A 55,206-nucleotide genomic window follows, 5' to 3' on the forward strand; every position below is an offset into this window, starting at 1 on the left:
CCGCGCATGATGACGATGCGATCCGCAAGGGTCATCGCCTCGATCTGGTCGTGGGTGACATAGACCACCGTCGAGCCGAGCCGGGCGTGCAGCCGCTTGATCTCGGTGCGCATCTGGCCGCGCAGCTTGGCGTCGAGGTTGGACAGCGGCTCGTCAAACAGGAACACGTCCGGGTCGCGCACGATGGCGCGCCCCATGGCGACACGCTGGCGCTGGCCGCCCGAAAGCTGCGCCGGGCGGCGCTCCAGCAGAGGCTCGATCTCGAGGATGCGCGCGGCCTCCTTCACTGCCGTGTCGATGGTCCCGGCGTCGCGCCCGGCGATCTTCAGCGAGAAGCCCATGTTCTCGGCCACCGTCATGTGCGGGAAGAGCGCATAGCTCTGGAACACCATCGAGATGTTCCGGTCGCGCGGCGGCAGGTCGTTGACCACCCGGTCGCCGATGCGCAGCTGGCCGCCCGAGATGTCCTCGAGCCCGGCGATCATCCGCAGCGTCGTGGACTTGCCGCAGCCCGAGGGGCCGACCAGCGCGACGAATTCGCCATCGGCGACGTCGAGGTCGATCCCCTTCACCGCGTGGAAGCCGCCGTATTTCTTGTCGAGGGAGGAAAGTGTCAGCGTGGCCATGTCTTATCCCTTGATCGCGCCCGAGGTCAGGCCCGAGACGAGGTGCTTCTGCACCGCGTAAGTCAGAAGAAGCGCCGGGATGATCATCACCACGGCGAGCGCGCACATGCCGCGCCAGTCGATGGTGAACTCGGCGGTGTAATCGAGCAGACCCACGGGAAGGGTCTTGCTGTCGGTGGAGCGGGTGAGCTGGCTGGCCAGCGCGAACTCGTTCCACGAGGTGAGGAAGGCGAAGATGCCGGCGCTGGCGATGCCGGGGCGGGCGAGCGGGAACTCGACCTGCCAGAAGGCCTGCCAGCGGGTGCAGCCGTCGATCTGCGCCGCCTCGGCCAGATCGCGCGGAACCTGCCGGAAGAAGCCGTCGATCAGCCAGATGGTGAAGGGCACGTTGAGCGCGGTATAGGCGATGATCATGCCCGCGTGGGTGTCGATGAGCCCGGTCTTGGCGTAGAGGAAGAACAGCGGCAGCGACAGCGCGATGCCGGGCACCGTGCGGGTCAGCATGAGCCCGAGGAACCAGGCCGACTTGCCCTTGAAGCGGTAGCGCGCGAAGGCGTAGCCGCCGGACATGCCGATCGCCAGCGAGATGATCGTCGAGGTCACCGCGATGATCACCGAGTTGCGGAAATACGAGATCACCGGGATCCCGCCCTGTCCAACGCCCGAGAACATGTCGACATAGGCATCGAAAGACAGCTCGCGCGGGATCCAGACCGGCGGCTTGGCCATGATCTCGACCGTTGGCCGCAGCGAGTTGAGCACGATCCAGAGCCCGGGCAGGCAGATGATCAGCATCGAAATGAAGAGCGCCACGTTCAGCGCCCAGGCGGAGCCGCGCTTCTTCAGCCGTGCGGAGGCATTCGCGTCCATCACCAGTCCCCCGCGACCTGCGCCCGGGCCTTGCCGAGCTTGGAGAAGAAATATGCCGTGAAGGCGACCGAGAGCAGGATCGCGACATAGGACATGGCATTGGCCATCCCCATGCGCGCGTCCGAATAGGCGGTGCGGGCGATCAGCGTCCAGAGCACCTCGGTCCGGCCCGCGGGGCCACCGTCGGTCATGATCTTGATGATGTCATAGGCCCGCGCAACGTCGAGGCTGCGGATGGTCATCGCGATGAAGGCGAAGGGCATCAGGAACGGCCAGGTGACATAGCGGAAGGTCTGCCAGGGCGTGCAGCCGTCGACCCGGGCCGCCTCCTGCGGCTCGCGCGGCATGGCCATGAGACCGGCAAGGATGAAGATCGCGAAGACCGCGGTCGAGGACCAGATCTCGGCGGCGGCAATCGCGAGGAAGGCCAGCTTGCCGTCGATCAGCCAGGGGATCGCCTTGTCGGTGAAGCCCAGCGACTGCAGGGCGTTGTTCACCAGCCCGACGTTGTCGTTGAACATGAACTTGAACTGGAAGCCGACGAGGATGGGAGAGAACATCATCGGGAACATCAGGATGGTGCGCAACAGTCGTTGCCCGCGGGTCTGCCGGTCGACCAGCAGTGCGAGCCCGAGCCCGATCAGCATCTCGAGGTTCAGCGCCACGGTCAGCAGCAGCACGGTGCGGCCGAAGGCGATCCAGAAGTCGAGGTCACCGAAGATGCGCTGGTAATTGCGAATGCCGATGAACTGGTAGACCGTCTCGGGCTTGGTCAGGCGGAAGGGGGTGAAGCTCGACCACAGCGACAGCAGCAGCGGCACCACCACCACGGCGGAGAGCACGATCACCGCAGGCAGCAGCAGCACGATGTGGGGGGGGGAGGCGCGAGGCCTTCATCTTGGTCTCCTGTCAGGGGAGTCGGGCCGCGCGGACGCGGCCCGGTCTTGGGATGCGGCTCAGAGTTCGCCGGCGTCCTCTAGGATGGCGGTTGCTTCCTTGGCGGCCGTGTCGAGCGCGTCCTGCGGGCTCTTGTCGCCAAGGATGGCGGCCTGCAGTTCCGGGTAAAGCACGTTGGTGATCTCGATCCAGCTCGGCGTCTGCGGCACCGGGAAGGCGGTCTCGGCAGCGGTCTGGAAGGCCTTCAGCACCTCGGTGCGGTAGGCATCACCTTCGGCGGCGGAGATCACATGTTCCCAGACAGACTGGCGCGAGGGCAGCGGCCCGGCCGAGCTTTCCAGCTTCTGGCTGTCCTCGTTGGTCAGGAACCAGACCAGCGAAGCGGCGGCCTCGGGGTTTTCGCAGTCCTGCGTGACGGAGAAGCCGTGGAAGCCCGACCAGCCCGAGCGGATGCCCGCAGAGCCCTTCGGCGGCGGCGCGACGCCGACATTGCCCGCGACCTTGGAAGCCGAGGGGTCGTTGAAGAACCCGGCCCAGCCCGGCCAGTCGAGGTTCAGCGCGACGGTGCCCGAGGCGAACCCCTGTCCCAGATCGTCCCAGAGGTAGTTCGGCACGCCCGCGGGCACGGCCTTGGCCTGATAGAGATCGACGAACCAGTTCAGCGCCTCGACACCCGCTTCCGAGTTGAAGGCGGGGCGGCCATCGGCGTCAAGGAACTCGCCGCCGTCGGCCACGAGGATCTCGTAGAAGCGCCCGGCGATGGCCTCTTCCTTGCCGGCGTATTGCGTGCCGTAGAAGTTCGGTGCATCGGCGAAGAACTTGGCCTGATCGGCAACCTGGTCCCAGGTCTCGGGCACCGCCAGCGGATAGCCGTATTCCGCCTCGAAGGCGGCGGCATCGGCCTTCTCGTAGAGGTCCTTCTGGTAGTAGAGCGCCGAAACGTCGAACTGCGCGCGCGGCAGCATCACCAGCTTGCCGTCGAGCGTCGCCGACTGGATGTTGCCCGGCACGAAGTCGGCCAGCGCCTCCTCGGGCAGGTACTCGCGCAGATCGACGTAGATGCCCGGGTACTGCGGCGCAAAGGACGAGTGGTTCGAGCCGACGCACCAGCCAAGCTGGCCGGTGGCGATGTCGGACTTGATCTCGCGGTCGAGCTCGAAGTGGTTCTTCTTCGAGATCACCTCGACCTTGGCGCCGGTCGCCGCCTCCCATTCGGCGATGCGCGCGTAGAGCGGTTCGTATTGCTGTCCGCCGATGAGCTTGGCCTGAATGGTCACGCCCTCGAAGCTGCCCGGCAGATCCTGCGCAGAGGCGGCGGTCGCCAAGGCAAGCACTGCCGCCGAAGCGGTCGTCAGATATTTCATGGTTCTCCTCCCTGAAAATCCGCGAGGGGTATCCCCTCACTTATGGATAATCTATTCATATGCAAATACAATGGAGGCCGCCTGTCAAGGAATTCCGCTGGAGGCGCAGAGCGTATTCTTATATGAATGATGCAATTCACAGAGAGCAGCATGACCGACACCAATGACCGCTACCGCGCGCCGGCGCTGGACAAGGGGCTCGACATTCTCGAGCTGCTTGCCGGGATCGAGGGCGGGCTCACCCAAGCCGAGATCGCCAAGGCGCTCGGCCGCTCCCCCAACGAGTTTTACCGGATGCTCGAACGACTCGCCCGGCGCGGTTACGTCGCCCGGGTCGAGGGTGACCGCTACGCGCTGACGCTGAAGATGTTCGGCATGGCGCAGTTCCACGCGCCGACGCGGCGGCTGGCCTCGCTGGCGACGCCGCTGCTGCGCGATCTGGCTGCGCGCACCCGGCAGGCGAACCAATTGGTGGTCTTCGACCGCGGCAACGCGGTGGTCATCGCGCAGCAGGAGGCGCCGGGCTACTGGGGCATCTCGATCCGCGTCGGCAGCCACATCAACCTCTTCGACACAGGCTCTGGCAACGTCCTGCTGGCCTTTGCCAGCCCCGAGCGGCGGCGGGCCATGGTGGCCGAGAACAGCGACACCGGCGCCCCGGCACGGGAAATCCCCGCCGAGCTGGAGGCCCGCTTCGAGATCGTCCGCGCGCGCGGCTACGAGGTGAAGCCCTCGGCGCAGACGCTGGGCGTCACCAACCTCTCGGCTCCGGTGCTGGCGCCGAGCGGCGAGGCCATCGCCGCGGTCACCATTCCCTACCTGCCGCTGGTCGACCGCGAATCCGCGCCCAGCCCCGAGGAGGCGACGCAAGCGTTGGTCGAGACCACCGCGGAACTGTCGCGATTTGCCGGATATGGTGCTGAGGGGGAGACATTCGCATCTGAATGATCCATTCTTGGGTGAATGACTTGCTCAGGGAGGAGCACATGCAAGAGCCCGCCATTCTGGACAGCCACCTTCACCTGGTGCGTCGCGACCGGCTTGATTACCCGTGGCTGTCCGGCGCCCCGGCGCTCGACCAGGACTGGCTGCTGGAGACCTACGCCGAGGAGGCCCGCCGCATCGGCATCGGCGGCGCGATCCACATGGAGGTGGATGTCGCCGACGCGCGGATGGAGGACGAGACCGCCTGGATCGAGGAACTGGCCGCCAGCGGCACCTTCCCGATCCGCGGCGCGATTGCCGCCTGCCGCCCCGAGGCAGTCGACTTTCCGGGCTTTCTCGAACGCTCTGCCGCACGTGCGCTGGTGGTCGGCTTCCGGCGCGTGTTGCACGTGGTCCCGGATGAAGTCTCGCAGGGCGATCTCTTCCGGCAGAACATCCGCCTTCTCTCCGGTCCCGACCTGCCCTTCGACCTCTGCGTGCTCGCCCGGCAACTGCCGCTGGCGATCGAGCTCGTCGACTCGGCGCCCAACACCCGCTTCGTGCTCGACCACTGCGGTGTGCCGGATATCGCGGGCGGGCAGTGGGATGCCTGGGCGCGCGATCTGGCCGAGATCGCCAAGCGCCCGAACGTCAGCGCCAAGATCTCCGGGGTCGTCGCCTATGGCGGCGCGGGCTGGACGCTGGACGAGCTGACCCGCTGGGTCACCTACACAGCCGAGACCTTCGGGCCCGATCGCATCTGCTGGGGCGGCGACTGGCCGGTGAACACGCTGGGTGGCGGGCTCTCCACCTGGGTTGCGGCCACCCGCGCGATCTTTGCCGGCTGTAGCGCCGAGGAGCGCGCCGCGCTCTATGCAGGGAACGCGGCGCGCATCTGGTCGCTCTGAGCCTCAGAAAGTCGCGGCGAAAAGCCTGTCGAGGTCGTCCATGGCGGCCTCGAACGCGCCGTTCTTCAGCGCGGCGTTGATCCGCTCCGAGGCCTCCTGCTGGAACGGCATGTAGCCATCGTGTCGGGGGCGCATCCAGGCAGTATCCAGCGTCGCCAGCGTGCCCGAGTAGAAGCCGCCCGCGCCGGCATCCACCACCGGCGAAATCCACGCATCGCGGTGCCCGGCCTGTCCGCCCGCCGAGGCCCAGAGCCCGGCCTGCGCCCCGGGCGCTGCGGCGTGGCGGGCAAAGGCGATGGCTTCCTCGGGGTGCCTGCAGAATGCCGAGACGGCCAGCCCCGTGCCGCCGAGCGCGCTGCCCTTCGGTCCGGCGCCGGGTGCGGCCTCGGGGATGTCGTGGAAGGTCACGCGGTGCGGCAGCGCATCAGGCAGCGAATAGCTGATGTAGCCGTAGATCAGTGGAGCGCAGGCGACGCGGCCCCCCTGCGCCATTGCCCCCAGCACGGCGATCGGGTCCATGCCGAAGCAGGCGGGGTCGACTTTCTCAGCCAGCGCCTGCAGCAGCTCGAGCGCGTGCAGGCCGCCGGCGCGGTCAACAAAGGGCGCGCTGCCGTCCACCCGGCAGGGATGCCCGAGGTTGGCGCAAAGCGTGTAGAAGCTCATCAGCACGTGCGGGGGGGCGCAGCGGGATCATCACGCGGCCATCCTCGGCGAGACGCATCACCTCGTCCCATGTGGTCACCGGCGTCGTCAGGTCGGGGCGGACCGCCTGCACCTGCGCGGCGGCATCCACTGGGTAGGCCCATTGGCTACCTTGCCAGGTATAGCTCTCGTACGACCGGCCAAGCGATCCGGCGGCGATCTCCGGCGCGTCGGGCAGGGGGATCAGGCAAGCCTCGCCGGTGATCTGCCCGACGTGCGGATGGTCGATGATGACGAGGTCGTAGGCCTTGGCGAGATCGAGCACCGGGTAGCTCTCGAAATCCTGCAGCGAGCGTCGGTCCCAGCAAATGGAGACGCCGTGCTCGGCTTCCCACTCGCGCGACAGGGCGGCGAGCGGATCGTAGCCGCGCGGGTGGTCCCAGGTCATGCCCTTGAAAGAGATCATAGTCCGAACTCCTTGCGGATCGTGTCCGAGTGCTCGCCGACGCGCGGCGCGGCGCGGTGGCCCGCCGGACGGCGGCCGTCGATGGTGAGTGGCGCGCGGGTGGTGTCGATGCTGACCCCGTCGTCGCGGGTCACGGTCTGCAGGAGGTCAAGCCGGGTGAAGGCCTCGGCCTGCATCAGCTCGGACCAGTTGAGCACCTCCGAGCACCAGATGTCGGCGGGCTGCAGGATGGCGAGCCAGTCGGCCACGGTCTTCTCGGCGATGCGCTCGGCCAGCCGCGCCTTGATCGCGTCGCGGGCGCTGAAGGCGTCGCTCGCCGGGCGCCCGGCCAGTTCGGGCAGCTCCAGCAGCTCGGCCAGCCGGTCGAGCGGAGTCATCGCCAGCGCGAGATAGCCGTCCCGTGCCGCGTAGACGCCGTAGGGGGCGCCGAGATAGGCGTGGGCGCCATTGGTCTGCGAGCGGGTGGGCAGGCGGCGGCCGTCGTTGAGCCAGGTGGTCAGCACCTCGAATTGCAAGTCGACCAGCGCCTCGAGCAGGCTGGTCTCGATGTGCCGCCCGATCCCGTCGATGCTGCGCCGCACCAGCGCGGCGAGAATGCCTTGCGAGAGCGCCACCCCGGCGAACATGTCGCCCACCGCGAGCCCCATGGGCACCGGCCCCTGCGCCGCGTCGCCGGTCAGCCACATCAGCCCCGAGCGCGCTTGCGCCAGCAGATCCTGCCCGGGGAATTTCACCCAGGGGCCGTCATCGCCGTAGCCCGAAATCGAGCCGTAGACGAGCCGCGGGTTGAGCTTGTGCATGTCCTCCCAGCCGACGCCGATGCGGTCCGCCACGCCCGGCCGGAAGTTCTGGATCATCACGTCGGCCTGTCCCACCAGCCGCTTCAGCGCGGCGAGATCGGCGGGATCCTTGAGGTCGAGCGCGAGGCTCTCCTTGCCGCGGTTGATGGCGTGGAAAATCGTCGAGTCGCCGCCGATCTCGGTGTCCGACAGGTAAAGCTGCCGCGACAAGTCCCCGGCACCGGCGCGCTCGATCTTGATCACCCGTGCGCCGAGATCGGCCAGCCGCAGCGAGCAATAGGGGCCGGAGAGGAACTGGCTGAGGTCGACCACCAGCAGCCCCTCGAGGGGGCGCTCGGGCAGGGCCGCTGCCGGGCTGTGGGCGGTCTCGGTCGGGGGGCTCGCGGTCATCTGGCGCTCATTCTTCTGTGAAATGTCTGCTCACATATGAATGACCGCTTCACCCATGGTGCGTCAAGCCCGATGCCGCGGCACCGATACAAAAGCACGCGGGCCCTGTCTTCGGGACCCGCGTGCGGAATGCTCTCGGAACGGCTTGCTCAGCCCAGATTGCCCTCGAAGATCGCCAACTCGCGCGTTGCCGCCTGCTTGGCAAAGGCGCGGGCGGCCTGGTAGTCGGGGTCGTCGTAGCAGGCCCGTGCTACGTCGAGGCTCTCGAATTCAACCAGCAGGATGCGCGACTTGTCCCCGGCCTCGACCAGTTCGGGCGCCTCGTTGCCGCGCCGCACCCTGGCGCCGTATTTCGCCGCGATGGGCGCCCAGAGCCGCCCATATTCCGCCTGCGCCTCGGGGTCGGTCACATCGGTGCCGAGCACCAGCCAATAGCCTTTCATCCGGGTTGTCCTTCCCTTTTCGGATCGTGTCGCGGCAGGTCTAACGCGGTGGGTCCGGCGCGGGAAGGGCCGGGAGGCGGGCACGCGAAACCCTCCCGCAGCGATCTGCCGCGGGAGGGCGAAGGGCGCGGGAGGGATCAGCGCTCGGTCGGATGGCCGGCGTCGATCCAGCCCTGCGTGCCTGTCTCGACGAAGGCAACCCGCGCGACGCCCGCCTTCACCAGCGTATGGGCGGCGAGCGCGCCCATCGGGCCGGCCTGGCAGGCGGTGATGACTTCGCCCTTGTGGTAGGTGATCTGAGGCGGGATCTCCCCTGCCTCGAGCCGCTCCAGCGGTGCGAGGATCGCGCCGGGAATGCGCCCGGTGGTCCTGGCGATCGCCTCGGCGGGGCGGGGGTCGACGAAGAGCGCGCCCCCGGCGTGGCGGGTTGCGGCCTCTTCGGCGGTGATCGAACGGACGGCCGCACGGGCCTCTTCGACGTGGGTGTTGAAGCAGTTTGCCATTGGAGGGGTCCTTTGTGGGTGGTGAAGATGCGGCGGCGCCGCAGGGTGAAATCAGAGGGGAAAACTCAGGCGGCGGCGGGCAGCGCGGCTTGCCGCACCCGCCATTCCCGGTGCAGCGCAGCGGCGCCGATGCAGGCCGAGAGCAGCGCACCCATGAGTCCGGGCAGGGCGCCGACCACGAGGTCGTAGCCGATGCCGAAGGGCGCGGCGCAGAGCAGGATCGTGCGCATCCGCAGCGTGTCGCCCTGCATCCGGCCGATCATCACCAGGCAGCAGGCGGTCATCGCAAGGCCCGAGGCGAGCCCGCACCAGGTCAGCGCCGTCACCAGCCAGACCAGCGGCAGGAATACGAGCCCCATGTGGCGCAGCCAGGGGCGGTCCCCGGCGGCGAGGGCGATGAGCGTCTGGGTCGCGCCGATGGCGCAGACGCCGGTGCCGCTCCACTGGCCCAGCAGCGCGTATTGCGCGGCGTAGCAGCCGGCGATGCAGGCCTGCGCCGAGAGCATATGGCGGCGCTGCCGGAAAAGCGGCTAGACCAGTTGTCCGGCCAGTCCCGCCGATCCGAAAAGGGCCGCCGGGGAAGCTGCGGGGATCAGGGGAAGAATGTCGGGCATCGTGGCCTCCATGAAAACAGACTATTTGGTCTGCATTGAGCGTACCGTTTGGTCTGTTTCCTGGGGAGGCGCTTCCGGGTTTCGGTTGTTTCACCTGCGTTTCAGCGCGTTTCAGCCGTATTTTTCGGTATTTCTTGCAGCGCAGGCCGCGAGCGCATAACCTGAATACAAACTGAATGGTTTGGAGATGCCTCATGTCCCGCAAAGGCGCGCAGTCCCGCGAACACATCCTCGGAACCTCCCGCGAGCTCGTCATGGAGAAGGGTTTCGCCGGCACGTCGATCGACGACATCCTGCGCAAGGCGGGGGTGTCAAAGGGCGCCTTCTTCCACCACTTCGGCTCCAAGGCCGAGCTCGCGCGCGAGCTCGTGCGCTGGCACGCCGGGCAGGACATCGAGATGTTCCGCACCCTCGCCGCCCGTGCCGAGGCGACCCATGACGACCCCTACGACCAGCTGATGATGTTCCTGCAGGGGTTCGAGACCTATATCTCCAATCCCGAACAGCCCTCGCGCGGGTGCATGTACGCGGTCTACACCTACGAGAACGCCCAGTTCGACGAGCAGGTGCGCGGCATCGTCTCGGAGGTGCTGCGCGAGTGGACGGCGATCTACATCCGCAAGTTCCAGGAGGTTCTCGACGTGCACCCGCCGCGCATGGAGGTCTCGGCCCGGCAGCTCGCCGAGATGATCGTGTCGATCATCGAGGGCGCGCTGGTGCTGCAGCGCGCCTATGGAAAGACCGACATGACCGCCCGCCAGTCGCGACATTTCCGTGACTATCTCGCGCTGCTCTTCGACAAGCCGGCGCAGGCCGCCGCGGCCTGAGCCGCCCAGAAATCCCCGCGTGAAACGAATGAAACAGCCCGCGCAATCGGCCTGAAACGCGCGGCCGTCAGAACTTCTGTCCATCGGAAGGGCGCAGCGCCCGACGAGTTCACCAGACCCCAAATGGACAGGAGTTAAGACATGACGACCCAGACCCTCGAGAAGCCCGCCAAGACCGCCATGAACGGCGTCGACGTGCCCACCTTCCTCGCCACGCTCGGCGTGGTCGGAGAGACCCCGCAGATTGCCCAGTTCACCTTCCGCGCTGACGGAGAGTGGCTCTCGGGCACCCACAGCCGCACCGCCTTCACCGGCTTCCACGGCGCCATGCAGGAGATGCAGCACCGCCGCGACTACGCCGTCGAATGCGACCACCCGCAGGTGCTCTGCGGTGCCGACAACGGCGTGACCCCGGTCGAGCTGCTGCTGGCGGCGCTGGCCTCCTGCATCACCGCGGGTATCGGCAACATCGCCTCGATCCGCCAGGTGAAGCTGCATGCGGTCGAGACCAAGGTCGAGGGCGACATCAACCTGAACGGCATCCTCGGCCTCGACAAGTCCGCTCGCAACGGTTTCACCGGCGTCCGCATGGCGGTGAAGATCCGCGGCGACGCCCCGCAGGAAAAGCTGCGCGAGATCGTCGAGCAATCGGTCGCCCGCTCCGCCGTCTTCGATGTGCTGAGCAACGGTGTGCCGGTCTCGGTCGAGATGGCCGGCTGAGCCGACCCCCTGACAGACCGCCCGCGCCGACCGGGCGCGGGCCAACCCCTTCATCCCTGCCCCCAAAGGAGAAACCCATGCCCCGTTTCAACGCGCACGCCGCCAAGCCCAGCTACGGCTCCGGCTTCGACAATGTCGCCCTGCGTGACACCTTCGCCGACTTCCGCGCCTGGTGGGACCGCAACACCCTGCTGGCTGACGCGCCGATGACACAGCAAAAGGATACCTCGCTGCCGATGGCCGCCTGAGCCCCGCAGACCTCCCTTCCTCCCTTCCTCCCTGACGGCCCGTCGCTCCTGCGCTGCGGGCCGTTCGCTTTGCGGCTCGCAGCGCGGCTCTGAAACAGTCGAAACGCGAAACCGCCTTTCGCGAGGCAGGGCCGAAACGCGGCGCGGTCAGTCTTGGGGAAACCGCAACGGAGAGACCCCATGAGCACCGCAACCAGCGTCCTGATCCTCGGAGCCGGCCAGGCCGGCCTCGCCCTAAGCTGGTCCCTGTCGCAGCGCGGCATCGACCACATCCTGCTCGAGCGCGGCCGGGTGGGCGAGCGCTGGCACGCCGAGCGCTGGCCGGGGCTGCACCTGCTGACTCCCAACTGGATGAACCGCCTGCCGGGCCCCTGGTCCGAGGCGGAGCCAGAGGGCTTCATGTCAGCCGCCGGGTTTGCCGCCCGGCTCAAGAACTACCGCGAGGCCATTTCGGCGCCCGTGATCACCGGCTGCGAGGTGCAATCGGTCGAGCGCGAGAATGGCCGGTTCCGGGTCGTTGCGGGCGGGCGGCAATGGTTTGCCCGCGCGGTGGTCATCGCCACCGGCGCCTGCGACCTGCCCGCGGTGCCGGCCTGGGCCAAGGCCTTGCCAAAGGAAATCATTCAGGTCGTGCCGACCCGCTACCGTGGCGCCGAAGCGCTGCCCGAGGGCGGCGTGCTGGTCGTCGGCGCCTCGGCTACAGGCGTGCAGCTGGCCGCCGAGATACAGGCCTCCGGGCGACCGGTGACGCTGGCGGTGGGTCGCCACGTACGCGCGCCGCGCCGCTACCGGGGGCGCGAGATTTTCGAGCTGCTTTCGCAGAGCGGCTTTCTGGATGCCTCGCGCCCCGAGGATGCCGACCCGGCGCATCTGATGGCGCTGCCCTCGCTGCAACTCACCGGCTCGGCCGGTGGCGCGGCGCTTGGCCTCGACCGGCTGCAGGCCATGGGCGTGCGGCTGGTGGGGCGGGCGCTTGGGGCGGAGGGTGGCACGCTGCACTTCGAGCCTGCGCTCGGTGCCGAGATCGACGCGGGCGAGCGGCGGCGGCGCAAGCTGCTGACCCAGCTCGAAACGCACCTTGCCGAGACCGGGAGCATGCTGCCCGCCGATCCCGAGGCCTGGCGCGCGCCGGACCTGCCGCGCGTCGGCCCGGAGAGGCTCCACCTGCCGGCGCAGGGCATCCGTACCGTCGTCTGGGCCACCGGCTTCCGCCGCGCCTACCCCTGGCTGCACCTGCCGGTGCTGAACTCCGCGGGCGAGCTGGAAACCGACCGCGGGACGACCGCCGTGCCGGGGCTTTATGCGCTTGGCCTGCCGTTCCTGCGCCACCGGGCCTCGGCCTTCATCCACGGGGTCGGGCGCGATGCCGAAGACCTTGCCCCGCTCATTGCCGCCGGTCTGCGCCGGGGCATCCAACTCGCCGCCTGACAGATTTCAACCCGCCACAGATCCAAAAGGGAAGTTCGACATGACCAGAGAGACTTACGACGCACTCATCGTTGGGGCCCGCTGTGCCGGCGCCGCCACCGCCCTGCAACTGGCCCGCAGCGGGGCAAAGGTCCTGCTGATCGACAGCGCCCGCGCCGGCACCGACACCATGTCCACCCATGCGCTGATGCGCGGGGCGGTGATGCTGCTCGAGCGCTGGGGCCTCGCCGAACCGCTGCGCGCCGCCGGGACCCCCCGGATCACGCGCACCAGCTTCATCTACGGCTCCGAAGCCATCGACATCGCGCTCCGCCCCGAGCACGGCGTCGAGACCCTGATGGCGCCGCGCCGCCACCTCTTGGACCGGATGCTGGCCGAGGCCGCGGCCGAGGCGGGGGCAGAACTGCGCTTCGAGACGAGCTGTGCGGCGCTGATCCAGGACCCGCAGGGCCGGGTCCGCGGCGCGCGCCTGTCGCTGCCGGATGGCAGCACGCGGGAGGTCTCTGCAGGGCTGGTCATCGGCGCCGACGGCAAGCGCTCGCGCGTCGCGCGGCTGGTCGGGGCCGCGGTCACGCGGCAGGCAAACCACACGGTGGCCTGCGCCTACCAATACGTCTCGGGCCTGCCCAACCGCGGTTTCCGCTGGCACTTCGCCGATGGGGCGGCGGGCGGGATTATCCCGACCAATGACGGCGGCAGCTGTGCATTCGTCGCGCTGCCGGAAAACTCCGCCGCCGAGCTGCGCAGCGCTTCGGTGCGGGCGCTGGCGGCGCGTCACATGCCGGCGATGGCCGAGGATATGGCCGGAGCGGAGCCCGCCGAGGCGCGGGTGATCTTCGCCGGACACAAGGGCTACATGCGCCGCTGCACCGGCCCCGGCTGGGCGCTGGTGGGCGACGCCAGCTGGTTCCGCGACCCGATCACCGCCCATGGCATCACCGACGCCTTCCGGGATTCCGCGCTGCTGGCCGAGGCCGTGAAATCGGGCACCCTGAGCAGCTACGAGGCGCAGCGGGACCAGCTCTCGCTGCCGATCTTCGAGCTTTCCGACCGCATCGCCAGCTTCGACTGGTCGCTGGCCGAGCTGGCCGGTCTGCACAAGCAGCTGAACCGCGCGATGAAGGCGAACCAGGCGTGGATCGCCGGAGACGGGGACGAGCTGCGCCGGGTGGCCTGAGCGGGAGCGAAAGCCCGGACAGGCCGTGCTGTTGCCGGGCGGGGGGGAGGCTCCGCCCGATCTCAGGAGTGCTGAAACAATCGAAACAAAGCGGCCGCCACCTCGACACGCGGCTGAAACAGGGCGTGCCTAGGCTGGTTTTTCCCCTTCGGACGAAATCCTTGCCACAGAGGTGCAAGATCCCGCATGTTTGTAGAGCATTACAGATCAGTAGATTTTTACGTCAAAATGCCGCGCGCTCCGGGGGAGGTGGCCATGGAGAAGTCCCTGTTCGACAAGTACGGCGGCTTTTCCGTCGTCAGCAAGATCGTCCTCGACCTCTACGACCGGCTGCTCGACGACGATGACGTCGGCCCGTTCTTCGACGAGATCGACATGGCCCGCATCGTCGATCACCAGACCAAGTTCGTCTCCTCGCTGATGGGCGGTCCGGCCTCCTATACCGACGAGCAGATCCGCAAGATGCACGCGCATCTGACGATCCATCAGCTGCATTTCGACAAGCTGCAGGGCTTGCTGCGCGCGACGCTGGCCGACCACGGCGTCGTCCCCGAGGACCAGGACGCGATCCTTGCCGCCTTCGAGGCGCGGCGCACCCTTGTAACCGAATAGGAGAGGCGCCATGACCATCGCCGCGATCAACGAGCAGCTGCTGAGGGCGATCGGGGTCGGGGTGGCGCTGCTCGACCTGCAGAGCCTTCGCTTGCGCTTCTGCAACGATACCTTCCGCGGCTGGTTCGGCGAGATAGAGGTGGGCTCCAACCTGCTTGAGCAGTTCCAGGATTTCGACACCGAGGCGCTGCGTGCCGCCCTCGCCGGCGAGGGGCGCTACACCACCGAGACAACCTTTCGGCTGCGCCGCCGCACGATGACCGTTGCGATGGATTTCAACCGCGCGCTCGACGAGGACGAGCCGATCGCGGTGCTGGTGTGCCAGAACATCTCGCGCATCAAGGAACTGGAGTCGATGATCGACAGCTACTCGATGATGGTCGAGCGCAACACCCGCGAGATCAAGCGCGAGAAGGAGCAGGTCGAGAAGCTGCTGCTCAATATGATGCCGCGCTCGGTCTACGAGGAATACAAGACCTTCGGCATCGTCACGCCCCGGCTCTACGATCCGGTCTCGGTGGTCTGCATCGACTTCATCGGCTTTTCCGAGATGGTCAGCACGCATGAGCCGGCGGTGATCGTCTCGGAGCTCAACGACATCTACACCGCCTTCGACCGCATCGGCGAGCAGTTCGGCTGTGCCCGGATCCGGGCGGTGGGCGATCTCTACATCGGCGTCGCCGGGCTGCCCGATCCCACCGACGATCACGCGCAGGCCGCCGCCAATGCCGCGATCCGCTTCATGCGCTATCTCAACCAGCGCAACGGCAGCCATCCAATCCAGTGGCGCTGCCGGGTCGGCATCGCCTCGGGGGCGGTCGTCGGCTCGGTGGTCGGCGTGCAGAAATACATCTACGACGTCTTCGGCCCGGCGGTGATCGCCGCCAGCCAGCTCCGCTACAAGGCCGAGCCGATGACCATTTCCGGCAACCGCGCGGTGGTCGAGCGGCTCGGGGATGAGTTCACCGCCACCGAGGCGGGCAGCATCACACTCTCGGACGGCAGCGAGGAGACGGTCTTCCGCATTGCCGCCGAGATGCGCGCGCAGCAGGAGCGCTGAGATGGCGGTGCGTTTCGACTCTTCGGTGCCGGAATCGGCGGAGGGCGCGGCGCGGCGCCCCGCCGACATGCTGGCCGAGGTGATCGACGCGCTGTCCGAAGGGCTCGCGATCTTCGACGAGAACGCCGTTCTGCTCCGCTTCAACCGCGGCTTTGCCGAGATGAACCCGGCGGTGGGGGACCTGCTGGCCGAGGGGCTGGGCTGGCCGATCCTGCTGCGCGAATGGGTGGTGCGCGGCGGGCTGAACGCCGGGGACGCCGAGCGGCTCAGCTTCATGGAGGCGCGGCTGGCGGGCGGCGACTGGATGGTCACCCCGCTCGAGATCGAGGGCGGCGACCGGGTGACCGAGATCCTGCTGCGCAGCACCGCCGCGGGCGGCTTCGTGCTGGTGCAGACCGATATCACCGAGCGCCGCGCCTTCGAGGAGACCGAGCGCGCCGCCGACCAGCTGGTGCGCAAGGTGCTCGAAAGCTGCCCGGCCAACATCATCATGTCCCGCGTCGGCGACGGCGAGGTGATCTACCGCTCGCCCGCCGCCACCGAGCTGCTTGGCAGCTCCGAACACACCCACGCGCATTTCGCCTCGCGCGCCGAACGCGCCGATTTCATCACCGCCGTGCTGCCCGACGGGCGGGTCGACGACATGCCAGTGACCGGCATTCGTGCCGACGGCGCGCGCTTCCCGAGCCTCGTCTCGGCGCGGCTGATCCAGTACCGGGGCGAGGATGTGCTGGTCTCGGCGACGGTGGATGTCTCCAAGGAGGTTGACCTGCGCCGCCGCCTCGCCGCGCAGCGCGAGCAGATCTTCCAGGCCGAGAAGATGTCCGCCCTCGGCGAGCTTCTGGCCGGGGTGGCACACGAGCTGAACAACCCGCTTTCGGTGGTGGTCGGCCACGCGCTGATGCTGCGCGACGAGGAGATCTCGGACGAGGTGCTGCGCCGGGTCGAGAAGATCTCGGATGCCGCCGAACGCTGCGCCCGGATTGTGAAGTCCTTCCTTGCCATGGCCCGCCAGCAGCCCGCGCGGCTGGTGCCCATGGACATTGCCGAAACCGTCGAGACCGCGGTGGGCGCGCTCTCGCAAAGCGCCGAGGGGCTGGGGGCGGAGGTGTCGCTGACCATCGCGCCGGAGCTGCCGCCGGTGCGCGGCGACGCCCACCAGATCGCGCAGGTGGTGATCAACCTCGTGACCAACGCCGATCAGGCCATCGGCGAGAGCGGCATCGGCGGCCGGATCGACATCTCGCTCAGCCACGACCCCGCGGCGCAGATGGTCGAGCTGCGCGTCGCAGACGACGGGCCGGGCATCCCGAAGGACATCCGCAGCCGCATCTTCGACCCGCTCTTTACCACCAAGCCCGTCGGCTCGGGCACCGGCATAGGTCTGGCCCTCTGTCACCGCATCGTCACCGCCCATTCCGGTGCCATCGCGGTGGCCGAAGGCGGGCCGGGTGCGACGCTGGTGGTGCGCCTGCCGACCACCGAGGCGGACGCCGCGAATGACCCCGCCAAAACCACCTCCGAAGGGGCGGCCGGGCGCGGAGCGGTACTGGTGGTGGATGACGAGGAGGACGTCTCGGACCTCATTCGCGAGATCCTCCTGCGCGACGGCTTCGAGGTGAGTGTGGCAAATTCCGCGGAGGCCGCGCTCGAGCTGCTTGCGACGCGGGACTTCGCGCTGATCCTCACCGACCTCAACATGCCCGGCCTCGGCGGGCGCGGCTTCTACGAGCGGCTCCTGCGCGACCGCCCGGCGGTGGCCCGCCGCATGGGCTTTGTCACCGGCGACACCATGAGCCCGCAGGCCCGGGGCTTTCTCGACGGCGCCGGTCGGCCCTTCCTCGAAAAGCCCATTGCGCCTGACGACCTGCGCCGCCTCGCCCGCGCCATGCTGGAGGGCGGCGCATGAGCGACCATGTCCTCATCTGCGACGACGAGCAGGACCTGCGCGAGATGGTCGGCGAATACCTCGGCAAGCGCGGCTATCGCACGACACTGGCGGGCGGCGCAGACGAGCTGCGCGAGAAGCTGGCGCAGGAGCGGCCCGATCTGATTCTGCTCGACATCAACATGCCCGGCGAGGACGGGCTCTCGGTGCTGCGCAGCCTGCAGGGACCGGAGGCGCCGATGGTCATCATGCTGACTGCCGCAGGCGAGGTGATCGACCGGGTGGTCGGCCTCGAGATGGGGGCGGACGACTACCTTGCCAAACCCGTGGACCTGCGCGAACTCGCCTCGCGGATAAAAGCGGTGCTGCGCCGCCAGACCTCGGTCCCGGAAGAGGCGCCGCGCGAGCGCACGCGCTTCCGTTTCGGCAAGACATGGCTCGACCTCGACGCGGCCAAGCTCTTCGACGAGGAGGGCGTCGAGCTGCCGCTCACCGCCATGGAGTTCAACCTGCTCAAGCTCTTCGCCCGCAACCGGGGGCGGGTGCTCAACCGCGACCAGATCCTCGAAGGGGCGCACGACCGGGCGTGGGATCCCTTCGACCGGTCGATCGACATCCGCATCTCGCGCATCCGCAAGAAGATCGAGGTGAACCCGGCCAAGCCCGAGGTGATCCGCACCGTGCGCGGCGTAGGTTACATCTACGATCCGGGCTGATAGAATTGAAACACGCGCGCCGCTTTGCGGACACGCGCGCGAAACACCGAACGGACAGACTGGCTGCATCATCCGACCCATAGGAGAGCGCCATGACCCTGACCCCGCAACATATCACCGACATCCGCCGCAGCTGGCAGGTGCTGGCCACCGAGGCTGACGCCTTCGCATCCGGCTTCTACGACCAGCTTTTCCGCAGCGACCCCGGCCTCCGGTCGCTCTTTGCCCGCACCGATCTGCCCGCGCAGCGCCGCAAGCTGATCGCGGCGATCGGGCTTGTGGTGCGCCATGCCGACGATCTGTCGCCGGTGATCGGCCCGCTCACGGAGCTCGGCGCCCGGCACCTGGGCTACGGCGTGAAGGACAGCGACTATACCACGGTCGGCGGCGCGCTGATCGAGACCATGGAGGCGCACCTGCAGGAGGCCTTCACCCCCGAGGTCCGCGACGCCTGGCTCACTGCTTACGGGGCGGTCGCGGGCACGATGATGGCGGGCGCGCAGGCCGCCGCACCGCGCAAGAGCGCCTGAGGGGGCCGCCATGTCCAACGCTCCCTCCCCCTCGATCCCACTCGCCGCAGTCAAGGTGGCGGGCCTGCGCAGGCTCCTCGCTGCCGCGGTGCTCGCCTCGGCCTTTGGGGTCTTCGCCCATTGCCTGCTTCCGCTCCTCTGAGCGCCTTTCGAACAAGGAGTTTCCCGATGACCAGAGCGTTTCAGAACATCCTCGAGGCCGTCGGCAACACGCCCATCGTCCGGATCACCAAGCTCGCGCCCGAGGGCGTCGAGCTCTACGTCAAGCTCGAGGCTTTCAACCCCATGGGCTCGGTCAAGGACCGGCTGGCACTGGGGATCGTCGAGGCGGCCGAAGCCGACGGCTCGCTGCAACCCGGGCAGACCGTGGTCGAGGCGACCAGCGGAAACACCGGCATCGGACTTGCCATGGTCTGCGCCGCCAAGGGCTATCCGCTGGTGGTCACCATGGCCGAGAGCTTCAGCATCGAGCGCCGCAAGCTGATGCGCTTTCTCGGGGCGAAGGTCATTCTCACCCCGGCCTCGGAAAAGGGCTCGGGGATGATCGCCAAGGCGCGCGAGCTGGCCGAGAAGCACGGCTGGTTCCTCGCCCGGCAGTTCGAGAACGAGGCCGGGCCCGACATTCATTCGCGCACCACGGCGCAGGAGATCCTCGACTGCTTCGACGATGCGCCGCTCGACTACTGGGTCAGCGGCTTCGGGACCGGCGGCACGCTCAAGGGCGTCGCACGCCGGCTGAAGGCGGAAAGCCCGGATACGAAGATCATCGCCGCCGAGCCCGACAATTCCGCGCTGCTCGCCTCGGGCTGGTGCCAGCCCTACAACGCCGACGGCTCGCCCGCCGCCAGTCATCCCGCCTTTCGCCCCCACCTGATGCAGGGCTGGTCACCCGACTTCGTGCCGAAGCTGGTCGACGACGTTATGCAAGAGGACTGGATCGACGCGCTGCAGCCGGTGGCCGGGGCCGATGCCATGACCTGCGCGCAGGATCTGGCGCGCTACGAGGGCATCCTCTGTGGCACCTCGGGCGGTGCGACCTTTGCCGCCGCGCTCGAGGTGGCGCGGCGCGCGCCCGAGGGATCGCGCATCCTCGCCATGCTGCCCGACACCGGCGAGCGCTATCTCTCGACACCGCTCTTCGCCGAAATCGAGGAGGTGATGAACGCCGAAGAACTGGACATCGCCGCCTCGACCCCGCGCTTCCGCTTCGACGCCGCCGCCAGCGCCCCCGCCCCGCAGGCCGCGCCCGTCGCGGCGAGCGAGGAGGCGAAAGCGGACCTCGAGGCGCTGATCTCGGACCCCGCGCAGCCGGTGGTCTTCTTCGCGCTGGAATGGTGCGAGTTCTGCTGGTCGGTGCGCAAGCTCTTCGCCGCGGCTGGGATCGAATACCTATCCGTCGACCTCGACGGCGCCGCCTACCGTGAGGACGACCGCGGCGGCGCCTTGCGCAAGGCGCTGGCCGAGAGGACCGGCGCGGTCACCATCCCGCAGATCTTCATCGGCGGCAAACATGTCGGCGGCGCCACCGAGACTTTCGACGCCTTCAACAGCGGCGCGCTGCAGGAGATGCTGGCCGCCGAGGGCCGGGAGGTGCATACCGAGGGCATCGGCAATGCCTACGGCTTCCTGCCGGCCTGGCTGCACCCGCGCAAGCCGGCCACCGCCTGAGGAGGAGAGACGATGGAACAGGTCAGCACCCAACCTCAGGCGGAGCCGGGCCGCTACCGCTGGATCATCGTCGGCGCCGCCTCGGTGGTGCTTGCGGTGGCCATGGGACAGCTTGTCAACGGGCTCTCGGCCTTCTTCACGCCGCTCGAACAGAGCGAGGGATGGAGCCGGGGCGACATCGCCCTGATCAACTCGGCGGGGCTGATCGGGCTCGCGGTCGGCGGTATCGCCATGGGCTGGCTCGCCGACCGGGTGGAGACGCGCAAGGTTGTGCTGGCCGGGACCGTGGTCACCGGGCTCTGCGTCACCGCGGCGGGCTTTGCCACCACCCTCTGGCAGCTCTACGCGCTGTTCTTCGTGGCCGGCGCACTCGGCGGCGGGGCGCTCTTCGCGCCGCTCTTCGCCCTGGTCGGGAGCTGGTTCCGCACCGGCGCGGGGCTGGCGATCGGCATCGTCTCGGCCGGGCAGGCCATGGGGCAGGGCGGCATCCCGCTCGCCAATGCCATGCTGATCGAGGCACTTGGTTGGCGCGGCGCCTTCGTGGCCATCGGGATCGCCTCGCTGCTCATCATGGTGCCGCTGGCGCTGCTGGCCCGCGCACCGGCGCCCGTGGAGGGCGCCGGCGCCCAGACCGAGGAAGACGCGCCCGCCGTGCGCCCCGCCGTCGTGGTGGTGCTGATGAGCCTTGGCGTCATCTTCTGCTGCGCGCTCATGTCGGTGCCGCTCATGCACCTTGCGCCTCTGGTCGAGCTTTGCGGGGCCACCGGTCCCGAGGCCGGAGGCGTGCTCTTCGTGATGATGCTGACCGCCATCGCCGGGCGTGTCGCCTTCGGCAAGCTGGCGGACGTGATCGGTGCTCTGCCCGCCTACCTCGCGGCGAGCGCTTGGCAGACGGCGCTGGTCTACGTCTTCATCCAGATCGACGAAATCGGACTCTTCTATCTTTTCGCGCCGATCTACGGCTTCGGCTACGCTGGGGTGATGACCGGGGTGCTGACCACAATCCGCGCGCTGATCCCAGCGTATTGCCGGGCTGGGGCGAGCGGCATCATCATCGCCTTTGCCTGGGGTGGTCACGGGCTGGGCGGCTGGCTCGGGGGTCTCTTCTTCGACCGGACCGGCAGCTACGACCTGACCTTCGGCGTGGCGGCGCTGGCGGGGCTGGCGAACCTCGCGCTGCTCCTCACCCTCGGGGCTCTGGTGCTGCGCGGCAAGTCTACGCCCCCCCGCGCGGCAGGTGTCGGCCCGACCCGTCTAGGGCTTCTGCACCGGAACCCGCGGCGGTGACACGCCGCGCAGGGCCGTCGCGCGAAGCGGCGGCCCATCCCAGTCAAGGGTGTGGGTGTAACGCACCACCAGACTGGCATCCACGGCGATGACCATGGAATTCAGCGCGTAGAGCCAGACGATCGGCGGCAGCACCCCTGTCTCGTGCCAGATCAGCAGCTTCGAGGCGACCCCGCAAAGATAGCCGAAGCCGATCACCAGCACGAAGGGCAGGCTCTTTCCTCGCGCTTCCTGCAGGCGGATCATCTTGTAGATCGAACAGTACCAACCGGTCGAGAATGCGACCAGCATGATGGCTTCCAATACGTCCGACATGACAGCACTCCGTGAGTTCGGAGACCGCGTCCCACGCGGTCTCGCGGGAAATACGAGAAGCGTGGGGAGCGATTGTTGCAGGACTCTTTGAATTTGTCGGATAGCGGAATTTGCGGCGGCCCTGCCCCCGGGGATGCCCGCCGCAAACGCATGTCGCTGCGTGGACGCTCAGAGCATCCCGGCGGCGCGCGGCAGCCAGAGCACGAGGTCCGGCACGAAGGTCAGCACCAGCAGCAATGCCACGAGGATTGCCAGGAACACCCAGACCTCGCGGATCATCTCGCTCACCGGGATGCCGTTCAGCGCCTTGATGATGAAGAGCAATATCCCGTATGGCGGGGTGATCAGCCCGATCATCATGTTGAAGACCAGCACCACCCCTAGGTGTGTCAGGTCTATCCCCAGCGCCGCGGCCGAGGGTAGGAACAGTGGGGTGACCACCAGCATGATGGTCGAGACATCCAGGAAACAGCCCATCGCGAGATAGAGAAGGTTGAGCAGGATCAGCAACTGGATGGCGCTCAGGTCCATGCTGTCGAAGAAGGCGAAGACGCTCGCGGGGACCCGCTCGACGGTAATCACGTAGTTGAAGATGAAGGCACCGCAAAGGACGATGGTGACCACCGCGGTGGTGCGCACGGTGGCGCGGACCACATCTAGGAACGCGCGCAGGCCCAGCACCCGGTAGGCGAATGCCGACAGCAGCAGCGCGTAGAAGGCCGAGACGGCGGCGGCCTCGGTCGGGGTGAAGACGCCGGTGTAGATGCCGCCCAGCAGGATCGCCGGCATCATCAGCGCCGGGGCGGCGCGCAGGAAGACGAGCGGGAAGCTGCGCCAGGGGATCGCCGCCTCGACCGGGAAGCCCCGGACCTTGGCCATGATCATCACCGAGACGCCCAGCACCACGACCAGAAGCAGCGCCGGCACCACACCGCCGAGGAAGAGTGCCCCGACCGAGGTCGAGGAGATCAGCGCGTAGAACACCATGGGGATCGAGGGCGGGAAAATCGGCCCGATCACCGCCGAGGTCGCGGTGATCGCCCCGGCAAAGCCCCGGGGATAGCGCCCGTCCTTGGTCATCATGTCGGTGATCACCTTGCCGACCCCCGCCGCGTCCGAGATCGCCGACCCCGACATGCCCGAGAAGATCAGCGAAGTCAGGATGTTGACCTGCGCCAGCCCGCCCGGAACCCGGCCCACCAGCGCCAATGCGAAGGTCAGCAGCCGGTCCGACACCTTGCCCGCGTTCATGATGTTGGCGGCGAAGATGAACAGCGGCACCGCCAGCGCGACGAAGTTGCCGAAGACCCCGTTCAGCACGTTCTCAGCCGCGAGCCCGATGTCGCGCCCGGCCATCAGCAGGTAGAAGACGCTCGAGACGATCATCGCGAGGCCCATGGGAAGCCCGGCCACGGTGATCATGACCAGCAGCCCGATCATCAGCAGCAGGGCGTTGTCGGCGAAGAAGTCCATAGAGTTCCCTTGAAGCAGGAGGCGGAGTCAGAGGGCGTCGCGCCAGCGCGGCCCGAAGAGGCGCAGCAGGCGCCCGGCCATCTTCAGCGAGAGGCCGGCGACGAAGAGCAGGTAGCAGCCGTAAATCCAGTGCATGGGAATCCGCAGCACCGGGCTCTTCTTCCGGGTGAGAAAGTCGAGGTAGTCGAGGGTCGGCAGAAAGAGCAGGCCAAAGGCGATGAGCGCGACGATCATGGTGAAGATCGCCATCACCCGCTGCGTCTTCGGCGAGACCACGTCGTAGACCACGTCGAAGGTCACATGCTCGCGGATCGGCACGAGGAAGGCGGCTGCCCAGAACACCGTCCAGATGAAGGCGATCATGACGAACTCCTCCGACCAGACCAGCGGCGTGCCCATCACGTAGCGGAAGAAAATCTGCACGATGAAGCCGCAGAAAGCGGCGAGGAACATCACGATACCGATGGCATCGGCCGCCCGCGAGAGCAGGCGGCCAAGCGTGTCCAGAGCGCCGGCGCGCGGGGCGCCGGTCTCGGGGGCCGTATGGTCCGTCACGCGGATCACTCCGCCAGGGCGTTGATCTTCTCGGCCCAGCCCTCAGGCCAGTCGGCCGAGCGGTCGGAGCTGAAGTAAACCTCCTGCACGTGGCTGCGGAAGGCGTCCACGTCGGGTTCGGTGACTTGCAGCCCCTCGGACTTGAAGAAGTCCACCAGCCGCTCCTCGTTGGCCACGCGCTCGGCGTTGTTCCAGTCGCAGGAGGCGACGGCGGCCTCGGTCATCGCGGTTTTTTCCTCGTCCGAGAGCTTGTCCCAGGTCTCGTTATTGATCGCGATATTGATCCCGTCGACAAGGTGGCTGGTCAGCACGATCTGCTCGGTGACCTCGTAGAACTTCGCGGCCTCGACGGTGGGCAGCGGGTTGTCCTGCGCGTCGATGGTGCCGGTCTGCAGGCCCAGGTAGACCTCGCCGAAGGGCAGCGGCGTCGGCGCGGCGCCAAGCGCGCTGCCGAGGAACAGCCAGGCGTCGGAGCCGGGCATGCGCAGCTTGAGCCCTGCGAGATCCTCCGGCGTGGTCACGTCGCGGGCCTTGCGCAGGTTCAGCTGGCGGGTGCCCAGATAGCAGGTGTCGAGCAACTGCACGTCCATCTCGTCCGAGACGGTCTGCTTGAACTCGGCACCGATGTCCGAGTTCAGGAAGGCGCGGTAGTGTTCGGGGCTCTGGAACAGGTAGCCCGCGGTCAGAAGCCCGTAGGCGGGGATCGCGTCGGCAATCAGCTGGTAGGACAGGTAGGTCATCTCGGCGTTGCCCCGCTGCAGCGCGTCGAGATCGGCGCCCTGCGCGAAAAGCGAGCCGGAATCATAGAGCTGCACGTCGAAGCGGCCGGGCACGCGGGCCTCGAGCTCGTCCTTGAACACCTGCATCGCCTTCGTGTGCAGGTCGGTCGGCACCGAAGCGGTGGTGTACTTGATCTCGATCTGGTCGGCGGCGAGCGCCGGGGTCACCAGCGCCGTGCCAAGGGCAAGCGCGGTCAGCGTGCGTGTGAATGTCATGTCAGTCCTCCCTGAATTCCGTTTAAGGATTTTCGCCGCTTTGCCAATGGCCGGACCCTCCTCCGACGGCGATTGCAGCAGACTTTACAAAGGGGAAGGCCTTATGTAAACACTGATTGTATCAGTTATCGTATTAATAAAACAATCAAGCTGCTACGGCTGGTTGTCCCGTGAATCGGAGGAGAGTGGGATGCGCGCAGGCACGGACTTCAAGGGCGTGGTCGGCGCCGCGGTGACGCCGGTGACCCCGGCGCTCGAGATCGACGTGCCGCGGCTGATCTCGCATTGCGACGCGATGCTGCGGGCGGGCTGCGCCTTCACCTCGGCCTTCGGCACGACGGGCGAGGGGGCTTCCTTCTCGGCGGACCAGAAAATCGCGGCGCTGCAGGCGATGAAGGATGCGGGACATGACATGTCGCGCCAGGTGCCCGGCATCATCGCCGCCGCCGTCGAGGATGCCGCCCGGCTCTACCGCGCCTGCGCGGACCTCGGTTGCCGCGCGGCGCTGATCATCCCGCCGTTCTACTACACGCCCTCCTCGGAAGCAGCAGTGGCCGAGTTCTACGCTGCGGTGGCCGAGAAGGCGGGCAATCCCGGTCTCGATATCGTGCTCTACAACTTCCCGCATTTCTCGGGGGTGACCTTCACCCCGGCGCTTGTGCGCGAGGTGCAGGCAAAGCTCGGCGAGCTGGTCATCGGCATCAAGGATTCCACCGGCAACCTCGAAGGCGGGCTCGAGCTGATCCGCGCATTTCCCGAGCTGTCGATCTTCACCGGTGACGACCGCATCCTGACGCGCATGGTCGCGGCTGGCGGCGCGGGGATGATCGGCGGGCTGGTCAATCTCTTCCCGGCGGACAGTGTCACGCTCTGCGGTGGCAAGGTGGATGCAGCCTTCGAGAAACGCGCGGCGATGCGGATCGAGGCGGTTGACGCTCACGGCGGGCTCGTGGTTCTGAAGGCGCTCGTGGCGGCCCGCTACGGCGACGACGGCTACCGCCGCACCGTGCCACCGCTGGCTCCGCTGGAGGCCGGGCTCAGCGCCCGCCTCGCCGAAGAGCTTGGGTTCACGGGCGCGACGCTCTGAGCCGCCGCAGGACAGGACGACAGGAGACAGACGATGCCGGCCAACCGCGCCGAGGAGACCCAGAAGCGCCACGACGGGCGAGTCCGGCAATCAGGCTACGAGCAGTTCCAGAAGGCGCTGCTCGATGGTCGCCTCCGGCCCGGCCAACTGGTCAGCCAGCGCGACCTCGTGGCGATGCTCGTCCTGTCGATCGGGGCGCTGCGCGAGCTGCTGCCCCGGCTGGAATCCGAGGGGCTGATCAACGTGCTGCCGCAGCGCGGCATCCAGATCCCCGCGATCGACCTGCCGATGATCCGCGACGCCTTCCAGATGCGCGCGGCGCTGGAGCGCGAGGCGGTGCTCAACGCGGTGCGCACGATGCCCGACGCGGTGATCCGCGAGCAGCTCGAGCTGCACCGCGACGTGCTCGCGCAGGTCAAGGCCGACCCGAGCGAGGCGGTGCTGGCGCGCGGGCAGGAGATCGATACCGGGTTCCACGCCCTGCTGATCGCCGCGACCAAGAACGAGCTGATCCTCTCGGCCTATGACATCAACTCGATCCGCATCCGGCTGATCAAGCTCGACCGCATCCGCCTCAGCCCGGTGACCCTGCCTGCCGCCTTCGCCGACCATATCGCGGTGATCGAGGCGCTGCTGGCGCGCGATCCGGTGGCGGCAACGGCGGCGATGGACCGCCATATCGCCAACGCCCGCGAGCGGGCGCTCGAGATCTGAACGGGGGATCTGACATGGCCGGAGTTAGCCCCCCCCGCGGCCCTGCACCCCGTCGCGCTGCGCTGCGCCCTGCAGGCGGTGCCCCGGGGCCTCAACGACCTTTGCCCGCGCCTGAGCTGGGGGTGCGAGGGCGCGGCGGAGCTGGCCGCGAGCCGCGTGGTGCTAGGCCGCGGCCGTGAGGCGGTCGCATCGGGGCAGGGCGACCTCTGGGACAGCGGCTGGCTTTGCGGTACCCCGTCGCCGCTGCGCTACGCCGGCGCCCCGCTGCCGCGCGACGCGCGCCTCTGGTGGGCCGTGGGCCTGCGCGACGCGCAGGGCGCCGAGACATGGTCCGATCCCGCGCCGATCTTCACCGGGCTGGATCCCTCGGACTGGGATGCGCAATGGATCGCCCGCTACTTCGTCCTGCCTGCCGGGCGCGAGGTGCCGCAGGACAGCGCTTATGACAACCGCTTCCAGGCCCGCCCGGCCGACTACCTGCGCCGGACCTTCGATCTTCCCGAGGCGCCGGTGCGCGCCTTCGTCTATGTCACCGCGCTCGGCCTCTACGAGTTGCACCTCAACGGCCAGCGCGTTGGCGAGGATGTCATGGCGCCGGGCTGGACCGACTACCACACCCGCACCGAATACACCGTGCACGACGTCACCGCCGAGCTGCGCGCAGGCCGCAACGCCCTTGGCGCGATCCTCGGCGAGGGCTGGTACTCGGGCCGCATCGGCCACAACCAGCGCCGCGCGGGCAACCACTACGGCGGCCGCCCGGCCTTCCTGTGCCAGCTGCACCTCGAATACGCGGATGGGCGGACCCAGCGGATCATCACCGACGCGCACTGGCGCACCCGGCAGGGGCCGGTGTGCTACTCGGATTTCCTCGCCGGCGAGATGTATGATGCCCGGCTCGAGATGCCCGGCTGGGACACACCGGAGTTCGAGGAGATCAACTGGCAGCCGGTCGAGGTCTTCATCCCCGACCCGAGGGCGCCCCAGCTCGACGCCGCCCGCGCACCGCTTTCCCGCGAGGTCGCGACGCTGGCACCGAGAGCCGAGACCACGGCCCCCGACGGCGAGCGCATCTTCGATTTCGGCCAGAACCTTGCGGGCTACGTGACGCTGGAGGTCGAAGCCCCCGCGGGCACCGAGATCCGCCTGCGCCATGCTGAGCGGCTGGACGAGCAGGGCGCACTCTACACTGCCAACCTGCGTTTCGCGGTCAGCGAGGACATCTACATCTGCAAGGGTGGCGGGCCCGAGCGCTTCACCCCGCGCTTCACCTTCCATGGCTTCCAATACGTCGGCCTCGGCGCCAGTGGCCCCGTCGCGAGGCTGGGCCTGCATGCCGTCGCCATCCAGTCGGACCTGCCGCTCACCGGCCAGATCGAGACCGGACACCCGATGGTCAACCAGCTGGTCTCGAACATCTTCTGGAGCCAGCGTGGCAATTTCCTGTCGGTGCCGACCGATTGCCCGCAGCGTGACGAGCGCTATGGCTGGTCCGCCGACGCGCAGGTGTTCTGGCGCACGGCCGGATATTTCATGGATGTCAGCGCCTTCACCGAGAAGTGGCTGCTGGACATGGTGGATGGCCAATCCGCCGAGGGCGTCTTCCCCGACGTGGCGCCCACGAAGCCGCTCAATCCCTACCGGCTGACGCCCCAGCCCGGCGCGCCCGCCTGGGGCGATGCGCCGGTCATCCTGTGCCGCGACCACTGGCTGCGCTACGGCGATGCGGGGCTGCTTCGCGACATGTGGGGCCCGCTGGTTGCGTGGATGGACTACATCGAACGCGAAAATCCCGACGGCATCCGCGTCCGCGCGGTGCACAACAACTACGGCGACTGGCTCTCCATCGGCCCGGTCACCGACCGCGCGCTGGTTGCAACCGCCTATTGGATCCACCTCGCCGACATCATGGGCCTGTTGGCCGGGGTGCTGGCCGAGCCGGCGGCCCGATGGGCTGCACTGGCCAAGCGCCTGCGCGGGACCTTCCTTGACCGCTTCTGGCGGGACGGCCAGCTCAACGGTGACACCCAGACCGCCTACCTCTTGGCGCTCGACTTCGCCCTGCTGCCCGAAGCCCTGCGACCGCGGGCGGCGGAGCGGCTCGGCGCGCTGCTCGATACAGCGGATGGCCACCTGCAGACCGGCTTTCTCGGCGTGCGCCACTTGGCGCCGGTGGTCTGCGACTGGCTGGGGCCGGAGCGGGCGATCGACCTGCTGTTGAAAGAGACCTACCCCTCGTGGGGCTTCTCGATCCGCCAAGGCGCGACCACCATCTGGGAGCGTTGGGACGGCTGGACGCCGGAGAAGGGCTTTCAGTCGACCGCGATGAATTCGTTCAACCATTATGCCTATGGCGCGGTCGGCGAATGGATTTGGGCGCGGCTTGCGGGGATCGACTGGAGCGCGGCGGGGCCGGGCTACCGCCGGCTCGCCATGCGCCCGGTCTTCGACCGCCGCATCGGCCACCTGAAGGCGCGCTACGAGGCCGCCACGGGACCGGTCCAAAGCGCCTGGGCCTATGAGCGCGAGGTCGTGGTCTGGGAGGTATCGCTCCCCCCGGGCACCGGCGCCGACGTAATCCTGTCAGACGGCTGGAGCCTCGACGGGAAAGGGGAATTCACGCTGGGGGCGGGAGCGCACAGGCTCACCTTGCAGCGCACGGCCTGAGCCGCGCCGTCAGAGGTCCTCGAGCGAGGACATGAATTGCGAGAAGAGTTCGCCCTGCGAGCTCACCCCGAGCTTGCCGTAGATATTGCGCCGGTGGATGCGCACCGTGCCGGGGGCAATCCCCAGCGCGTGGCCGGTGGCCTCCGCGGAATGGCCCTTGAGCGTGTACTCGACGATCTCCGCCTCGCGCGGGGTCAGCAGGTTGCGCCCGAAGCTCTGGAAGGCGTCGTCGATCAACTTGGGCAGGCGCGGTCCCTCGCTGCTCGGCTGGCCCGCGAACTCCTCGATCAGCCCCGCCCAATGGCGCGTTGCGCAGGCCTCGACGAAGGGGAAAATCGTCTGCAGGTCGCGGAATTCCCTGGCGGAAAACGCCTTCAGCTCGCGCATCGCCGATATCACGACGCTTACATCGTCACCAACGTCAACGATAAAGCCTATTTCTTCGGCAAGCCCGGTCTGCACATAGTAGTTCCGGAAGTATTCGGCTTGGTAGAAGCGGTCGGGCGCAAGTTCGCGCAGGCGCACCAGCCGGGACGTCGTGGGGGCGGCGGAGTGGAGGTAGAACGGGTCCAGGAGATAGGGGCCCTCCTGATAGTCATCGACCATGACCCGGCGTTTGGCGCTGGGAAAATCGTCATAGATATCAAGGGGTCGCCGATCCTGGTAATAGGCGAAGGTGACGGTGAACTCGAAGGGCACGACGGCGCGCATCGCCTCGGTCAGCGCCCTCGGAAAGTCCGGGGTGCCAATGGCGGAGACCGCCTCTGCACTGGCCGCGACCCAGCTCTCAACGTCGAATTTTCCAGCCATCTATGCCCTTTGTGGTATATACAACCATTTACCATTTTCGTACCGTTTTTAAAAATTACGGCATATGCCGCTCGGCGCAAGGGGAAACAGCCATGCCGGGCAAGAGGGGATAAGCCGGGCCGGGGAGCACGATGATTCAGGATCCGCACATGACCGACGCCACCACCACTCACGTCCGCGCGCCGGAGGCCGTGGCGGAATTCGTCGGAGCGACAAAGCGCTTCGGCGAGGTTCTGGCCGCTGACCGCATCGACCTGCGCATCCGGCGCGGCGAGTTCCTGTCCTTCCTCGGCCCCTCGGGGTGTGGCAAGACCACGGCGCTGCGCATGCTGGCGGGCTTCGAGAGCCCGACCGAGGGCGAGGTGCTGATCGACGGGCGCGACGTCTCGGCAGTTCCGGCGCACAAGCGCCCGGTCAACATGGTGTTCCAGCACTACGCTCTGTTTCCGCATATGACCGTGGCGCAGAACGTCGGCTACGGGCTGCGCCAGCGCCGCCCGCGGCTGCCGAAGCGCGAGATCGAGCTGAAGGTTGCCAAGGCCCTCGCAACGGTGCGCCTGACCGACTTCGGCCCGCGGCGGATCTGGGAGATGTCGGGCGGCCAGCAGCAGCGCGTGGCGCTGGCGCGCGCCATCGTCAACGAGCCGCAGATCCTGCTGCTCGACGAACCCATGGCGGCGCTCGACGCCAAGCTGCGCGGGGAGATGCAGCGTGAATTACTGGAATTGCAGCGCAGCCTCGGGATCACCTTCGTTCTGGTCACCCACGACCAGGAGGAGGCGCTCGCCATGTCCGACCGCATCTGCATCATGGGCAAGGGCCGCATTGCGCAGGTGGGCACGCCGCAGGAACTCTACGACCGGCCGCGCAGCCGCTACGTCGCCGATTTCGTCGGCAAGGCCAATATCGTCTCTGGGCAGATCACCGGGCGGCAGGGCGGCATGGCGCAGGCGGTGCTGGGCAACGGGGTGAAGGTCGTGCTGCGCGATGAACCCGGTGACGCGCGCACCGCCGCCGAGATCGCAATCCGCCCCGAGGCGCTGGGTCTGGCGCCGCGCGAAAGCGCTGTCCCCGCGGGGACAGCGGCTGTCCCCGCGCGCGTCACCCACCGCACCTTCCTTGGCGGTCACACCGAATACCTGCTGACGGCCGAAGGCATCGGCCCGCTTCAGGTGAATATCCCGCGACAGGCCGAAAGAGCCCTGGGCGGACATGACGTGGGCGCCTCTGTCCACGTGCTCTGGCCGGAGGGAACGGGGCTCGTTCTCGCCGCCGACGACTGAAGACAACTAGATAAGTCAAAGTCCAACAAGGGAAAATCGAAATGAAAGACGACAACACGCCGATTTCGCGCAAGGCGTTCATGGAAGAGCTCCGGCGCTACCAGAAGGGCTCCGTCACCCGCCGCCACTTCCTCGGGGTGACCGGTCTCGGCACCGCCGCGGCAGTCATGGGCGGCGCCCTGCCGGGCCTGCTGCCGACCCGCGCCCGCGCCCAGGACATCGGCGACCGCGTGGTGCTGGCGACCTGGCCGAACTACCACGACGCCGCCAATTTCGACGCCTTCACCGACGCGACCGGTGCCTACACGCAGGTCAACGTCTTTGGCTCGAACGAGGAGATGCTGGCGAAGATCCAGGCGGGCGGCTCGGGCTGGGACGTCTTCGTGCCCACCAACTACGCCATCCCGACCTATGTCGAGGCCGACCTGATCGAGCCGCTCGACCTGAGCAAGATCCCGAACTTCGACGCGGCGGCCTTCGAGAAGCGCTTCTCGGATGCGGGCACCATCGACGGCGTGGTCTACGGCGTGCCGAAGAACTGGGGCACCACGGGCATCGCCTTCAACTCCGACAAGACCGGCGGTGTGGTGGACAGCTGGAAGGCCTTCTTCGACGGCGCCCGCGACAAGTGGGACGGCCGGGTGATGGTACATGACTACCAGCTCACCACGATCGGCAACGCGCTGGTCTACCACGGTTTCTCCTTCAACTCGGTGGACCCGAACGAGCTGGCGCAGGCCGAGAAGCTGCTGATCGACGTCAAGCCGCATCTCTATGCCATCTCGTCCGACTACCAGCCCGCGATGCGCAACGGCGATGCCTGGCTCACCATGTGCTGGACCGGCGACGGCAAGCAGATGAACACCGACATGCCCGAGATCGGCTTCGCGCTCGGCAAGGAGGGCGGCGAGATCTGGTCGGACTACTACGCCATCCCCAAGGACGCGCCCCACAAGGAGGCCGCCTACGCGCTGATCAACTACCTGCTGTCGCCGGAAGTGAACGCCAAGGAAGCGCTCGCCCATGGCTACCCGGTGGCCGACAGCCGCACCAACGCGCTGCTGCCCGAAGAGCTGCTGAACGATCCGATCATCTACCCGGCCGCCGAAGCCCTCAGCCCGCTGGAGTTCGGCGCGGCGGTGACACTGACCGACCCGAACCGTGCCGAGCTGATGGCGCGCTTCAAGTCGGCCTAAGACGACAAACGGAGACAGGACGATGGCCATGACCCAATCCCGGGCGCGGGCGCTGCTGCTGACACCGGCAGCGCTGTGGTACGCGGCGATGCTGCTGCTGCCGCTGGCCGTCGTCCTGATCTTCTCCTTCGGCGAGCGCAGCGCCATCGGCGGCTACGCGCCCGGCTTCACCTTCGAGCAATACGCCAACCTGCCGGCGCGTTTCGCCGCCTTCCGCAACACGCTGACGCTGGCGCCGGTGGGCACCATCGCGGCCCTGCTCATCGCCTATCCGCTGGCCTATTTCCTTGCGGTGAAGGTCTCGCCCAAGTGGAAGACCATGCTGCTGGTGCTGGTGATCGTGCCGTTCTGGACCTCGATCCTCATCCGCTCCTACGCGTGGATCTTCCTGCTGGGCGGCAAGGGCATCCCGGCGCTGCTCGAGACCGTCGGCCTCGATGACGTGCGGCTGCTCAACACGCCCTTCGCGGTGCTGGTGGGCATCGTCTACGGCTACCTGCCGCTGATGGTCTTCCCGATCTACGTGGCGCTCGAAAAGCTCGACAAGCGGCTGCTCGAAGCGGCGGCCGACCTCGGCACGCCGCCCTGGCGCGCCTTCCTGCAGATCACCCTGCCGCTGTCGATGCCGGGCGTGCTGACCGGCTCGATGCTGGTGTTCATCCTGCTGATGGGCGAATTCCTGATCCCCGCGATCCTTGGCGGCGGCAAGGTGTTCTTCGTCGGCAACGCGCTGGTGGACCTCTTCCTGCAGTCGCGCAACTGGGCCTTCGGCTCGGCGGTGGCGGTGGCGCTGGTGGTGATCATGCTGATCACCGTCGGCATCTACACCCGCCTGGTGAAACGCTTCGGCGCCAGCCGCGACGACGTCGGCCTGATGTGATCCCCCGGAGGCACCCATGAGACTTTACGCCTGGGCGGTCTACGCCTTTCTCTACCTGCCGATCGGCATCATCGCGCTGTTCTCCTTCTCGGCAGGGCGCTCGGCCTCGCAGATGCAGGGCTTCTCGCTGCAGTGGTATGGCCGCGCGCTGAACAACCCCTTCGTGATGGAGGCGCTCTGGACCTCGGTGCGGGTGGCGTTCCTGTCAGCGGTGCTGGCGACGGTGGTGGGCACCATGGCGGCGCTGGCCCTGACCGGGATGCGCGGGCGCACGCGCAAGGTCTTTGATCTGCTGGTGCAGATCGCGGTGATGATCCCCGGCATCGTCATCGGCATCGCGACCCTCATCGCGCTGGTCTCGGTCTTCGACCTGGTGAACCCCTGGCTCGAAGCGCTGACCGGCTGGAAACTGTCGCTGGGCACCGGCTCGCTGGTCGCGGCGCATGGGCTCTTCACCATGTCGCTGGTGGTGCTGCTGGTGCGCGGGCGGATGGAGACACTGGACGGGGCGCTGATCGAAGCCTCGGGCGATCTTGGCGCAACGCCCATGGGCACCTTCTGGCAGGTGACCTTCCCGCAAATCCTGCCGGCGATCCTCGCGGGCTTCCTGCTCGCCTTCACCTTCAGCTTCGACGATTTCATCATCGCCTTCTTCGTCGCGGGGGCCGAGACCACGCTGCCGATCTACGTCTTCTCATCGATCCGGCGCGGCGTCACCCCCGAGATCAACGCGATCGGCACCATGGTCATGGCTGCCTCGCTCTTCATGCTGATCGTCGCGCAGCTGCTGCTGCGGCGCTCCCAGGCGCAAGCGCGCCGCTAATTCAAGACTTCAGGAGAGACCCATGCTGAAAGACCGTGTCGCGCTGGTGACCGCCGCCGGATCCGGGATCGGCCGCGCCGGTGCGGTGGCCATGGCCCGCGAGGGCGCCTTCGTGGTGGTGACCGACCTGCGCGCGGAGCTGGCATCCGAAACGCTGGCCGAGATCGAGGCGGCGGGCGGCCGCGGCATGGCGCAGGGGCTCGACGTGCGCGATGATGCGGCGGTAGAGGGTCTGATTGACAAGGTCGCGAAGGACCACGGCCGGCTCGATGTGCTGCACAGCCATGCCGGGATCCAGATCGAGGGCAGGGTCGAGGACGTGACCCCGGCGCAGATGGACGCGGCCTGGGCGCTGAACGTGCGGGCGCATTTCGTCGCCTCGCGCGCGGTGATCCCGCACATGCGGGCGCAGGGCGGCGGATCGGTGATCATCACCGCGTCGAACTCGGGCTGCCAGTACGACCGGGGCATGGTCTCCTACGCCACCACCAAGCACGCTGCCGTCGCCATGGTGAAGCAGATGGCGGTGGATTACGCGCGCGAGAAGATCCGCTTCAATGCGCTCTGCCCGGGCTTTGTCGACACCCCTTTCAACCTCGGGTTCGAGAAGCAGATGGGCGGGCGCGCGGCGCTCGAGAGCTATGTTGCCGACACCATCCCGATGGGCCGCTGGGCCAGCGTGGAGGAGATCGCCGAGGGCATCCTCTACCTCGCCTCGGACCGCTCGGCCTTCGTCACCGGGCTGGCGCTGGTGATCGACGGGGGCGAGATCCTCTGAACTCGCCGCGCAGGGCTCAGCCGTTGGGGGAACCAAAACCGATGGTCGCCTCGACCGCGCGTTTCCATGCCGCGTATTTGCGCTCCCGCGCGGCGGCGTCCATCTGCGGCTCGAAGCGCGCATCGCGGGCCCAAGCGGCGGCGAACTCCTCCATGCCCGGCATCAGCCCGGCTTTCTGACCGGCCAGCCATGCGGCGCCCATGGCGGTGGTCTCGAGCACGGTGGGGCGCTCGACCGGCGCGTCGAGGATGTCCGACAGGTACTGCATCCCCCAGTCCGAGGCGCTGAGCCCGCCATCGACGCGCAGCGCCGCCATCTCGACATCGCCATGCTCGGCACCCCAGTCCGCCTTCATCGCCTCGATGAGGTCGCGGGTCTGGTAGCCGACGCTTTCCAGCGCGGCGCGGGCGAACTCGGCGGGCCCGGAGTTGCGGGTGAGACCATAGATTGCGCCCCGACAATCGGCGTTCCAATAGGGCGCGCCGAGCCCGGTGAAGGCGGGGACCAGCACCAGTTCCTGCGCCTGGTCGGCGGCCTCGGCGAGGGGCTGGCTTTCCGCCGCGTCGCGGATCACCTTGAGCCCGTCGCGCAGCCATTGGATCACCGCGCCGGCGACAAAGATCGAGCCCTCGAGCGCGTAGGTGGTCTTGCCGCCGATGCGGTAGGCGATGGTGGTGAGCAGGCGGTTCTGCGACACGACCGGCGTCTCGCCGGTGTTGAGCAGGGCAAAGCAGCCGGTGCCATAGGTGGACTTTACCATTCCGGGGGTAAAACAGGCCTGGCCGATGGTCGCCGCCTGCTGGTCCCCCGCGATGCCGAGGATCGGGATCGGGCGACCGAAGAGATCGGCGCGGCACTCGCCGAAACTGGCGTCGCAGTCGCGCACCTCGGGCAGCATGTTGGTGGGGATGTTCAGACGTTTGCAGATCGCCTCGGACCAGCGCCCCTCGCGGATGTTGTAGAGCATGGTGCGCGCGGCGTTGGTGGCGTCTGTGGCATGGACCGCGCCGCCGGTCAGCTTCCACACCAGCCAGCTGTCTACGGTGCCGAAAAGCAGCTCTCCAGCCTCGGCCTTTTCTCGTGCGCCGTCTACATTATCGAGGATCCACGCCAGCTTGGTTGCCGAGAAATAGGGGTCGAGCAGCAGGCCGGTTTTTTCGGTGACGGTCTCTTCGAAGCCCTGCTCGCGCAGGCCCCGGCACATCTCTGATGTGCGGCGGTCCTGCCAGACGATGGCATTGTGCACCGGCTTGCCGGTGGTCTTGTCCCAGACCACGGTTGTCTCGCGCTGGTTGGTGATGCCGATGGCGGCGATGTCGTCCGCGCCGATACCGGCTTTTTCGAGGACGGCCCGGCAGGTGGCGGCGGTGGTGGACCAAAGGTCGAGCGGGTCATGCTCGACCCAGCCGCTTTGCGGGAAATGCTGCGGGAATTCTTCCTGCGCCGAGGCGACGACCTGCAGCTTTTCATCAAAGAGGATCGCGCGGGTCGAGGTGGTGCCCTGGTCGATGGCGAGGATGAGGGTCATGTCTGTGGTCCGGCCTTCTGAGTGTCTTGTGTCGCGGGTCTGGCCCGAGGCGCAGTCCGCAGGATCGGTGCGCCCAGAGCGCGGCGTGGCGTCGCGGGTGCTGGTCCCTGGAACATCGCCGTCAAGTTCGGTCTCTTGCCTTACTCGTATCGGCGATGGCCCTGCATGGCCATGGCGGAGACGAGAAAACGGGGGCAGGCCATGGCCCGCCCCCGCCAAGTTAGCTCAGTTCCAGGAAGCGACGAGCTCGTCGTAGGCGACGGTCTTCGGCTCCTCGCGCTCGTTCTCGATCTTCGGCTTCGGCGAGCCTGCGGTATCGAGCCACTCCTGCGCGTCCTTCTCCTCGTTCATCACCGGGCCGAGGTCACCCTGGATGCCGGCGCGCTCGATGCGCTCCATGACCTTTTCCATGTCCGAGCAGAGGCTGTCGAGCGCGTCCTGCGCCGACTTGGCGCCCGACATGGCGTCGCCGATGTTCTGCCACCAGAGTTGCGCGAGCTTGGGGTAGTCGGGCACGTTGGTGCCTGTGGGCGACCAGCGCACGCGGTCCGGCGAGCGGTAGAATTCCACCAGGCCGCCGAGTTTCGGCGCGCGGTCGGTGAAGCTCTGGTCCTGGATGGTGCTCTCGCGGATGAAGGTGAGGCCGACGTGGCTCTTCTTTACGTCCACGGTCTTCGAGGTGACGAACTGCGCATAGAGCCAGGCGGCCTTGGCGCGATCCTCGGGGGTGGATTTCATCAGCGTCCAGGAGCCCACGTCCTGGTAGCCGACCTTCATCCCGTCTCCCCAGTAGACGCCATGCGGCGACGGGGCGAGGCGCCACTTGGGCGTGCCATCCTCGTTCATCACCGGCAGGCCGGGCTCGACCAGCGAGGCGACGAAGGTGGTGTACATGAACATCTGCTGGGCGATGTCACCCTGCGCCGGGACCGGGCCGGCCTCGGAGAAGGTCATGCCCATGGCGGAGGGCGGCGAGTACTTGTTGAGCCACTCGATCGCCTTGTCGACGGCATAGACCGCCGCCGGGCTGTTGGCCGCGCCGCCGCGCGCCATGCAGGCGCCCACGGGCTGCGACTTGTCGTTCACCCGGATGCCCCATTCGTCGACCGGCAGGCCGTTCGGCTCGCCCTTGTCGCCCATGCCGGCCATCGACATCCACGCGTCGGTGTAGCGCCAGCCGAGCGAGGGGTCCTTCTTGCCGTAGTCCATCGAGCCGAAGACCTTCTTGCCGTCGATCTCGCGGCCGGTGAAGAATTCGGCGATGTCCTCGTAGGCCGACCAGTTGACCGGCACGCCGAGGTCGTAGCCGTACTTCTCCTTGAACTCGGCCATGATGTCGGGATCGGTGAACCAGTCGTAGCGGAACCAGTAGAGGTTGGCGAACTGCTGGTCGGGCAGCTGGTAGAGCTTGCCATCGGGCGCGGTGGTGAACTGGGTGCCGATGAAATCGTCGAGGTCGAGCGTCGGGCTGGTGACCTCGGCGCCCTCGTTCGCCATCCAGTCGGTCAGGTTGCGCACCTGCTGGTAGCGCCAGTGGGTGCCGATGAGGTCAGAGTCGTTGACGTAGGCATCGTAGATGTTCTCGCCCGACTGCATCTGCGTCTGCAGCTTCTCGACCACGTCGCCCTCGCCGATGAGGTCATGGGTGATCTTGATGCCGGTGATCTTCTCGAAGGCCGGGGCGAGCACCTGGCTTTCGTATTCATGCGTGGTGATCGTCTCGGAGACCACCTTGATCTCCATGCCCTGGAACGGCTGGGCGGCGTCGATGTACCATTGCATCTCGGCCTCCTGATCGGCGCGAGAGAGGGTCGACAGATCGCCGATCTCCGCGTCGAGGAAGGCCGTGGCCGCCGCCATGTCGGCGAGGGCGGGCCCGCCCAGCAGGCCAAGCGCAAGGGCTATGGCGGTTGTTGTCTTCAGGTTCATGGTTTCCTCCCTTATTGAACCATTTGGACGTGTGCGGTGGTCCGGGTCTCCTCCGGCCCGTAGCGCGCTCTGCCGGGTCTCAGACCCAGCGGAACACCGCCACCGCGTAGATCAGGCAGACGACAAGCGCCGCCGGCTGCGCCTGGCCGACAAGGCCGAGCCAGGCGAGATTGATGAAGGCCGATCCCAGCAGCGTGATGAAAAGCCGGTCGCCGCGGGTGGTCTCGATGCCGAGGATCCCGTGACGCGGTGTCTCGGGGAAGCGGATCGCCAGCAGGGTGAAAATCACCAGGAGCGCCGCGATGCTCAGGAAGAAGGCCGCGGTGGGCCAGGTCCATGCCATCCAGTCCATTGCTCTCTCCTCTCAGACGCGGCCCAGGGCGAAGCCCTTGGCGATGTAGTTGCGGACGAACCAGATCACGAGCGCGCCGGGGATGATGGTCAGCACCCCCGCCGCCGCCAGCACGCCCCAGTCGAGCCCCGAGGCCGAGACGGTGCGGGTCATCGTGGCGGCGATGGGTTTGGCGTCCACCGTGGTCAGCGTGCGCGAGAGCAGCAGCTCGACCCAGGAGAACATGAAGCAGAAGAAGGCGGCGACGCCGATGCCCGACGAGATGAGGGGCATGAAGATCTTCACGAAGAAGCCGCCGAAGCTGTAGCCGTCGATATAGGCGGTCTCGTCGATCTCCTTGGGCACCCCGCGCATGAAGCCCTCGAGGATCCACACCGCCAGCGGCACGTTGAACAGGCAATGCGCCAGCGCCACGGCGATATGCGTGTCGAACAGGCCGATCGAGCTGTAGAGCTGGAAGAACGGCAGCGCGAAGACCGCCGGGGGTGCCATGCGGTTGGTCAGCAGCCAGAAGAATAGGTGCTTGTCGCCCATGAAGTGGTAGCGCGAGAAGGCATAGGCCGCCGGCAGCGCCACGGTGAGCGAGATCACCGTGTTCATAACGACATAGATCAGCGAGTTGATGTAGCCCGAGTACCAGCTCGGATCGGTGAGGATGGTCGCATAATTGGCGAAGGTCAGGTTGCGCGGCCAGAGCGTGAAGCTGCCGAGGATCTCGGTGTTGGTCTTCAGGCTCATGTTGAGCAGCCAGTAGATCGGCAAGAGCAGGAAGAGCAGGTAGAGCGTCATGACGATGACGCTTGTGTTGATCCGCGGCAGGCTGCGCGACCGGCGGGTGGCGGGGGCGAGGGTGGTGTCGGTCATCTCACATCCCCTTTTTGTCGAGGTTGGTCATCACGGTGTAGAACACCCAGGAAATCAGCAGGATCACCAGGAAGTACATGATCGAGAAGGCCGCGGCGGGTCCGAGGTCGAACTGCCCCAGCGCCATCTTCACCAGGTCGATCGAGAGCAGCGTGGTGGCGTTGCCCGGACCGCCGCCGGTGACCACGAAGGGTTCGGTGTAGATCATGAAGCTGTCCATGAAGCGCAGCAGGATGGCGATCATCAGCACACCCGCCATCTTCGGCAACTCGATGTAGCGGAACACCTTCCAGCGGCTGGCCTGGTCGATCTTGGCAGCCTGGTAGTAGGCATCGGGGATCGACTTGAGGCCCGCATAGGCCAGCAGCGCCACCAGCGAGGTCCAGTGCCAGACATCCATGACCACGATGGTGATCCAGGCCGCGAGCGTGCTCTGCGTGTAGTTGTAGTCGATGCCGAGGCTTTCCAGCGTGCGGCCCAGAAGACCGATGTCGACCCGGCCGAAGACCTGCCAGATGGTGCCCACCACGTTCCATGGAATGAGCAGCGGCAGCGACATGAGCACCAGGCAGAAGGAGGCCCAGAAGCCCGACTTCGGCATGTTCAGCGCGACGAAGATGCCGAGCGGCACCTCGATGGCGAGGATGATCCCCGAGAACATCAGCTGCCGCCCGAGCGCGTTCCACATGCGGTCGGAATGCAGCATCTCGTCGAACCATTCGAGTCCGGCCCAGAAGAACTGGTTGTTCCCGAAGGTGTCCTGCACCGAGTAATTGACCACGGTCATCAGCGGGATCACCGCCGAGAAGGCCACCAGCACCAGCACCGGCAGCACGAGGAACCATGCCTTGTGATTGACGGTCTTGTTCATCAGGCGGCCTCCCCCTCGGGTGCGACGCGCCAGTCGTCGCGGTAGACGTTGACGTGGGCGGGATCGAAGCGCACGCGGGTCATGTCGGGCCCGATGTTCTCGTCCTCGCCGGCGACGATGTTGATGTCATGTCCGAAGAACTCGGCGCGGATGATCTTGTGCCGCCCGGCGTCCTCGACCCGGCGGATCTTGACCGGGAGTCCCTCGGTCTGGCTCAGACGGGCGAACTCGGGGCGCACACCGATCTCGACCTTGCCCTCCATGGCGCGATAGCCGGTGCCGAGATCGAAGTTCGAGCCATTGATGTAGGCGCGGCTGCCTTCGACTTTGGCCGGGATCACGTTCATCCCCGGAGAGCCGATGAAATAGCCGACAAAAGTATGCTCGGGACGCTCGAAAAGCTCTTCGGGGGTGCCGATCTGTACGACGCGGCCGTCGTACATCACCACCACCTTGTCGGCGAAGGTCAGCGCTTCGGTCTGGTCGTGGGTGACGTAGATCATCGTATGGCCGAAATCGTGGTGCAGCTTCTTGAGCTGGGTGCGCAGCTCCCACTTCATGTGCGGGTCGATCACCGTCAGCGGCTCGTCGAACAGCAGCGCGTTCACGTCCTTGCGCACCATGCCGCGCCCAAGGCTGATCTTCTGCTTGGCGTCGGCGGTGAGCCCGCTGCACTTGCGGCGCAGCTGGTCCTCCATGCCGATCATCCGCGCGATCTCCTGCACGCGCTCGGCGACATAGGCCTCGTCGCGGCCGCGGTTGCGCAGCGGGAAGGCGAGATTGTCGTGCACGGTCATCGTGTCGTAGACGACCGGGAACTGGAACACCTGCGCGATGTTGCGCTCGGCGGTGGGGGCGTGGGTCACGTCCTGCCCGCCAAAGAGCACACGCCCCTGCGAGGGGATCAGCAGCCCCGAGATGATGTTGAGCAGCGTGGACTTGCCGCAGCCCGAAGACCCGAGCAGCGCATAGGCGCCGCCGTCCTCCCAGTCATGGGTCATCTGCTTGAGCGCGAAGTCCTCTTCTCCGCGCGGGTGCGCCATGTAGGAGTGGGCGAGATTATCTAGCGTTATCTTAGCCATATCAACATCTCCTCAGGCAGCCAGCGCGTAGGCGGCGGGGGCGACCAGTTCGCCGTTCTCGCCGAAGACGTAGACGTGCCGGGGCGAGAGCCAGACATCCAGCGGCTTGCCGATTGGCAGGTCGTGCACGCCGCTGACGAGGCCCACCCAGCGCTCGCCGTGATGGTCAAGGTGCACGAAGGTCTCGGAGCCGGTCAGCTCGCTCACCTGCAGTTCTGTGCGGAAGCGCAGCGCCTCGGGCTCGTGCTGCATGATCTCGAGGTGGTTGGGTCGGAAACCCGCCATGTAGCGCCCGTCGGGCAGGTCCTTGAGCTTGCCGGTCGCGGCGGCGCTCTGGCCTTCGCCGAACATCAGCCGCTCGCCGGTCTTTGAGATCTGCAGGAAGTTCATCGGCGGATCGCTGAAGACGCGGGCCGTGGTGGCATCGAGCGGCTGGCGGTAGACCTCGGGGGTGGGGCCGAACTGGGTGACGCGTCCTTCCCAGAGAGTGGCGGTGTGCCCGCCGAGCAGGAGCGCCTCTTCCGGCTCGGTCGTGGCGTAGACGAAGATCGATCCGGAAGCCTCGAATATCTTGGGAATTTCCACCCTAAGCTCTTCACGCAGCTTGTAGTCGAGGTTGGCCAGCGGCTCGTCGAGCAGCACCAGACCGGCGTTCTTGACCAGCGCCCGCGCCAGCGCGCAGCGCTGCTGCTGGCCACCCGACAGCTCGAGCGGCTTGCGCTCGAGGAAGGGGGTCAGCTTCATCAGATCGGCGCTTTCGCGCACCCGGCGGTCGATCTCGGCCCGGTCCACGCCCATCAGCTTCATCGGCGAGGCAATGTTCTGGTAGACGCTCATCGAGGGGTAGTTGATGAACTGCTGGTAGACCATGGCCACCTTGCGGTCTTGCACCGGCATGCCGGTGACGTCCTTGCCTTCCCAGAAAATCTTGCCGGTGGAGGGCGCATCGAGCCCCGCCATCAGCCGCATCAGCGACGTCTTGCCCGACAGGGTCGGGCCCAGCAGCACGTTCATCGTGCCATTGGCGAGCGTCAGATCGGTCGGGGCAATATGGGTCTGCCCCTCGACGATCTTCGAAACGCCCTTCAGTTCCAGCGACATAAGGTCCTCCTCCCCGCGCCGTATGTCTCCGCCGTGCTATTCGGCGGCGTCGGCCCTTTCGCGGCGGGATGCCATCCAGCCGTCCAGCGCCGATATCTCCTCCGCACTCAGGCGCAGCCCGAGCTTGGTGCGTCGCCACACCACGTCCTCGGCCGTGCGGGCAAATTCCTGCCGCATCAGCCAGATCACTTCCGCCTCGGTGAGCGTCGCGCCGAAGTCCCTCCCGAGATCCGCGGCGCTTTTTGCCCCTCCCAGAAGGGTTTCCGCCTCGGTGCCATAGGCGCGCCCGAGCCGCCGCGCCCAAGCCGCTCCGAGGAAGGGATATTTCCCGTTCAGAGTTTGCACCAGCCGGTCGAACCCGTCGACCGGGAAATCCCCGCCGGGCATCGCGGCACCCGCGGTCCAGGGGCCGGACTTCAGAGCGATGTGCTCGCCGATCTTCTCCAGCGCGCTTTCTGCAAGCCGCCGGTAGGTGGTGATCTTGCCGCCGAAGACGTTGAGCACCGGCGCGCCCCCTTCCGCGTCCACCTTCAGCGTGTAATCCCGCGTCGCCGCCGTGGCGCTGGAAGCGCCGTCGTCGTAGAGCGGGCGCACACCGGAGTAGGTCCAGACCACGTCCTCCGCCGAAATCGACTGCGCAAAATACTGGTTGGCGAAGTTGATCAGGTAGGCCTGCTCCTCGGGGGTGCAAACCGGGCGGCGGTCCGGGTCGTCATGTTCGGCGTCGGTGGTGCCGATCAGGGTGAAGTCGCGCTCGTAGGGGATCGCGAAGATGATCCGCCCGTCGGTGCCCTGGAAGAAGTAGCACTTGTCGTGATCGTAGAGCCGGCGGGTGACGATATGGCTGCCGCGCACCAACCGAACGCCCTCGCGCGAGGGCAGATCGATCGTGTCGTGGATGATGTCACCGACCCAGGGGCCACCCGCGTTGATCAACATCTTCGCGTAATGCGTTGCTTCTTCTCCAGTTTCTGCGTTCTCGATCTCGACGCGCCAGAGCGCACCCTCGCGCCGCGCATGGGTGACCTTGGTGCGGGTCAAGATGGTGGCGCCGCGCGCCTCTGCGTCGCGGGCGTTGAGCACCACCAGCCGAGAATCCTCGACCCAGCAGTCGGAATACTCGTAAGCGCGCTCGAAGCGCGGCTGCAGCGGCGCGCCCTCCTTCGTGCCCTTGAGCGAGAGCGTCGCCGTGCCCGGCAGGATCTTCCGTCCGCCGAGATGATCGTACATGAACAGCCCCGTGCGGATCAGCCAGGCCGGACGGCGGCCTTTCATCCAGGGCATGGCGAGGCCGAGCATCTTGGAGATCGGCGTCTCGCTCTCGAAGCGCATGTCCCTGTGATAGGGCAGTACGAAGCGCATCGGCCAGCTGATATGCGGCATGGCGCGCAGCAGCACCTCGCGCTCGACCAGCGCCTCGTGCACCAGCCGCACCTCGAGATACTCGAGATAGCGCAGCCCGCCGTGAAAGAGCTTGGTCGAGGCCGAGGAGGTCGCCGAGGCCAGATCGCCCATCTCGGCCAGCACCACCGAAGCGCCGCGCCCGGCCGCGTCCCGGGCGATGCCGCATCCGTTGATGCCGCCGCCGATGACGAAGAGATCTGCAGGGGTGTCCGGGGTGGTCTTGCGCACGGGGGGCCTCGTTCAACTTGGGGGCAGGCTAAACCCGGACCGCACATTCACGCAAGACGTTTGTTTTCGTTTTTTTTTCGTTTCAAGACCTGCGGCAATTTCCCCATATTCTCCTGTGCTTCGGATGCATTCTTACAATCTCACTGTGCAGATGCAGAAACGATTCCACTGGAATCGGCGCTGGTTTGCGGCTCTTCTGCCCGTGTCAGGATAAAACGAAAGAAACCGAACACCCATGTCCCAATCGCTGCGCCACCCGGAGATTCTCGAGATCGCCCGCCGCGACGGCAAGGTGACCGTCGAAGGGCTGGCACAGCATTTCGGCGTAACGCTGCAGACCATCCGCCGGGATCTCAGCGATCTGGCCGACACCGGGCGCCTCGAGCGGGTGCACGGCGGGGCGGTGCTGCCCTCGGGCACGATGAACATCGGCTACGAGGAACGGCGCCATCTCAACATGGACGCAAAGACTGCCATCGCCCGGGCCTGCGCCGAACGCATCCCGCATGGCATCTCGCTGTTTCTCAACATCGGCACCAGCACCGAGGCGGTGGCGCGCGAGCTATTGCACCACAAGGGGCTGATGGTGGTGACCAACAACATGAATGTCGCCAATATCCTCGTCGCCAACCCCGACTGCGAAGTCCTGGTCAGCGGTGGCAACCTGCGCCGCACCGACGGCGGGCTCATTGGTGCGCTGGCGACCGAGAGCATCCGGCAGTTCAAGTTCGACCTTGCGGTGATCGGCTGCTCGGCGCTGGACGGCGAGGGGGACATCCTCGATTTCGACATCCAGGAAGTCGGGGTGAGCCGCGCCATCCTGCGCCAGTCGCGCCGCACCTACCTTGTCGCCGACCAGTCGAAATTCAAGCGCAGCGCGCCGGCGCGCATTGCCTCGCTGTCCGAGATCGACAAGTTCCTCACCGACGCGCCGCTGGAGCCCGGCCTCGCCGCGGCCTGCGCCGACTGGGGTTGCGAGGTGGTGGTGGCCGGACGGGGCTGAGCCGCGGCTTGCGCGTGGCGCCGGTGGCGCTATAGCTCGCGCCCATGCGTTTCGAGACCCCGCTCATCCCCGCCCGCCTGCTGCGCCGCTACAAGCGTTTCCTCGCCGACTGCCGGCTCGAGGATGGCTCCGAGATCACCGCCCATGTCGCCAACCCCGGCAGCATGCTGGGCATGGCAGAGCCCGAGACCCGGATCTGGCTCGAGCCCAACGACGATCCGAAGCGAAAGCTGAAATACGCCTGGCGGCTCATCGAGCACGAGGGCGGCGCCTTCACCGGCGTCGATACCGGCGTGCCCAACCGGGTGCTGCGCGCCGCGCTGGAGGCGGGGCAGGTGGCGGGGCTCGAGGGCTACGAGTCCGTCCGCCCCGAGGTGAAATACGGCGTGAAAAGCCGCATCGATTTTCTGCTCACCGGCGCTGCTCGCCGGGATTGCTACGTCGAGGTGAAATCGGTGACCCTTTCTCGCAGGCCGGGTCGCGCCGAGTTCCCCGACAGCGTCACGGCGCGCGGGGCCAAGCATCTCGCGGAGCTCTCCGCCATGGTCGCGCAGGGACACCGCGCGGTGATGCTCTACCTCGTGCAGCGCACCGATGCCGAGGAGGTTACCCTCGCCGCCGACATCGACCCCACCTATGCCGCCGCCTTCGCCGCCGCGCGTACGGCGGGCGTCGAGGTGCTCGCGCTCGGCTGCCGGATCACCCCCGAGGAGATCACCCTCGGCGCGCCGTTGCCCTTCCGCGCGCCCTGAGGCCCCTGCGCGTTTTCTTCTAGGTCCAAATATCCCGGGGGAGTCCGCGCCAGCGGACGGGGGCAGAGCCCCCATCCACCGATCGAACCACGCGCCTCAGGCCAGCCGCGAGCGCGGCTCCGCGGCGGTCTCGGCTTCCTTCTCCCGCGTGACGTGCAGCGTGCGGGTGGGGAAGGGAATGTCGATGCCGTTGGCATCCAGCGCTTCCTTGACCTTGCGCTTCATGTCGGCCTGATAGGCGAAATACTCGCCGCTGCCGACCCAGACCCGCACCAGGAAATCGACCGAGCTGTCGTTCAGGGCGTTCACCTGGATGAAGGGCTCGGGATCGTTCAGCGAGCGCGGGTCGGCCATGATCGTCTCGCGGATCACCCGCTCGGCGGTGGCGAGGTTGGCGCCGTAACCGACACCGAAGGTCCATTCCGCCCGGCGCGTCTTATAGATCGAGTAGTTCTCGATGACATTGCCCCAGACTTCCGAGTTCGGCACGATGATCTGCGTGTTGCCCAGGCTGGCGAGTTCGGTGGTGTTGAGGGTGATGTCCTTGACCGTCCCCGAGACCCCGGCGACCGAGACGAAATCCCCCAGCTTGATCGGCCGGAAGACGATGATCATCACCCCCGCGGCGACATTCGACAGGGTGCCCTGCAGCGCGAGGCCGACGGCAAGGCCGGCCGCGCCCAGTGCTGCGATGATCGAGGTGGTTTGCACACCGAAGGTGTTGAGCACGATGAGGATGGTGAAGATCATCACCACGTAACGCGCGATATTGCCGAGGAAATTGAAGAGTGTGTCGTCAAGCCGGGCGCTGCGCGCCGACATGGCGGTGATCCGGCCCTTGACCCAGCGGCCAATGAAAAGGCCCACCAGCAGCAGCACGATGGCCGCCACCACGTTGCCGAGCATGCTCGCCAGGAAGTCCAGCGTGAACACGTCGGAGAGCGACGTGCCGTTGTAGATCTCGGTGTTCATGACTTCGTTGATACTGTCCATTGTCCCTCGTCGGTCCTTCTTTGCGGCTTGCGCCTGTCTTGCGCGCCGCTGCGTCCGGCACGTCTTCGGGTCGGGTCTGCCTGATCCCCTTCAGGCGGTCTTCGGGCCATGCCCGGATTGGCAGGCTCCGCATTGCGGCCCGCATCGCGGGACTTAACGCGGGGACATGCCATTGCGTTCCCCTGCCATCCTCTGGCAATGGAAGGCAACACGTATTAAGTATTGAAGGGAAGAGACCCATGGAGCGCCCCGTCTTGCGAAACGACACGAGCGGCCGTCTCACCCGCGACGGCATCCGCATTCACGAATCCGCCGATTTTGTCGGCATGGAAAAGGCTGGTGCGCTGGCCGCGAAGATCCTCGACGATCTCGCGCCGCTGGTCGAGCCCGGCCGCACCACTGCAGAGATCGACGACTTCATCCGAGGGGCGGTCGAGGATGCAGGCGCGATCTCGGCCACCATCGGCTACAAGGGCTACCAGCACGCCAGCTGCATCTCGATCAACCACGTGGTCTGCCACGGCATCCCCGGCGACAAGAAGCTGAAGGATGGCGACATCCTCAATGTCGACGTCACGGTGATCGTCGATGGCTGGTACGGCGATACCTCGCGCATGTACGTGGCGGGCAAGCTCTCGCGCAAGGCCGAGCGGCTGATCCAGGTGACCCACGACTCGCTGATGCTGGGGATCGAGGCGGTGAAGCCGGGCAACACCTTCGGCGACATCGGCCATGCCATCCAGAGCTACGTCGAGGCGCAGCGCATGTCGGTGGTGCGCGATTTCTGCGGTCACGGCCTCGGCCGGGTGTTCCACGCCGCGCCCAACGTGCTGCACTACGGCCGCGCGGGCACCGGGCCGGTGCTGGAAGAGGGCATGTTCTTCACCATCGAGCCTATGGTGAATCTCGGCCGCCCCGAGACCAAGGTGCTTGCTGACGACTGGACCGCGGTCACCCGCGACAAGTCGCTCTCGGCGCAGTTCGAGCATTCGGTTGGCGTGACCGCCGACGGGGCCCAGATCTTCACCCTCTCGCCGGGCGGCAAGTTCCACCCGACCTGGGGCTGACCCCGGTCAGGCCGGGCGCGCCCCCGCCGGGCCGCGCCCGGCTGATTTTCAACGCATGACGAAGGGATTAGCCATCGGTTCCGCCGAGGTGTTGATCCATGTGGTGCGCGTTCGGGTGTAGTCCTTGATGGCCTCCATCCCGGCCTCGCGGCCGTAGCCCGAGTCGCCAAAGCCGCCGAAGGGCGCGATGGGCGAGATCGCCCGGTAGGTGTTCACCCAGCAGATCCCCACACGCAGCCGCCCCGACACCCGGTGGGCGCGGGCGAGGTTCTGCGTAAAGACGCCCGAGCCCAGCCCATAGAGGCTGCCATTGGCGAGCGCGATTGCCTCCTCCTCGGTGTCGAAGGGCAGAAGCGACATGACCGGGCCGAACATCTCGGTGTGCAGCGTGGCGATCTCAGGCGAGGGGCAGAGCACCAGCGTCGGCGCCATGTAGGTGCCGGGCCGGTCGAGCGGCGCGCCGCCGAAGCCGAGGGTCGCGCCCTGCGCCTGCGCCTCGTCCAGCGTCCTGCCGATCAGCTCGATTTGCGCACGGGTGCAGAGCGGCCCCATGTGGCTCGCCGCGTCGAGCGGATCGCCGACCACGATGCCTGCCGCCTTCTCGGTGATCTTCGCCACCAGCGCTTCGAAGATGCTGCGCTGTACCAGCCCGCGTGAGCCGGCGACGCAACTCTGCCCCGAGGCACCGAAATTGCCAGCGATCAGCGCATTGGCGGCACCGTCGAGATCGGCGTCCTCGAAGACGAGGATCGGGGATTTGCCGCCCAGCTCCAGCGTCGTGACTGCGAAGTTCTCGGCCGAGTTGCGGACCACGTGGCGCGCCGTGTCCGCCCCGCCGGTGAAGGCGATGCGGTCGACGCCGGGGTGACTGGTGAGCGGGATCGCGCAGCCCTTGGCATCGCCGGTGATGACCGAGACCACGCCCGGCGGAAAGCCCGCCTCGTGGATCAGTCGGGCGAATTGCAGCATTGGCACCGGGGCGACTTCCGAGGCCTTCAGAACCACCGTGCAGCCCGCCGCCAGCGCCGGGCCGAGCTTGGTGGCGGTCAGGAACATCTGCGCGTTCCACGGCACCACCGCGGCAACCACGCCGATCGGCAGCGGCTTTGTGAAGACATGCATGTCCGGCTTGTCGATCGGCAGCACCGCGCCCTCGATCTTGTCGGCAAGCCCGGCGTAATAGCGGTAGTAGTCGGCGACATAGGCGGTCTGGCTGGCGGTCTCGGCCAGCAGCTTGCCGCTGTCGGTGGTCTCGAGCCGCCCGAGGTCCTGCGCGTGCTGCTCGACAAGATCGGCGAGCCGGTAAAGCAGCTTGCCCCGCGCCGTCTGGCTGAGGTCGCGCCACTTCGGATCGTCGAGCGCCCGGCGGGCGGCGGTCACCGCTCGGTTCACGTCGTCAGGCGCGGCGCAGGCGAAGCTGGCCCAGGCCTCGCCCGTGGCGGGGTTCTCGGTCGGCAGGGTCTGCCCGTCCACGCCCTCGCAGAAGGCGCCGTCGATATAGAGCGGGTAGTGCGGGAGGTCGGTCATCAAGCGGTCCTCAGGCAAAGGCGGGCAGGACGTCATCGAGGAAGCGTGCGAGCGAGTCGCGCTTGCGCTGGTGGCTCATGCCGGTGTCGATCCAGAAGGAGAACTCGTCGTAGCCGAGGTCCTCGTAGCGGCGGATTTTGTCGATCACCTCCTGCTTGGTGCCGATGGTCAGATCGCGCGCGAGCTTTTCAGGGGCCATGAGATTGTTGCCGGCGATCTCTGCTTCGCTCAGCGCCTCGATCATGCCATTGCGGACCGGGCGCTTGTTCTGGAACCAAGCGCCGAAGTAGCAGTAATAGCGCGAGATTTCCCGGGCGGCCTGCGCCACGTCCTCTTCGTCGCGCCCGACGTAGGTGTGGTGCAGCAGCATGATCTTGGGGCTCTTGCCGGGGTTCTCGGCACGGGCGGCGTCGAAGCGGGACTTGAGCGCCGAAATCTCCTCCATGCCCTGCCAGAGCGGCGTGACCTGGATGTTGAAGCCAGCGGAGACGCCGAACTGGTGGCTGGCCTCCTCGCGCGCGGCGATCCAGATCGGCGGACCGCCTTCTTGCGCGGCCTTGGGCACGGCGGTTGTGGCGGGGAAGCTGTAGAACTGCCCTTCGTGGGTGCAATCCCCGGCCCAGAGTTGAGGCAGCAGAGGCGCCGTCTCGCGCATCCGCGCACCGGCCTGCGCCGCGTCGAGCCCGGGCATCATCCGCTCGTATTCGTAGCTGTAGGCGCCCCGCGCGATACCGAGCTCGAGCCGCCCGCCGGTGATGAGATCGGTGGCCGCCGCCTCTCCGGCCAGCCGGATCGGGTGCCAGAACGGCGCAATGACCGTGCCGGTGCCGAGGCGGACGTTCTTCGTGTGATGCGCCAGATCGACGATCGACAGGAAGGGGTTGGGGGCAATGGTGAATTCCATGCCGTGATGCTCGCCGGTCCAGATCGCCCGCATGCCGCCTTCGTCGGCCATCTTGCAGATCGACAGGAACTCCTCGTGCAGCACCGCGTGGGGCTGGTCCGGGGTGAGGCGTTCCATATGGGCAAAGAGGGAGAACTCCATGGCTCAGCTCCTTTTGGCTTGGGTTACAGGCGCGCCTCGATGAGGCGGAACAGTTCGGCGGTGACCTCGTCGGCGTGGGTCATCGGCATCATGTGGGCGGCGTCCGGCAGCACCGCGGCCCGGCCCTGCGGCGCAAGTTCGGCCATGGCGCGGGACATGGCCGGGGTGGAGTTGGGCTCCAGCGCGCCGGTCATGAAAAGCGCCGGGCAGGCGAGCCCGCGCAGGGTGGCCTCGGCCGGTCCGTCCTCTTCCGCGAAGACGCGGTAGGCGGCGCGATAGCCTTGCGGATCGACGTCGCTCAGCCAGTCCCGGCAAGCGGCTCGGGCGGGGGTCTCGTCTTCGCCGAACCAGCGGTTGAGCGTCGGTTCGGGATCGCCATTGCTCTGCCCATCCAGTTGCGCGGCGCGGGCTTTCACGGCCTGCTGCGCGGCGGGGTCGCGGCGGTGGATGGCGTTGAGGCAGGCGATCCCGGAGACCTTTTCGGGCAGTTGGCGCGCCAGTTCGGCGGCGATCATCGCGCCCATCGAGTGCCCGGCGATTGCGGTGGGTCCGTCCAGCACCCCGGCGATGCGCCCGGCGAAGTCGGCCAGACCGCTCTCGCCCCGCGCCACGCTCTGTCCGTGCCCCGGCATGTCCACCGCGATAACCCGGCAGCTCCGCGCCAGCGCACCCAGCTGCGCGCCCCAGGCCTCGGCCCGCAGGCCGACGCCGTGGATCAGCAGCACGCGCGGGCCGCTGGCGCCGGCGACGATCCCCGCCAACCCGCCTCCGAGGTCAGACCGCGGCCGGGTTGTCCAGGTCATGGCCGAGGTCCTTCAGATCCTGGTAGCGGTCGCCGATGCGATGATGCGGGCGGCCCCCGGTGGCGGCGCCGAGCACCACGACGATCTCGTCGTCGCGCGGCGCGTCGGGGATGGCGAACTGGATTGTCAGGTAGTGCGAGCGCCGCCCTGCATCGTTCTTGTCCATCAACGGCACCATGATCGGCGCGTTTGCCCCGCCGCGGGTGTTGGTAAAGGCAAGGTAGCTCTTGGCCTCCACCGCCTGCCGGTAGTGATTGCCGAAGCGCAGAGTGTGGATGAGACCCGAGGCGTGCTCGATCTCGCCATCCAGGCCGACCACCGCCGCTTTGCCATAGGCCTCGATCGCCGTGCCGCTGCCGGCGAGCGCGATCATCCGCTCGGTCATCATCTCGCCCAGCACGGGGCCATAGGCGTGGATCTCGGGCTTGAGGTCTTCGACGTAGCGCCCGGCCCAGGGATTGCGCACCACCGCGGCCACCGCAAACATGCGCCAGGGCGTCCCGGCGGGGCGGAAGCCCTCGATCAGGACCTCTTCGTCATAAGTCACGATTTTGCGTATTTCCGGCTGCATCCGCTCACTCCTGTTCGATATTGCAATGTGTTTCCGGGAGAGGTGCTTTGACAAACGCGGAAAATGCGGGCTAAAGCATTAGTAAAACTAATGGAGATTTGAGATGGCCCGCTCCCTGCCGCCCGTCGCCTGGTTCCGGGCCTTCGAGGCCTCGGCCCGCCATCTCAACTTCACTGCCGCGGCGGACGAGATCGGCATGACGCAATCGGCGGTGAGCCAGCAGATCAAGGCGCTGGAGACCCGCTTCGGCACGCCGCTCTTCACCCGCAAGCCGCGCGGGCTCGCGCTGACCGATGCCGGACGCAAGCTGATGCCGCAGGTGGGCTCAGCGCTGGAGATGCTGCAGGCGGCGACGCTGGCTCTCGACGGCCCGCCCAAGGCGGAGCTGCTGACCGTTGCCAGCTCGGTCAGCGTGGCAAGCTGGGTGATCGCGCCGCATCTGCCGGACTTCCACCGCCGCCACCCCGGGGTGCGCATCCGTTTTGCCAGCGCCATCTGGCCGGAGGATTTCCAGAGCGCCATGGCCGATATCGAGATCCGCTTCGGCTCGCAAAGGCAGGTGGGGCAGAGCGCCCTGCCGCTGGAGCCGAGCGAGCTGGTGGCGCTGAAATCCCCGGCGCTGGAAGGGCCGCTCGAGGCGCTGCCGCTGATCGAATCCGTGGGCACTTCGGTCGGGTGGGATGCCTTCGGGGCGGCGCATGGGCTGGGGGATTTGCGCCCGCGTCTATACGTGGATTCCTACGGCATGGCGCTGCAGCTCGCGGCGGGGGGCAGCGGGGTCGCGCTGGTCACCGCGCTGCTCGGGCGGGATGCATTGGCCTCGGGACAGCTTGTCCCGGCGCATCCCGGCACCATCGCCCCGCGCGAGGGCTATTATATTGCGGTGCGCGACACCGTGCCCGCGGCGCGCGCCTTTGCCGATTGGCTGGACGAAACGCTGCGCCCCGGCTGAGGCGCGTTCTTATCCCATCAGCGCCTTGCGCAGCATGTTGCCGGCCAGCACCAACACGGTCAGCGCGAAGACCAGCCGCAGCCGCGCCGGGCTCAGGCTGTGCGCCAGCTTCACGCCGATCGGCACGGTCAGCAGCGAGGTGACCATGATCAGCGCCACGGCCGGCAGGTTGACGTAGCCCACGGTGCCCGGCGGCTTGCCGGTGATACCCCAGCCGGTCAGCAGGAAGGCAATGAAGCCGGGTATCGAGATCAGCAGGCCGAAACCCGGCGAGGTGCCCACGGCCCGGTGCGGCGGCACGTTGTAGGCGGTCAGCAGCGGCACGGTAAAGCTGCCGCCGCCGATGCCCATGAGCGCCGAGAAGAAGCCGATGATGCCGCCGTAGAACGCGCTCAGCCCGCGTCCCGGCAGCGTTTCGGAGATCCGCCAGCTCTTCTTGCCGAGCAGCATGTAGAGCCCGAGGCAGACGCCGATCACGCCGAAGACCAGCAGCAGCTGGTCGCTGTGCAGCACCGTGGCGGCCAGCACGCCCAGCACCGAGCCCATGGCGATGAACGGCCCCCAGCCCTTGATCAGCTCGAGGCTCACCGCGCCGCGCTTGTGGTGCGAGGTGACCGAACGCAGCGAGGTCACGATGATCGTCCCGGTCGAGGTGGCGACGCAGATCTGCATAAGCTGCTCGGGGTGATAGCCGAGCCCGGTGAAGACGTAGTAGAAGGCCGGCACGAGGATGATCCCCCCGCCGACGCCCAGCAGGCCCGAGATGATCCCGGCCACCGCGCCGGCGGCGGCGATGACGGCGAATAGCGTGACGTAGTCCATGGGGCACTTTCCTGCTGTGCGGCGGATGCGGCGGTGCGTGGAACCGGCGGCGGCAAACCTGCGTCGGGAGGAGGCCGCCTGCCGGAGAAACGCGGCGGCGCGGCGAAGGTCAAGGGGAAGCGGCACCTGCCATGGGGATCGCGGCACAACTGCGCCCCGATTGCCGCGCTGGCGCCCGGATGGGCCCTTCCGCCGGGTCGACGCCGCGCTTGGGGAGATCGGCACTTGTCCGCATCCCGCTGTCGGTGCAGTTTCGCTGCGAGATCCGGCGCGGCCAAGCAAGAGACACGACATGCCCCACCCCCTGACGCAGAGCCTATTGCCTTCCGCGCGCGAGATGTTCGCCGCCGAGCCCGGGCTCGTGGCGCTTTACGGCTACGACCCGCAGGAGCTCTCCGGTCCCGCCGACCTGCTGGCTGCGGCGCTCGCCGCCTGCCTGCCCGAGGGCACGGCGCGGGCCTGGCTGCGCGGGCTGGCGCAGGAGGTCTTCAGCCATGACGCCGAGACGCTGGAGCTGGCGCTTGACGACCTTCTGGCGACCGCCGCGCGCGATGCCGAGCCCGGGGGCGCGGCGGCGGTGCTGCATTTCGCCAATGGTTATCACGCGCTGCTCTCTTATCGGTTGAGCCGGGCGCTCTGGTGCGCCGATCGCAAGAGCCTCGCGCTGGCGGTGAAGGGGCAGTTCACCCGCGCGCTTTCGGTCGAGATATGGCCGCAGGCGCAGATCGGGCGCGGTGTCTGGTTCGACCACGGGCTCGGGCTGGTGATCGGCCAGACCGCGGTGATCGAGGACGACGTGAGCCTGTGGCACGGGGTCACGCTCGGTTCGAATTTCGTCGAAACGGGCGAAGGTCGGCACCCGAGGCTGCGCAAGGGCGCGGTGGTGGGGGCAGGGGCGATCCTCCTCGGGCCGATCGAGGTGGGTGCGGGCGCCACCGTCGCCGCCGGGGCAATCGTGACCCGGGACGTGCCGCCCGGCCACGTGGTGACCGGCCCGCGCGGGATCGACCGGGGTGCCGGCCGGTTCGCCGGCTTCGCGCCGCTCGCCGAGCTGAAGGGCGACTGCGGTTGACCGCTCCCGGCCCCTTCTGCCTCTTGTCCTGTGCGTCGCCACTCCGAGCTCGGCTT

At 67.4% G+C, this 55,206-nt stretch carries 56 protein-coding genes and 2 pseudogenes (1 of these 58 cut by a window edge); 29 read left to right on the forward strand and 29 right to left on the reverse strand.

Annotated elements, in window-relative coordinates:
* From CLG85_RS01890 to CLG85_RS01905, 4 genes are all read right to left on the reverse strand, one after another.
* Window positions 1-626 carry the 5' portion of an ABC transporter ATP-binding protein gene (locus tag CLG85_RS01890; RefSeq protein ID WP_260348335.1) on the reverse strand. The gene continues 469 nt to the left of window position 1, outside the view, so only the first 626 of its 1,095 coding nucleotides appear in the window; it begins with the start codon at window positions 624-626; its stop codon lies beyond the left edge, outside the window.
* A 3-nt stretch (window positions 627-629) separates the two neighbouring features.
* Window positions 630-1,496 (reverse strand): carbohydrate ABC transporter permease, encoded by an 867-nt coding sequence (locus CLG85_RS01895; protein ID WP_095881027.1) that lies wholly within the window; start codon window positions 1,494-1,496, stop codon window positions 630-632.
* Entirely contained in the window at window positions 1,496-2,362 is an 867-nt protein-coding gene (locus CLG85_RS01900; RefSeq protein WP_260348338.1) for a carbohydrate ABC transporter permease, read from the reverse strand. The genes CLG85_RS01895 and CLG85_RS01900 overlap by 1 nt, the downstream gene beginning before the upstream one ends.
* 90 nt (window positions 2,363-2,452) lie before the next feature.
* A complete protein-coding gene (locus CLG85_RS01905) occupies window positions 2,453-3,757 on the reverse strand; it encodes an ABC transporter substrate-binding protein (protein WP_095881025.1) in 1,305 nt (434 codons plus the stop codon).
* 150 nt (window positions 3,758-3,907) lie between these two features.
* On the opposite strand from CLG85_RS01905, the gene CLG85_RS01910 reads away from it, so the two are divergent.
* Together CLG85_RS01910 and CLG85_RS01915 are read left to right on the forward strand one after the other, a co-directional pair.
* Entirely contained in the window at window positions 3,908-4,705 is a 798-nt protein-coding gene (locus CLG85_RS01910; RefSeq protein ID WP_095881035.1) for an IclR family transcriptional regulator, read from the forward strand.
* Between the two features lie 38 nt (window positions 4,706-4,743).
* Entirely contained in the window at window positions 4,744-5,589 is an 846-nt protein-coding gene (locus CLG85_RS01915; RefSeq protein ID WP_095881024.1) for an amidohydrolase family protein, read from the forward strand.
* 3 nt (window positions 5,590-5,592) lie between these two features.
* On the opposite strand, the gene CLG85_RS01920 is transcribed toward CLG85_RS01915, so the two are convergent.
* The 6 genes and pseudogenes from CLG85_RS01920 to CLG85_RS01945 all read right to left on the reverse strand — a co-directional run.
* Window positions 5,593-6,252 (reverse strand): type 2 periplasmic-binding domain-containing protein, encoded by a 660-nt coding sequence (locus tag CLG85_RS01920; protein WP_260348339.1) that lies wholly within the window; start codon window positions 6,250-6,252, stop codon window positions 5,593-5,595.
* On the reverse strand, window positions 6,182-6,697 hold the full coding sequence (locus tag CLG85_RS01925) for a hypothetical protein (protein WP_260348342.1): 516 nt from the start codon (window positions 6,695-6,697) through the stop codon (window positions 6,182-6,184). Before CLG85_RS01925 ends, CLG85_RS01920 begins: the two co-directional genes overlap by 71 nt.
* A complete protein-coding gene (locus CLG85_RS01930; protein WP_260348345.1) occupies window positions 6,694-7,887 on the reverse strand; it encodes a CaiB/BaiF CoA transferase family protein in 1,194 nt (397 codons plus the stop codon). Before CLG85_RS01930 ends, CLG85_RS01925 begins: the two co-directional genes overlap by 4 nt.
* Before the next feature lie 149 nt (window positions 7,888-8,036).
* Complete coding sequence (locus CLG85_RS01935; RefSeq protein WP_095881909.1) at window positions 8,037-8,330, reverse strand: DUF1330 domain-containing protein; 294 nt, start codon at window positions 8,328-8,330, stop codon at window positions 8,037-8,039.
* A gap of 137 nt (window positions 8,331-8,467) precedes the next feature.
* Entirely contained in the window at window positions 8,468-8,833 is a 366-nt protein-coding gene (locus tag CLG85_RS01940) for a rhodanese-like domain-containing protein (RefSeq protein WP_095881908.1), read from the reverse strand.
* A 65-nt stretch (window positions 8,834-8,898) separates the two neighbouring features.
* A pseudogene (locus CLG85_RS01945) lies at window positions 8,899-9,345 on the reverse strand (YgjV family protein); the annotation flags it as partial.
* Between the two features lie 296 nt (window positions 9,346-9,641).
* On the opposite strand from CLG85_RS01945, the gene CLG85_RS01950 reads away from it, so the two are divergent.
* The 14 genes and pseudogenes from CLG85_RS01950 to CLG85_RS02015 all read left to right on the forward strand — a co-directional run bounded on the left by CLG85_RS01950 (window position 9,642) and on the right by CLG85_RS02015 (window position 21,608).
* A complete protein-coding gene (locus tag CLG85_RS01950; RefSeq protein WP_176476564.1) occupies window positions 9,642-10,274 on the forward strand; it encodes a TetR/AcrR family transcriptional regulator in 633 nt (210 codons plus the stop codon).
* A 141-nt stretch (window positions 10,275-10,415) separates the two neighbouring features.
* Complete coding sequence (locus tag CLG85_RS01955; protein WP_095881905.1) at window positions 10,416-10,994, forward strand: OsmC family protein; 579 nt, start codon at window positions 10,416-10,418, stop codon at window positions 10,992-10,994.
* Window positions 10,995-11,071: 77 nt separating this feature from the next.
* Complete coding sequence (locus tag CLG85_RS01960; RefSeq protein ID WP_176476563.1) at window positions 11,072-11,242, forward strand: hypothetical protein; 171 nt, start codon at window positions 11,072-11,074, stop codon at window positions 11,240-11,242.
* Between the two features lie 180 nt (window positions 11,243-11,422).
* Window positions 11,423-12,670 carry a flavin-containing monooxygenase gene (locus CLG85_RS01965; RefSeq protein ID WP_260348346.1) on the forward strand — a complete coding sequence of 416 codons (1,248 nt, stop codon included), beginning with the start codon at window positions 11,423-11,425 and terminating at the stop codon, window positions 12,668-12,670.
* Between the two features lie 40 nt (window positions 12,671-12,710).
* Window positions 12,711-13,847, forward strand: a complete 1,137-nt coding sequence (locus CLG85_RS01970) for an NAD(P)/FAD-dependent oxidoreductase (protein WP_260348347.1) — start codon at window positions 12,711-12,713, stop codon at window positions 13,845-13,847.
* 255 nt (window positions 13,848-14,102) lie between these two features.
* The gene (locus tag CLG85_RS01975; protein WP_095884039.1) at window positions 14,103-14,459 is read left to right on the forward strand and encodes a group I truncated hemoglobin; all 357 of its coding nucleotides are present in this window, start codon (window positions 14,103-14,105) and stop codon (window positions 14,457-14,459) included.
* 10 nt (window positions 14,460-14,469) lie between these two features.
* Window positions 14,470-15,519: an adenylate/guanylate cyclase domain-containing protein gene (locus tag CLG85_RS01980; protein ID WP_095884038.1), complete on the forward strand. Its 1,050-nt coding sequence runs from the start codon at window positions 14,470-14,472 to the stop codon at window positions 15,517-15,519.
* Between the two features lies 1 nt (window position 15,520).
* Window positions 15,521-17,428: a hybrid sensor histidine kinase/response regulator gene (locus CLG85_RS01985; RefSeq protein ID WP_095884037.1), complete on the forward strand. Its 1,908-nt coding sequence runs from the start codon at window positions 15,521-15,523 to the stop codon at window positions 17,426-17,428.
* Complete coding sequence (locus CLG85_RS01990) at window positions 17,425-18,123, forward strand: response regulator (RefSeq protein ID WP_260348348.1); 699 nt, start codon at window positions 17,425-17,427, stop codon at window positions 18,121-18,123. The genes CLG85_RS01985 and CLG85_RS01990 overlap by 4 nt, the downstream gene beginning before the upstream one ends.
* Before the next feature lie 92 nt (window positions 18,124-18,215).
* Entirely contained in the window at window positions 18,216-18,653 is a 438-nt protein-coding gene (locus CLG85_RS01995; RefSeq protein ID WP_095884036.1) for a globin family protein, read from the forward strand.
* Between the two features lie 10 nt (window positions 18,654-18,663).
* The gene (locus CLG85_RS02000; RefSeq protein WP_260348350.1) at window positions 18,664-18,795 is read left to right on the forward strand and encodes a hypothetical protein; all 132 of its coding nucleotides are present in this window, start codon (window positions 18,664-18,666) and stop codon (window positions 18,793-18,795) included.
* A 26-nt stretch (window positions 18,796-18,821) separates the two neighbouring features.
* Window positions 18,822-19,859: pseudogene (locus CLG85_RS02005) on the forward strand (PLP-dependent cysteine synthase family protein); the annotation flags it as partial.
* A gap of 105 nt (window positions 19,860-19,964) precedes the next feature.
* The gene (locus CLG85_RS02010) at window positions 19,965-20,321 is read left to right on the forward strand and encodes a glutaredoxin domain-containing protein (protein ID WP_260348376.1); all 357 of its coding nucleotides are present in this window, start codon (window positions 19,965-19,967) and stop codon (window positions 20,319-20,321) included.
* A gap of 12 nt (window positions 20,322-20,333) precedes the next feature.
* Window positions 20,334-21,608, forward strand: coding sequence for an MFS transporter (locus CLG85_RS02015; RefSeq protein WP_260348352.1), 1,275 nt, complete (start codon window positions 20,334-20,336; stop codon window positions 21,606-21,608).
* On the opposite strand, the gene CLG85_RS02020 is transcribed toward CLG85_RS02015, so the two are convergent.
* The 4 genes from CLG85_RS02020 to CLG85_RS02035 all read right to left on the reverse strand — a co-directional run bounded on the left by CLG85_RS02020 (window position 21,576) and on the right by CLG85_RS02035 (window position 24,946).
* Window positions 21,576-21,923, reverse strand: coding sequence for a hypothetical protein (locus tag CLG85_RS02020; protein ID WP_095882745.1), 348 nt, complete (start codon window positions 21,921-21,923; stop codon window positions 21,576-21,578). The two genes, CLG85_RS02015 and CLG85_RS02020, sit on opposite strands and share 33 nt — an antisense overlap.
* Before the next feature lie 168 nt (window positions 21,924-22,091).
* A complete protein-coding gene (locus CLG85_RS02025) occupies window positions 22,092-23,396 on the reverse strand; it encodes a TRAP transporter large permease (RefSeq protein ID WP_095882744.1) in 1,305 nt (434 codons plus the stop codon).
* 27 nt (window positions 23,397-23,423) lie between these two features.
* On the reverse strand, window positions 23,424-23,951 hold the full coding sequence (locus CLG85_RS02030; RefSeq protein WP_235865421.1) for a TRAP transporter small permease: 528 nt from the start codon (window positions 23,949-23,951) through the stop codon (window positions 23,424-23,426).
* Between the two features lie 5 nt (window positions 23,952-23,956).
* Entirely contained in the window at window positions 23,957-24,946 is a 990-nt protein-coding gene (locus tag CLG85_RS02035; protein ID WP_095882743.1) for a sialic acid TRAP transporter substrate-binding protein SiaP, read from the reverse strand.
* 190 nt (window positions 24,947-25,136) lie between these two features.
* Between CLG85_RS02035 and CLG85_RS02040 the strand changes: the two genes are divergently transcribed.
* From CLG85_RS02040 to CLG85_RS02050, 3 genes are read left to right on the forward strand one after another with little or no spacing between them, the layout of a single operon-like run.
* Window positions 25,137-26,033 (forward strand): dihydrodipicolinate synthase family protein, encoded by an 897-nt coding sequence (locus tag CLG85_RS02040; RefSeq protein ID WP_095882742.1) that lies wholly within the window; start codon window positions 25,137-25,139, stop codon window positions 26,031-26,033.
* Between the two features lie 33 nt (window positions 26,034-26,066).
* Window positions 26,067-26,747, forward strand: a complete 681-nt coding sequence (locus CLG85_RS02045) for a GntR family transcriptional regulator (protein ID WP_260348353.1) — start codon at window positions 26,067-26,069, stop codon at window positions 26,745-26,747.
* Between the two features lie 57 nt (window positions 26,748-26,804).
* On the forward strand, window positions 26,805-29,414 hold the full coding sequence (locus tag CLG85_RS02050) for a family 78 glycoside hydrolase catalytic domain (RefSeq protein WP_446323470.1): 2,610 nt from the start codon (window positions 26,805-26,807) through the stop codon (window positions 29,412-29,414).
* A gap of 9 nt (window positions 29,415-29,423) precedes the next feature.
* Here CLG85_RS02050 and CLG85_RS02055 read toward each other — a convergent pair whose 3' ends face one another.
* Complete coding sequence (locus tag CLG85_RS02055; protein WP_095883413.1) at window positions 29,424-30,224, reverse strand: helix-turn-helix transcriptional regulator; 801 nt, start codon at window positions 30,222-30,224, stop codon at window positions 29,424-29,426.
* Window positions 30,225-30,373: 149 nt separating this feature from the next.
* On the opposite strand from CLG85_RS02055, the gene CLG85_RS02060 reads away from it, so the two are divergent.
* From CLG85_RS02060 to CLG85_RS02080, 5 genes are read left to right on the forward strand one after another with little or no spacing between them, the layout of a single operon-like run.
* Window positions 30,374-31,507: an ABC transporter ATP-binding protein gene (locus tag CLG85_RS02060; RefSeq protein WP_095883414.1), complete on the forward strand. Its 1,134-nt coding sequence runs from the start codon at window positions 30,374-30,376 to the stop codon at window positions 31,505-31,507.
* Window positions 31,508-31,548: 41 nt separating this feature from the next.
* A complete protein-coding gene (locus CLG85_RS02065) occupies window positions 31,549-32,703 on the forward strand; it encodes an ABC transporter substrate-binding protein (RefSeq protein ID WP_095883415.1) in 1,155 nt (384 codons plus the stop codon).
* 22 nt (window positions 32,704-32,725) lie between these two features.
* Window positions 32,726-33,583 carry an ABC transporter permease gene (locus tag CLG85_RS02070; protein ID WP_095883416.1) on the forward strand — a complete coding sequence of 286 codons (858 nt, stop codon included), beginning with the start codon at window positions 32,726-32,728 and terminating at the stop codon, window positions 33,581-33,583.
* Window positions 33,584-33,599: 16 nt separating this feature from the next.
* On the forward strand, window positions 33,600-34,406 hold the full coding sequence (locus CLG85_RS02075) for an ABC transporter permease (protein WP_095883417.1): 807 nt from the start codon (window positions 33,600-33,602) through the stop codon (window positions 34,404-34,406).
* Between the two features lie 22 nt (window positions 34,407-34,428).
* Window positions 34,429-35,184, forward strand: a complete 756-nt coding sequence (locus tag CLG85_RS02080) for an SDR family NAD(P)-dependent oxidoreductase (RefSeq protein WP_095883418.1) — start codon at window positions 34,429-34,431, stop codon at window positions 35,182-35,184.
* 16 nt (window positions 35,185-35,200) lie between these two features.
* Here CLG85_RS02080 and glpK read toward each other — a convergent pair whose 3' ends face one another.
* The 8 genes from glpK to glpD form a co-directional block, all read right to left on the reverse strand.
* Window positions 35,201-36,712 carry a glycerol kinase GlpK gene (gene glpK / locus CLG85_RS02085; protein ID WP_095883419.1) on the reverse strand — a complete coding sequence of 504 codons (1,512 nt, stop codon included), beginning with the start codon at window positions 36,710-36,712 and terminating at the stop codon, window positions 35,201-35,203.
* Window positions 36,713-36,937: 225 nt separating this feature from the next.
* Complete coding sequence (locus tag CLG85_RS02090; RefSeq protein ID WP_176476665.1) at window positions 36,938-38,641, reverse strand: ABC transporter substrate-binding protein; 1,704 nt, start codon at window positions 38,639-38,641, stop codon at window positions 36,938-36,940.
* Window positions 38,642-38,720: 79 nt separating this feature from the next.
* A complete protein-coding gene (locus CLG85_RS02095) occupies window positions 38,721-38,993 on the reverse strand; it encodes a DUF2160 domain-containing protein (protein ID WP_095883420.1) in 273 nt (90 codons plus the stop codon).
* 12 nt (window positions 38,994-39,005) lie between these two features.
* Window positions 39,006-39,857: a carbohydrate ABC transporter permease gene (locus CLG85_RS02100; protein ID WP_095883421.1), complete on the reverse strand. Its 852-nt coding sequence runs from the start codon at window positions 39,855-39,857 to the stop codon at window positions 39,006-39,008.
* A 1-nt stretch (window position 39,858) separates the two neighbouring features.
* Window positions 39,859-40,728: a carbohydrate ABC transporter permease gene (locus tag CLG85_RS02105; protein WP_095883422.1), complete on the reverse strand. Its 870-nt coding sequence runs from the start codon at window positions 40,726-40,728 to the stop codon at window positions 39,859-39,861.
* The gene (locus CLG85_RS02110) at window positions 40,728-41,810 is read right to left on the reverse strand and encodes an ABC transporter ATP-binding protein (RefSeq protein ID WP_095883423.1); all 1,083 of its coding nucleotides are present in this window, start codon (window positions 41,808-41,810) and stop codon (window positions 40,728-40,730) included. The genes CLG85_RS02105 and CLG85_RS02110 overlap by 1 nt, the downstream gene beginning before the upstream one ends.
* Window positions 41,811-41,822: 12 nt before the next feature.
* On the reverse strand, window positions 41,823-42,911 hold the full coding sequence (locus CLG85_RS02115; protein WP_095883424.1) for an ABC transporter ATP-binding protein: 1,089 nt from the start codon (window positions 42,909-42,911) through the stop codon (window positions 41,823-41,825).
* Window positions 42,912-42,947: 36 nt separating this feature from the next.
* Window positions 42,948-44,543, reverse strand: a complete 1,596-nt coding sequence (glpD, locus tag CLG85_RS02120) for a glycerol-3-phosphate dehydrogenase (protein WP_095883425.1) — start codon at window positions 44,541-44,543, stop codon at window positions 42,948-42,950.
* 235 nt (window positions 44,544-44,778) lie between these two features.
* Here glpD and CLG85_RS02125 point away from each other — a divergent pair, with 235 nt between their 5' ends.
* Entirely contained in the window at window positions 44,779-45,546 is a 768-nt protein-coding gene (locus CLG85_RS02125; protein WP_095883426.1) for a DeoR/GlpR family DNA-binding transcription regulator, read from the forward strand.
* Between the two features lie 44 nt (window positions 45,547-45,590).
* A complete protein-coding gene (gene sfsA / locus CLG85_RS02130; RefSeq protein WP_095883427.1) occupies window positions 45,591-46,298 on the forward strand; it encodes a DNA/RNA nuclease SfsA in 708 nt (235 codons plus the stop codon).
* A 96-nt stretch (window positions 46,299-46,394) separates the two neighbouring features.
* Here the strand turns inward: sfsA and CLG85_RS02135 are convergent, their stop codons facing one another.
* Window positions 46,395-47,291 carry a mechanosensitive ion channel family protein gene (locus CLG85_RS02135; protein ID WP_260348359.1) on the reverse strand — a complete coding sequence of 299 codons (897 nt, stop codon included), beginning with the start codon at window positions 47,289-47,291 and terminating at the stop codon, window positions 46,395-46,397.
* A 239-nt stretch (window positions 47,292-47,530) separates the two neighbouring features.
* On the opposite strand from CLG85_RS02135, the gene map reads away from it, so the two are divergent.
* Window positions 47,531-48,358 (forward strand): type I methionyl aminopeptidase, encoded by an 828-nt coding sequence (map, locus tag CLG85_RS02140; RefSeq protein ID WP_260348361.1) that lies wholly within the window; start codon window positions 47,531-47,533, stop codon window positions 48,356-48,358.
* 48 nt (window positions 48,359-48,406) lie between these two features.
* Here the strand turns inward: map and CLG85_RS02145 are convergent, their stop codons facing one another.
* The 4 genes from CLG85_RS02145 to CLG85_RS02160 are packed head-to-tail and all read right to left on the reverse strand — an operon-like array spanning window position 48,407 to window position 52,304.
* Window positions 48,407-49,885, reverse strand: coding sequence for an aldehyde dehydrogenase (locus CLG85_RS02145; protein WP_260348362.1), 1,479 nt, complete (start codon window positions 49,883-49,885; stop codon window positions 48,407-48,409).
* Window positions 49,886-49,895: 10 nt separating this feature from the next.
* Window positions 49,896-50,930 (reverse strand): LLM class flavin-dependent oxidoreductase, encoded by a 1,035-nt coding sequence (locus CLG85_RS02150; protein ID WP_260348363.1) that lies wholly within the window; start codon window positions 50,928-50,930, stop codon window positions 49,896-49,898.
* A 23-nt stretch (window positions 50,931-50,953) separates the two neighbouring features.
* The gene (locus CLG85_RS02155) at window positions 50,954-51,733 is read right to left on the reverse strand and encodes an alpha/beta fold hydrolase (protein ID WP_260348364.1); all 780 of its coding nucleotides are present in this window, start codon (window positions 51,731-51,733) and stop codon (window positions 50,954-50,956) included.
* The gene (locus CLG85_RS02160) at window positions 51,705-52,304 is read right to left on the reverse strand and encodes an amino acid synthesis family protein (protein ID WP_095884268.1); all 600 of its coding nucleotides are present in this window, start codon (window positions 52,302-52,304) and stop codon (window positions 51,705-51,707) included. Before CLG85_RS02160 ends, CLG85_RS02155 begins: the two co-directional genes overlap by 29 nt.
* A gap of 103 nt (window positions 52,305-52,407) precedes the next feature.
* Here CLG85_RS02160 and CLG85_RS02165 point away from each other — a divergent pair, with 103 nt between their 5' ends.
* Window positions 52,408-53,256 (forward strand): LysR family transcriptional regulator, encoded by an 849-nt coding sequence (locus CLG85_RS02165; protein ID WP_095884267.1) that lies wholly within the window; start codon window positions 52,408-52,410, stop codon window positions 53,254-53,256.
* 9 nt (window positions 53,257-53,265) lie between these two features.
* On the opposite strand, the gene CLG85_RS02170 is transcribed toward CLG85_RS02165, so the two are convergent.
* The gene (locus CLG85_RS02170; RefSeq protein ID WP_095884266.1) at window positions 53,266-54,078 is read right to left on the reverse strand and encodes a sulfite exporter TauE/SafE family protein; all 813 of its coding nucleotides are present in this window, start codon (window positions 54,076-54,078) and stop codon (window positions 53,266-53,268) included.
* A 292-nt stretch (window positions 54,079-54,370) separates the two neighbouring features.
* On the opposite strand from CLG85_RS02170, the gene CLG85_RS02175 reads away from it, so the two are divergent.
* A complete protein-coding gene (locus tag CLG85_RS02175) occupies window positions 54,371-55,150 on the forward strand; it encodes a serine O-acetyltransferase (RefSeq protein ID WP_260348365.1) in 780 nt (259 codons plus the stop codon).
* Window positions 55,151-55,206 lie beyond the last annotated feature (56 nt).

Origin of the sequence: Alloyangia mangrovi (assembly GCF_002300555.2) — a bacterium.
GTDB lineage: Bacteria > Pseudomonadota > Alphaproteobacteria > Rhodobacterales > Rhodobacteraceae > Salipiger > Salipiger mangrovi.

Bases quoted from the DNA above. Each gene is read 5' to 3' on its own strand.
- CLG85_RS02165 (WP_095884267.1), top strand. From the start codon at position 52,408: ATGGCCCGCTCCCTGCCGCCCGTCGCCTGGTTCCGGGCCTTCGAGGCC.
- CLG85_RS01990 (WP_260348348.1), top strand. From the start codon at position 17,425: ATGAGCGACCATGTCCTCATCTGCGACGACGAGCAGGACCTGCGCGAG.
- glpK (WP_095883419.1), bottom strand. From the start codon at position 36,712: ATGACCCTCATCCTCGCCATCGACCAGGGCACCACCTCGACCCGCGCG.
- map (WP_260348361.1), top strand. From the start codon at position 47,531: ATGGAGCGCCCCGTCTTGCGAAACGACACGAGCGGCCGTCTCACCCGC.
- CLG85_RS02135 (WP_260348359.1), bottom strand. From the start codon at position 47,291: ATGGACAGTATCAACGAAGTCATGAACACCGAGATCTACAACGGCACG.
- CLG85_RS02125 (WP_095883426.1), top strand. From the start codon at position 44,779: ATGTCCCAATCGCTGCGCCACCCGGAGATTCTCGAGATCGCCCGCCGC.
- CLG85_RS02090 (WP_176476665.1), bottom strand. From the start codon at position 38,641: ATGAACCTGAAGACAACAACCGCCATAGCCCTTGCGCTTGGCCTGCTG.
- CLG85_RS02035 (WP_095882743.1), bottom strand. From the start codon at position 24,946: ATGACATTCACACGCACGCTGACCGCGCTTGCCCTTGGCACGGCGCTG.
- CLG85_RS02160 (WP_095884268.1), bottom strand. From the start codon at position 52,304: ATGCAGCCGGAAATACGCAAAATCGTGACTTATGACGAAGAGGTCCTG.
- CLG85_RS02040 (WP_095882742.1), top strand. From the start codon at position 25,137: ATGCGCGCAGGCACGGACTTCAAGGGCGTGGTCGGCGCCGCGGTGACG.
- CLG85_RS01915 (WP_095881024.1), top strand. From the start codon at position 4,744: ATGCAAGAGCCCGCCATTCTGGACAGCCACCTTCACCTGGTGCGTCGC.
- CLG85_RS01980 (WP_095884038.1), top strand. From the start codon at position 14,470: ATGACCATCGCCGCGATCAACGAGCAGCTGCTGAGGGCGATCGGGGTC.
- CLG85_RS01925 (WP_260348342.1), bottom strand. From the start codon at position 6,697: ATGATCTCTTTCAAGGGCATGACCTGGGACCACCCGCGCGGCTACGAT.
- CLG85_RS01930 (WP_260348345.1), bottom strand. From the start codon at position 7,887: ATGACCGCGAGCCCCCCGACCGAGACCGCCCACAGCCCGGCAGCGGCC.
- CLG85_RS02025 (WP_095882744.1), bottom strand. From the start codon at position 23,396: ATGGACTTCTTCGCCGACAACGCCCTGCTGCTGATGATCGGGCTGCTG.
- CLG85_RS01905 (WP_095881025.1), bottom strand. From the start codon at position 3,757: ATGAAATATCTGACGACCGCTTCGGCGGCAGTGCTTGCCTTGGCGACC.
- CLG85_RS01910 (WP_095881035.1), top strand. From the start codon at position 3,908: ATGACCGACACCAATGACCGCTACCGCGCGCCGGCGCTGGACAAGGGG.
- CLG85_RS01955 (WP_095881905.1), top strand. From the start codon at position 10,416: ATGACGACCCAGACCCTCGAGAAGCCCGCCAAGACCGCCATGAACGGC.
- CLG85_RS01920 (WP_260348339.1), bottom strand. From the start codon at position 6,252: ATGAGCTTCTACACGCTTTGCGCCAACCTCGGGCATCCCTGCCGGGTG.
- CLG85_RS02145 (WP_260348362.1), bottom strand. From the start codon at position 49,885: ATGACCGACCTCCCGCACTACCCGCTCTATATCGACGGCGCCTTCTGC.
- CLG85_RS01935 (WP_095881909.1), bottom strand. From the start codon at position 8,330: ATGAAAGGCTATTGGCTGGTGCTCGGCACCGATGTGACCGACCCCGAG.
- CLG85_RS02015 (WP_260348352.1), top strand. From the start codon at position 20,334: ATGGAACAGGTCAGCACCCAACCTCAGGCGGAGCCGGGCCGCTACCGC.
- CLG85_RS02020 (WP_095882745.1), bottom strand. From the start codon at position 21,923: ATGTCGGACGTATTGGAAGCCATCATGCTGGTCGCATTCTCGACCGGT.
- CLG85_RS02045 (WP_260348353.1), top strand. From the start codon at position 26,067: ATGCCGGCCAACCGCGCCGAGGAGACCCAGAAGCGCCACGACGGGCGA.
- CLG85_RS02175 (WP_260348365.1), top strand. From the start codon at position 54,371: ATGCCCCACCCCCTGACGCAGAGCCTATTGCCTTCCGCGCGCGAGATG.
- CLG85_RS02110 (WP_095883423.1), bottom strand. From the start codon at position 41,810: ATGGCTAAGATAACGCTAGATAATCTCGCCCACTCCTACATGGCGCAC.
- sfsA (WP_095883427.1), top strand. From the start codon at position 45,591: ATGCGTTTCGAGACCCCGCTCATCCCCGCCCGCCTGCTGCGCCGCTAC.
- CLG85_RS02170 (WP_095884266.1), bottom strand. From the start codon at position 54,078: ATGGACTACGTCACGCTATTCGCCGTCATCGCCGCCGCCGGCGCGGTG.
- CLG85_RS02100 (WP_095883421.1), bottom strand. From the start codon at position 39,857: ATGACCGACACCACCCTCGCCCCCGCCACCCGCCGGTCGCGCAGCCTG.
- CLG85_RS02155 (WP_260348364.1), bottom strand. From the start codon at position 51,733: ATGACCTGGACAACCCGGCCGCGGTCTGACCTCGGAGGCGGGTTGGCG.
- CLG85_RS02075 (WP_095883417.1), top strand. From the start codon at position 33,600: ATGAGACTTTACGCCTGGGCGGTCTACGCCTTTCTCTACCTGCCGATC.
- CLG85_RS02115 (WP_095883424.1), bottom strand. From the start codon at position 42,911: ATGTCGCTGGAACTGAAGGGCGTTTCGAAGATCGTCGAGGGGCAGACC.
- CLG85_RS01960 (WP_176476563.1), top strand. From the start codon at position 11,072: ATGCCCCGTTTCAACGCGCACGCCGCCAAGCCCAGCTACGGCTCCGGC.
- CLG85_RS01985 (WP_095884037.1), top strand. From the start codon at position 15,521: ATGGCGGTGCGTTTCGACTCTTCGGTGCCGGAATCGGCGGAGGGCGCG.
- CLG85_RS02055 (WP_095883413.1), bottom strand. From the start codon at position 30,224: ATGGCTGGAAAATTCGACGTTGAGAGCTGGGTCGCGGCCAGTGCAGAG.
- CLG85_RS01940 (WP_095881908.1), bottom strand. From the start codon at position 8,833: ATGGCAAACTGCTTCAACACCCACGTCGAAGAGGCCCGTGCGGCCGTC.
- CLG85_RS01965 (WP_260348346.1), top strand. From the start codon at position 11,423: ATGAGCACCGCAACCAGCGTCCTGATCCTCGGAGCCGGCCAGGCCGGC.
- CLG85_RS01975 (WP_095884039.1), top strand. From the start codon at position 14,103: ATGGAGAAGTCCCTGTTCGACAAGTACGGCGGCTTTTCCGTCGTCAGC.
- CLG85_RS02060 (WP_095883414.1), top strand. From the start codon at position 30,374: ATGACCGACGCCACCACCACTCACGTCCGCGCGCCGGAGGCCGTGGCG.
- CLG85_RS02105 (WP_095883422.1), bottom strand. From the start codon at position 40,728: ATGAACAAGACCGTCAATCACAAGGCATGGTTCCTCGTGCTGCCGGTG.
- CLG85_RS01950 (WP_176476564.1), top strand. From the start codon at position 9,642: ATGTCCCGCAAAGGCGCGCAGTCCCGCGAACACATCCTCGGAACCTCC.
- CLG85_RS02095 (WP_095883420.1), bottom strand. From the start codon at position 38,993: ATGGACTGGATGGCATGGACCTGGCCCACCGCGGCCTTCTTCCTGAGC.
- CLG85_RS01895 (WP_095881027.1), bottom strand. From the start codon at position 1,496: ATGGACGCGAATGCCTCCGCACGGCTGAAGAAGCGCGGCTCCGCCTGG.
- CLG85_RS02150 (WP_260348363.1), bottom strand. From the start codon at position 50,930: ATGGAGTTCTCCCTCTTTGCCCATATGGAACGCCTCACCCCGGACCAG.
- CLG85_RS01995 (WP_095884036.1), top strand. From the start codon at position 18,216: ATGACCCTGACCCCGCAACATATCACCGACATCCGCCGCAGCTGGCAG.
- CLG85_RS02065 (WP_095883415.1), top strand. From the start codon at position 31,549: ATGAAAGACGACAACACGCCGATTTCGCGCAAGGCGTTCATGGAAGAG.
- CLG85_RS02080 (WP_095883418.1), top strand. From the start codon at position 34,429: ATGCTGAAAGACCGTGTCGCGCTGGTGACCGCCGCCGGATCCGGGATC.
- CLG85_RS01970 (WP_260348347.1), top strand. From the start codon at position 12,711: ATGACCAGAGAGACTTACGACGCACTCATCGTTGGGGCCCGCTGTGCC.
- CLG85_RS02000 (WP_260348350.1), top strand. From the start codon at position 18,664: ATGTCCAACGCTCCCTCCCCCTCGATCCCACTCGCCGCAGTCAAGGTG.
- CLG85_RS02070 (WP_095883416.1), top strand. From the start codon at position 32,726: ATGGCCATGACCCAATCCCGGGCGCGGGCGCTGCTGCTGACACCGGCA.